Source organism: Actinomycetospora sp. NBRC 106375, assembly GCF_030269665.1.
Classification (GTDB): domain Bacteria; phylum Actinomycetota; class Actinomycetes; order Mycobacteriales; family Pseudonocardiaceae; genus Actinomycetospora.
Map to the genome: position 1 here is coordinate 223847 of NZ_BSTS01000004.1, position 56167 is coordinate 280013.

Sequence of the window (56167 nt, forward strand, 5' to 3'; positions counted from 1 at the left end):
CAGCGAGAGCCAGAGCGCGTCGAGTGCGGCATCGGTGGTGACCAGCGCCGCGAAGTTCGGCCAGTCCGTCCGGACGATCAGCCCGGCGACCGGCACCGCGATGAGCCCGAAGGCCACCACCGCGGGGACCCACACGGGCCAGGGCAGCGCGAGGGAGACCGTGCTCCCCCGGCTCCCCCGGCCCGTGCGGGTGACGGCGCGCGTCACTTCAGCTGGAAGCCCGCCTGGGTCAGGGCGGCGTCACCCTGCGGCCCGGTGATGAACTGGATCCACTGCTGGCCGAGGTCGGCGTTCTGGCTGCCCGCGACGACGCCGATCGGGTAGGTCTGCCCGGCGCCCTGCGCGCTGGCCTGCGGGAAGTCGACGCCCTGGACCTGGCCGTTGGTGGCCTTGACGTCGGTGACGTAGACGATGCCCGCGTCGACGTTGCGGGTGGTCACGCGCTGGAGCACGGTCCGGACGTCGGGGTCCTGGCTGACCGGGTCGAGCGTGACGCCGGCGGCCCGCTCGGCGGCCTGGGTGGCCTGGCCGCACGGCACGGTGGGCTGGCAGATCGCCTCGGTGACCTGCGGGCCGACCAGCGACTGCAGGTTCGCGATCTGCTTCGGGTTGCCGGGCGCGACGGCGATCTGCAGCGAGTTCGCCGCGTAGGTCACCGGCTGGCCCTCGATGCGGCCGGCCTGCTGGGCGGTCTGCATCGTCTTCGGGCTCGCGGTGGCGAGCACGTCGGTGGGCACGCCCTGGACGACCTGCTGGGCCAGCGTGTCCGACCCGCCGAAGTTGAAGCGGACCGTGGTGCCGGGGTGGGCCTGCTCGAACTGGGGCTTGAGCTGGTTGTAGACGTCGGTCAGCGAGGCGGCGGCGGAGATCGTCAGCGTGCGGGCCGGGGCCGCCTGCTGCTGCTCGCCACCGCTGCTGCCGCAGGCAGCGACGCCGAGCGTGACGGCGGCGGCCAGCGCCGTGAGGACGAGCCTGCGGGCGCTGATCACGCCATACCTCCGGGGGTCTCGACGATGATGTGTGACGCCTTCACGACCGAGACCGCGAGCGACCCGACCTCGAGCCCGAGCTCCTCGACGGCCTCCGTGCTCATCAGGGACACGACGCGGTGCGGGCCGCACTGCATCTCGACCTGCGACATGACCTTGTCGCTGACGATCTCGGTGACCAGGCCGACGAAGCGGTTGCGGGCGGACCGGCCCACCCCCGACGGGTCGGGGGTGGCGTGGGCCGAGGCGCGGGCGAACGATGCGAGGTCGGCGCCCGCGATCACCTTGCGCCCGCTCGCGTCGGTGGAGACCGGCAGCGAGCCGCTGTCGGTCCAGCGCCGCACCGTGTCGTCGCTGACACCGAGCAGGCGGGCTGCCTCGGCGATCCGGAAGTGCGTCACGAGCGGGCAGTGTAGGACCGTTCGTGCGCCTGTACAGGGTCGAGTGCGCCGCATGTCCGGTGATCGACGTCGGCCGCCGGCGCTCGCGCCCCGAACCGGTGCGGTGGGAAGGTGCGGGCGTGGACTTCGCACCCAGTGCCGCGGCGCAGGACTACACCGACCGCATGCGGGCCTTCCTCGACGAGGCCGTGCTGCCCGCCGAGAAGGTCTACGACGCCTGGCGGGAGGAGCGGCGCGGGACGACCGCCGAGCACGACCTGCCGCCTGTGGTCGACGAGCTCAAGGCCGAGGCCCGCCGGCGTGGTCTGTGGAACCTCTTCCTGCCCGACGTCTCGGGGCTGTCCAACCTCGAGTACGCGCCGGTCGCCGAGGTGTCGGGCTGGTCGCCGGTGATCGCCCCCGAGGCGATCAACTGCCAGGCGCCCGACACCGGCAACATGGAGACCTTGCACCTGTTCGGCACCGTCGAGCAGAAGCAGGCCTGGCTCGAGCCCCTGCTCGCCGGGGAGATCCGCTCGGCGTTCGCGATGACCGAGCCGGCCGTCGCGTCGTCGGACGCCACCAACATCACGACCTCGATCACCCGCGACGGTGACGACTACGTGATCACCGGCAAGAAGTGGTGGATCTCCGGCGCCGCGGACCCGCGCTGCCAGATCTTCATCGTCATGGGCAAGACCGACCCGGACGCCCCGACGCACCGCCAGCAGTCGATGGTGCTCGTCCCCCGCGACGCCCCGGGCCTGACGATCACCCGCCCGCTGCCGGTCTTCGGCTACCAGGACCAGCACGGGCACTGCGAGCTCGAGCTCAATGAGGTCCGCGTTCCGGTGACGAACCTCCTCGGCGAGGAGGGCGGCGGCTTCGCCATCGCCCAGGCGCGGCTGGGCCCCGGCCGCATCCACCACTGCATGCGCCTCATCGGGATGGCCGAGCGCGCCGTCGACGCGATGGTGCGGCGGGCCAACGAGCGCGTCGCCTTCGGCAAGACCCTCGGCGAGCAGGGCGTCGTGCGCGAGCAGATCGCCGAGAGCCGCATCGAGATCGAGCAGGCCCGCCTGCTCGTGCTCAAGACGGCGTGGCTGATCGACAACGTCGGCTCCCGCGGTGCGGCCAGCGAGATCGCGGCCATCAAGGTCATCTGCCCGCGGATGGCATGCGACGTCATCGACCGCGCGATCCAGATCCACGGCGGCGGCGGGGTCTCCGACGACTTCCCGCTCGCCTACGCCTACTCCTGGGCCCGCGCCCTGCGCCTCGCCGACGGCCCCGACGAGGTCCACCTGCGCTCCGTCGCCCGTCAGGAGCTCAAGGCCCACGGCTGACCGGCGTACGTGAGCGAACTTCGGGGCTATAGCCCCGAAGTTCGCTCACGTACGGGTCAGACGCCGGCCTTGCGGGTGGTCGGCGCCGGGACGAAGAGCCCGAGGCGCCAGGCGTGGCTGACCGCCTGGGCGCGGTCGCTCGCGCCGAGCTTGCGGAACAGGTGCCCGGTGTGCGACTTCACCGTGTGGTCGGACAGGTAGAGCCGCTTGCCGATGTCGGCGTTGGTCAGCCCGCGGCTCACCCCGATCAGCACCTGCACCTCGCGCACCGACAGCTCCAGGCGACGCTGGGCCTCGAGGTCGACGACGACGTCGCGCAGGCTGCCGTCGACGGCGATGCTCCCGGCGACCGCGTCGCCGGGCAGGGCCGGGCGCGGCAGCAGGTCCTCGCCGGCGGCCGTCGTCGCGACGCTGCGGACGAGGGTGCGGATCATCGCCCGCGGGGCGTCCCAGCGCAGGAACCCCGCGGCGCCCTCGGCGAGCGCCAGCTGGGCGGGCGCGTGGGCCTCCGCCGAGCCCGCCACGAGCACCGCGGTCCCCGGTGCGTCGGCGAGCACCCGGCGCACGACGGCGAGCCCGGTCGGCTCGCTCTCGGCGAGCCCCAGGACCGCCATCGCGCGCGGGGTCGCCCCGAGCCGGTCGAGCAGGTCGTCGGCGTCCTCGGCCGCGGCCACCCCGTCGGTGCCCACGACCGATCCGACGAGCAGCTGCAGCCGTCGTCGCGCCTGAGGACGTTCGTCGTGGACGACGCACGTCGCGGTGGTTCCCCCGCCGTCGATCACTCGACTAGGCGTACCTCATCAGAGTGAAAGAAGGGGCGGCGACGCACCGGCTCCGGATCAAGAAAATCACAGCGTTGTAAGTCCCCCGGCCGTCTATCACCCACATGCGTCTCCCGGCTTTCACTTGTCGACACAGAGTTCCCGACCTTGCATGGGCGCGGGCGTCCTCGACCCGACGAGGACCGGTGCGTGGGGAGCGTCATGCCGGCAGGCCGGGCAGGGGTCCGGGCGGGGACGGGTTCGCGGGTGGGACGGCGGGGGCTCGGGGTCCTCGTCGCGGCCGCGGGGGCACTCCTGGGGGTGCTGGTGGCCGCGCCCCCGGCGGGCGCCGTGCCGACCAGCGAGACCTGGGCCGCCGAGCTCGCCGTGGACGGCGGTGACGACACCAACGTCGTCGCCGGCGACGGCGCCGTCCGCCTGGCCGACCTCGACCCCCGGCAGACCAGTTCCGGCGAGCAGCCGGCCGAGGGGGAGCTCCTGCTCGCCCCGCGGCGCCCGGCGGCCGTGACCGACCGGGTCGCCGCCGACGTGACCGCCGACGTGCCCGCGGGCGCGCAGGTGATCGTCGCGGCGCGCGGTCTGCGCGACGACGGCACGTGGGGGCAGTGGAGCGAGGCCCGCACCGACGAGCCCGCGCGGCTCTCCGAGCCGACGACCGAGGTCCAGATCCGGGTCACCCTCGTCGCCGCCCCGGACGGCTCGGGGCCCGCCGTGGCGCGGCTGTGGCTGACCGCCGACCGCGGACCGGTCGCCTTCGCCGCCCCGGAGACGACGCCGCTGACCTCGCGGGTCTACGCGACCCGGATCGGCCTGGTCGGCAACCGCACCGCCAACGGCCACCAGGTGGCGCCCGACGACCGGTTCGTCGCCCTGCCCTCGCGGCGCAGCCTCGCCCCCCGCGACGTCGGGGACTACACCGTGCGCGTCTGCGCGAGCGCGACCCGCTGCACCTGGGCGCCGGTCTGGGACGTCGGCCCGTGGAACACCAAGGACGACTACTGGAGCCCGGTCGGCCAGCGCCAGGAGTTCAAGGACCTGCCCCGCGGGCGGGCCGAGGCCGACGCCGCGCACAGCGACGGCTACAACGGCGGGCGCGACGCGTCGGGCCGGCAGGTCACCAACCCGGCCGGCATCGACCTCGCCGACGGCACCTTCCGCCAGGACCTCGGCCTCACCGACAACGCGTGGGTCACCGTCACCTACCTCTGGACCGGCACCGGGCCCTCCGGCGGCGCGCTCGACCGCGACGCCCGGCTCGAGGTCCGGTCGGCCCCCGTGGCGGACGCGCCGGTCGTCGGCGTCGTCGCGCCCCGGGCCCGCATGTCCTTCGAGTGCGCGACGAGCACCCCCGGCGGCCGGACCGGTGTCGGTGCCCGATGGATCCGGGTGGGTCCGTCCCAGTTCGTCCCGGCCGATCTGGTGGAGGCCCGCGATGTCCCGTCCTGCTGACGCCGCCCGTTCGCTGCACCGCGGCGCCCTCGCCCTCGCCGCCGGCACGGTCGGTCTCGCCGCGCTGCTGTCGTTCGTCGCGGTGCCCGCCGTCGCGGCCACCCCCTCGCCGGCCCCCGCCGAGAGCTGGGCCGCCGAGCTCGCCGTCGACGGCGGCGACGACCGCGGCGTCGAGCTCGTCGACGGTGCCGTGCGCCTCGCCGCGGCGGGTGACCGGTCCGGCGAGCTGGTGCTGTCGCCGCGGCGGACCCGGGGTGTGATCGACCGGGTCGCCGGCGACGCGACGGCCGACGTCCCCTCCGGCAGCTCCGTCGTCGTCGAGGCGCGCGGGCTGCGCACCGACGGCTCCTGGGGTCCGTGGATCACCCTCCCCCGCGGCGAGACCGCCACCCTCGGCTCGCCCACGACCGAGCTGTCGGTGCGCGTGCTCCTGCGCCGCGCCGCCGACGGCGCGAGCCCCGTCCTGCGCGGGCTGTGGCTGACCACCTCCGCCGCCCCGCCGTCGAGCACCCCCACGAGCACCCGGACGACGACCACACCGAGGACGACCACACCGACGACGTCAGCGCAGCCGACGACCACGACCACCACGGCGCAGCCGACGACCACGACGTCCTCGGTGGAACCGACCACGACGACCACGTCGGCGCAGCCCACGACGACGACCACCACGGCGCGGCCCACCACCACCACCACCACGACCGCGCAGCCCACCACCACGACCACGTCGGCCCGGCCCACCACGACGACCACGGCCGAGCCGGCCACCACCACGGTCGAGCCGACGACGACCACCGAGCCGACGAGCACGACGACGACCACGACGACGACCACCTCGCGTCCCGCGGACCCGACGTGCACCACGACCCCGGGCCGGCGGACCCCGCCGCACCGCGACCCGACCTGCACCACGACACCGACCTCGGCGCCGACGGCGGCGCCCGGACTCCTCCCCGGCGGCCTGGTCCCCGGGCTGCCGCTGCCCTCGCTCCCGCTGCCGACGGCCCGCGCGGTCCCGGACGCCGCGCAGCCGGCGGCCCCGGACTCGTGGTGGGGCTCGCGACTCGTCGACTGGCTCGGCCACGCCTTCTGACCGGCCGTGATCCGTCGTGCTCCGCTCAGCCGGGGACGCCGACCGTCTGCGCGGTGAGCGTGCCGTCGGCGTCCGGCACGCCGAGGACGCTCACGCGCGTCCCGCGGGGCAGGGTCGACACGAGCCCGGGGCGGGGTGCCTGGTCGACGAGGCGGGTGGCCACGGAGGTGCGCACCGGCACCAGCCGCCCGTCGGGGGTCCGGACCGCCAGCAGACCGTCGGACGAGCTCTCGAGGAAGCCCACGAGGGGCACGCCCTCGCCCGCGGGCGGTGCACACGTCGGGCACCCGACGGCGAGGTAGCGGTCGGCGACCACGCCGCCCGCGACGCCGAGCACGAACACGGTGAGCACGCCGAGCGCCGTCACCCAGCGCCGCGGCCGGGGCCGTGGCGGCGGCACGTACCGCGACGGGCTCCGGGACCCGGTGGCGTACCCCCGCGGACCGGTCTCCCCGTCCCCCGCCCCGGTCTCGTACTCGCGCGGACCGGTCTCGCGATCCCGCGAGCCGGTGTCCCGGTCCTGCGGTCCGGTGTCCCAGTCCCGCGGCCCGGTGTCCCAGTCCCGCGGCCCGGTGTCCCAGTCCCGCGGCTCGTCGTCACGGTGGTCGGTCACGGCAGCACCGACGCCACGGGCCGCGCCACGACGACGCGGTCGCCCGCGCGCAGGCCGTCGCGGACCTCGATCGACACCGCGTCGGCGAGGCCGGTGGTGACGGCGACGACGCGGTCCGGGGCGCGGTCGTCCGGCCCGCGGACGAGCACGGTGCCGCGCCCGGGGCCGGTGACGCGGACGGCCTCGGGCGGCACCACGAGCACGCCGACGGCCCGGGACACCTCGATGCGGACGTCGCCGACCTGCCCGACGCGCATCGCGGGCGGCGGGAAGACCGTCGCGACCGTGACGCCGTAGGCACCGTCCGGGCCCGGGGCCGGCTCGACGCCGACGACCTCGCCCTCGACGGCCGGGCCGGCGCCGTCGACCGTCGCGACCGCGGGCTGCCCGGCCGCGACCCGGGCGACGTCGCGGGGTGGCACGGCGGCACGGACGACGAGGGCGCCCAGGTCCGCGAGGCGCACGAACGGGCGGCGGTCGGCGGCGTCGTCCGGGGTCGGTTCGCCGGCCAGCACGCGGTCGCCGACCTGCCCCGCGACGGCGGTGACGGTGCCGTCGCGCGGGGCGCGCAGGACGGTGCCGTCGAGGACGCGGCTCGCCTCGGTGACGTCGGCGCGGTCGCGGGCGGCGGTCGCCTCCAGCCGCCCGAGCAGCGCGGGGTCGGCGGGCACCCGCGCCCGGGCGGCGGTCACCTCGGCGAGGTCGGCCGCGACGGCGCTCTGGGCGGCCGTCAGGCGCGCCTGCGTCGGGCCGTCGTCGAGGGTGGCGAGCACGTCGCCCTGCCGCACGACCGACCCCGGCGCGACCGGGATGCTCTCCACGGTCCCGCTGACCGCGAACGACACCTCCGCCTCGCCGGCGCTGCGGACGGCGCCCGGGGCGGAGATCGCGGCGACGACGTCACCGCGCACGACGGGCACGACCGACGTCCGGGGACCGAGGAGCTGGGGCTCGCGCAGCAGGACGGCGACCCCCGCCGCACCCACGACGAGCACGATCACGAGCACGGTCGGCAGCAGCCAGCCCCGGCGGCGCCGACCGGTGGACATGGTCATCGACGGTAGTGGCGGCCCGGGCCCGGCCCCGGGAACCGCGGACCCGGCGTGTCACCCGTCCGAGGGAGCGCGACGATCAGTCGGCGACCGCGACCAGGTGCCCCACGGCGCCGTCGACGCCGGCCTCGCGCGCGAGCCGGAGCAGCTCGGCCGCGAGGTCGGCACGGGCCACCCGGTGCCCGCGCGCGACGTGGCGGTCGAGGGCGCGGCGGTAGCGGTCGGTGCGGGGCCCGTCGGTGAGCTGCGGCGGACGCACGATCGTCCAGTCCAGGTCGCTCGCCCGGACGATCTCGTCCATGCGCGTCAGGTCGGCGTAGTGGTGACGCAGGATCCGCTGCAGGACCGGCTTCACCAGCCAGCGCAGGGCCGCGTCGTCACCCTCGCCCGGCAGGCCGGACGCGCTGACCACGAGGAGCCGCCGGACCCCGGTGCGCCGCATCGCGGCGATCGCCGCGCCCACGCCGTCGGTGCACACGCTCGTGGGGCCGCGGCCGCGGGTCCCGAGGGCCGACACGACGGCGTCCGCCCCCGCGACCGCCTCCGCCAGCGTCTCGACGTCGCTGATCTCCGCGCGCACCACGGTCGCTCCCGCGGGGACCTCCGAGCCCGCCCGGGCCACGGCGACCACCTCGTCACCGTCGGCGAGGGCCTGCGTCACGACCTCGCGCCCGGTCCCGCCGGACGCTCCCAGCACCACGAGTCGCATGACTCCTCCTGTTGTTAGTGAGTGCTCACCAACCTAGGATGGGACCGTGCCCTCCCACCGGTCAAGCACGACGCGGGAGCGCATGCTCGACGCCGCCCTCGAGGTCATGCGCTCGCGTGGGGTCGCCCGGGCCACGACCAAGGAGATCGCGCGGGAGGCAGGGTTCTCGGAGGCGGCGCTCTACAAGCACTTCGACGACAAGACGGCGCTCTTCGTGGCGGTGCTCGTCGAGCGCGTGCCCTCGCGGCTGGGCGAGGTGCTCGACCGCCTGCCCGAGCGCGTCGGCACGGCCGCCGTCGAGGACGTCCTCGCCGAGGTGGCCGGGGAGGCGCTGGCGTTCTACCGCGAGACCTTCCCCCTGGGCGCGTCGCTGTTCTCGGAGCCGACGGTGTTCGCGGCCCACCGCGCCGCGCTCGACCGCCTGGGCACCGGCCCGCACGTCGCCGTCGACGCCGTCGCGTCCTACCTGGCTGCGGAGGGCGACGCCGGACGTGTCGACGCCGCCGTCGCGCCCCGCGCGGCCGCGCTGCTCCTGCTCGGCGCGTGCCAGATGACCGCGTTCCTCGAGGCGTTCACCGACGGGCCGCGGCCCTCGCCGGACGACGACGCGGCCACGGCCGCCGATCTGGCGCGGGCCGCCGCGCGCAGCCTCGTCAGATGATCGACTCGGCGTCCCGCAGCATCCCTGTCGCGGGGTGACAGCCGACGTACTCGTAGGACTGGTCGGCCGCCTCGACCACCGAGACCTCGTGGTAGAGCCGCAGCAGGGGCAGCCGCCGGGCGCGGCGGACGTAGGCGACGAACAGGCTCAGGTGGGTGGGGTGGGACTCGGCCCAGCGCTCGAGCCGGTCGAGCGAGCGCCAGTGGCTGATCGCGTAGGTCTGGTCGAGCGGGTGGCCGTCGAGGTCGATGTTGCGCACGTAGCGGTTGCTGTAGCAGCCGACGCGCTCGCCGCGGTCGCGCAGGAAGTCCATCGCCTCCCGCAGTTCGGGCTCGACGTCGTGGAGGTAGAGCTCGCGCTCGCCGGGCTCGGTGCGCGACCAGTCCTGCCCGGAGCGGATCAGGGCGACGTTGTCGTGGCCCCGGACCACCACGCGGTCGGGCCGCGCAGGGTCGGGGAGCGCCGTGAGCGTGCCGTCGGGGGCCATCCGGTCGGTCTGCGAGCGCGGCACCCGGTCGCGCATCGACCCCCAGTAGGCGTGCTCGCTGACCTCGCCGCTGACGCCGTCCATGACCGCGCCGACCCCCGGCAGGTCGTCGGCGAACGGGTAGAGCGTCTCGAAGCGGTCGACGCGGGGGGCGACGACCTCGCGGAAGAACCCGAGCCCGTCGATCCGCTCGTCGGACTCCCAGCGGCCGGCCACCTGCGGGTGGTCGCGCCAGCGCCGGTACGCCGCGGGGTCGCGCCAGTAGCCGACGGCGACGAGGTTGTCGTACCCCGCCGCGTCGCGGTGCTCGGTGGTGTCGTGGTGGCCGGGGCCGTCGTCGAGGGCGAAGTCGTCGACGATGCGGCGCAGCGCCTCCAGCGCCTCCCACCGGTGCTCGCCGTCCCGGTACTGCACCCCGACGTAGGCCATGACGACCTGCGTGACGTCCTCGGACGCCCGCGCGACGACGATCGGGAAGGGCGGCCGGTAGTCGTCGGGCGCCCGGCGCGAGAGCGTGCGCGGGCACTGCAGGTGCCGGTCGATCGCGGATTCCACGGCGTCTCCTCCGGTCCCGGACCACGACGGCACGCGGTGCCGGCCGTCGTGGTCCGGACCCTAGCCGGAGTCCGTCCTAGCCCAGCTTGCTCGCCGGGGCGTAGATCGACTTGTACTCGAGGTAGTTGTTGATGCCCTCGGGGCCGAGCTCGCGCCCGATGCCCGAGTCCTTCATGCCGCCGAACGGCGCCCCGAGGTCGATGTCGTAGCGGTTGACGCCGATCGTGCCGGTGCGGATCCGCCGCGCCACGTCGAGCCCGCGGTCCTCGTCGGCCGAGTAGACCGAGCCGCCGAGGCCGTAGTTCGAGTCGTTGGCGATGCGGACCGCATCGTCGTCCGAGTCGAACGGGATCACCGCGAAGACCGGGCCGAAGACCTCCTCGCGGGCCAGCTGGTCCGAGTTGTCGACGTCGGCGAACACGGTCGGCTCGACGAACCAGCCGCGGTCCTGGTCGCCGCGGCCGCCGCCGGTGACGAGCCGGGCCGAGGAGTTGCGGCCCACGTCGATGTAGCCGAGGACCCGCTCGAGGTGGGTCTGCGACGCCATCGGCCCGACGGTGGTCGCCGGGTCGAGGGGGTTGCCGACGACCTGGTCGCGCGAGAACTGCGCGACGGCGTCCACGACCTCGTCGTAGCGCGAGCGCGGCGCGAGGATGCGCGACGCGGTGGTGCAGGTCTGCGCGTTGTTCATGAACGAGGAGGTCGGCATGGCGCGCAGGAACGTGTCGAGGTCGCCGTCCTCGAGGAAGATCGACGCCGACTTGCCGCCGAGCTCGAGGGTGCAGCGGCGGATCAGGCGGCCGCACTCGGCGCCGATCTCGCGGCCGGCGCGCGTGGAGCCGGTGAAAGCGATCTTGTCGACGCCCGGCGCGGTGACGAGCGACGCCCCGGCCTCGCGCCCGGCGAGGACGATGTTCAGCACGCCCGGCGGGAGCCCGATCTCCTGGGCCACGTCGGCGAAGACGTAGGTGTCGAGCGCGGTCTCGGGCGAGGGCTTGAGCACCATGGTGCAGCCGGCGGCCAGGGCCGGGGGCAGCTTGAACATGGCGAGTGCCTGCTCGGTGCCGCGCGGCTCCACCCACTCGCCGTTGATGAAGAATCGCGTCCGGTCGAGCTCGGTCCGGGCGTCGGCGGTGACGGTCACGGTGGTGACTCCCTGAGGTCGGTGATGACGAGCACCACCACTGTCTCCGCATCTGCTCCATGAATCACCAATTGTTCTCCGCAGTTGCGGGCTTCTGTCGCCTGAAAGTGCGCAACCACGGATGTGGACATCGACGTGTGGGCCCGCGCCACGGCGGGCACTCGAGGACCCACGCGGTCCGGTCCGGCGCCACCGGTGCCTCTCCGATCGGACTGTTTCTCCGCATCGGCCCCCGCAGGTGCTCCTGATCTCCGGGCGTGATCCCCGCATCTGCGGAGGGGGCCTCCGACCTGCGGAGACGTCGCTCACGACGGGTCCTCGACGCGGTTAGGGTGGATCGTGATGACCGTTCTCGACCTCGGCGTACCGGCTGTTCCCGGGGCCGCCGCCACCACCACGGACACCAGCGGACGTCCCGCCGACGCGCGCCTGGTCGACTCCTGGGGACGGGTGGCGACCGACCTGCGGGTGTCGCTGACCGACCGCTGCAACCTGCGCTGCACCTACTGCATGCCCGCCGAGGGCCTGGAGTGGATGCCGAGCGAGCAGGCGCTGACCGACGACGAGGTCGTGCGGCTGGTGCGCATCGCGGTCGAGCGGCTCGGCGTCGCGGAGATCCGCTTCACCGGCGGCGAGCCGCTGCTGCGCAAGGGGCTCGAGGACATCGTCGCGGCCACCGCGGTGCTGGCACCGCGCCCGGAGATGTCGGTGACCACCAACGCGCTCGGCCTGACCCGGCGGGCCGCCGGGCTCGCCGCGGCGGGCCTGGACCGCGTCAACGTCTCGCTCGACACCCTGCGCCGCGACCGCTTCACCGAGATCACCCGGCGCGACCGGCTCGACGACGTCCTCGCCGGGCTGCGCGCCGCCCGCGAGCACGGCCTCGACCCCATCAAGGTCAACACGGTGCTGATGCCCGGCCTCAACGATGACGAGGCCCCGGACCTGCTCGCGTGGGCCCTCGACGAGGGCTACGAGCTGCGCATCATCGAGCAGATGCCGCTCGACGCCGGGCACTCCTGGCAGCGCGACCGCATGATCACCGCCGAGCAGGTGCTCGCGTCGCTGCGGACCCGATTCACGCTCACCGACGACCCGGCCGAGCGCGGCGGCGCCCCCGCCGAGCGCTTCCTGGTCGACGGGTGGACCGCGCCCGACGGGTCGCCCGCGAAGGTCGGCGTCATCGCCTCGGTGACCCGCCCGTTCTGCGGCACCTGCGACCGCACGCGGCTCACCGCCGACGGCCAGGTCCGCACCTGCCTGTTCTCGCAGACCGAGAACGACCTGCGAAGCTTCCTGCGCGGCGGCGGCACCGACGACGAGATCGCCGACGCCTGGCGCGTGGCCATGTGGGGCAAGAAGGCCGGCCACGGCATCGACGACCCCGGGTTCCTGCAGCCCGACCGGCCCATGAGTGCGATCGGAGGATGATGAGCGCCCCGACCGACGTCCGTACCGGCGCCCGAACCGTCACCGTGTCCGTGCGGTACTTCGCCGGCGCCAAGGCAGCTGCCGGCACCCGCGGCGAGCCCGTCGCGCTCCCCGCCGGCGCCACGGTCGCCGACCTCGTCACCGCTCTCGCCGCCGACCACGGCGACGCCCTGGCCCGCGTGCTCGGCGCGGCGAGCTACCTGCTCGACGAGGTCGCCGTGCACGACCGGTCGACCGTCCTCGCCGACGGCGCGGTCTTCGACGTCCTCCCGCCCTTCGCGGGCGGCTGAGTGTCAGCGGTGGGCCACCGCTGACGTTTCGTGTCCGTCATGCCACACGCTCGACCGGGGCGGTGTTCTCCAGGACATGAGCGTCGTCCACGAGACCCGGATCGGTCCCCTGCACCTCGAGGCGTCCGAGCACGGCCTGACCCTGCTCGGCTTCTCCCCCGTCGACGGTGACACCCCCCGCGGCGCGGCCGCCGAGGAGACCCTCGACCTCGCCCGCCGCGAGATCGACGCCTACCTCGACGGCACGCTGCGGGAGTTCACGGTCCCCGTCGACCTCTCCGGCCACCCGGCCTGGGACCGCCGCGTCCTCGACGAGCTGCGGTCCGTCGGCTACGGCGACACGGTCAGCTACGGCGAGCTCGCGGCCGCGGTCGGCCTCGGGCCGGCCGACGCGCGCCGGGTCGGCGGTGCCATGGCCCGCAACCCCGTCGCCATCGTCGTGCCGTGCCATCGCGTGGTCGGCGCCGACGGCAACCTCACCGGCTACGCCGGCGGCCTCGAGCGCAAGCGCACGCTGCTCGACCTCGAGGCGCGGGACCGGGTGCTGTTCTAGCGTCAGATGCGCCGGCGCAGGCTCGCCAGCTCCTCGAGCACCTCGGCGACGTCGTCGACGTCCTCGACCTCGTAGGGCGAGCCGACCGCGAGTTCTTCGCCGACCCCGACGACGACGTCGCCCCGCACCGGCTCACCGGTCGGGGCGACGCCGACGGCGACCAGGGCGGTCGCCCCGAGCTCGTCGCGCAGCGCCGCGACCCCCTCCGGCGTCACGATCCGGGCGCCGCCCTTGGCGCCCGAGAGGAACATCAGCTCGGCGACCTCGTCCGCGGGCCGGTCGGACACCACGGCCACCGCGGTGCCGTGCAGCGCCACGAGGACGTTGAGCGCCTCGGAGGAGACCTGCTCGGCACGGGCCTCGGCCGGATCGCCCTCGTCCGGGGCCAGCGCGCCGTCGAACGCGCAGGCCACCAGCAGGGTCGGCGTCTCCGCGACGCGGTCGAGCGCACCCCACAGCGGGTCGTCGCTGTCCACGGGCACCTCCGTGATCGTCCCCGTGATTCACCCTGGCATGACGTTCACGGCGTGGTCCAGCGCCGCCCAGAGGTACTGGGTGGCGTAGGCCCGGAACGGCCGCCAGGGCTCGGCGCGGGCGACGAGGTCGCGGTCGCGCGCGGGCAGCCCGAGGCGCTCGGCCGCGGCCCGCACGCCGAGGTCGCCGGCCAGGAATGCGTCGGGGTCGCCCAGAGCACGCATGGCGACCGTGTCCACCGTCCACGGCCCGATCCCGGGCAGGACCGCGAGCGCCGCCCGGCTGGCCGGGACATCGGCCGGGTCGAGCACGACCTCCCCGTCGGCCAGCGCGGCGACCAGCGTGAGCAGCGTGCGCTTGCGCGTGCGCGGCATGCCGAGCTCGTCGGGGTCGACGGCGGTCAGCGCCGGGGCGCTCGGGAACAGGTGGGTCAGCGTGCTGCCGGGGCCGGCGAGGCCGTCCGGCAGCGGTGTCCCGTGGCCGCGGACGAGCCGCGCGGCGTGCGTGCGTGCCGCGGCCGTGGAGACCTGCTGGCCGAGGACCGCGCGCACCGCGAACTCGGCGGGGTCCGGCGAGCCGGGGACCCGGCGGCCCGGCGCCTCGTCGACCAGCGGCCGCAGGACCTCGTCGGCGCGCAGGACCGCGTCGACCGCGGCGGGGTCGGCGTCGAGATCGAGGACCCGGCGCGCGAGCCCGGCGGCCTCGTCGGCGTCGGCGGCGTCGGTGACGTGCAGCGTCGCCGTGACGTGCTCCGCGCCCGGCCGCACCGCGACCACACCGGGACCGCCGGGCAGCGCGAGCGTGCGGCGGTAGGCACCGTCGTGCCACTCCTCGACGCCGGGCACGGCCGTGGCCACGAGATGGCCGAACAGGTTGTCCGGGCACAGCGGCGGGGCGAACCCCAGGGCGCGCTCCTCGCGGTGCACCGCTGCCTCCCGAGGTCGAGCTCCGCTCCGCTGCGTCCCCCGGCATCCTGTCCGATCGCTCCAAGCCGCGCCCGGCGGCCGGTCCCTACGGTGACTCCCATGCCTCCTCGTCTCGCCCTCTTCGAGCTGGTCGTCTCCGACATGGCCCGCTCGCTCGCCTTCTACCGCCGCCTCGGTGTCGACATCCCGCCCGGGGCCGACACCGAGCCGCACGTCGACGTCGACCTCGGCGCCGGCCTGCACCTGGCCTTCGACACCGAGGACACGATCAGGTCCTTCGACGCGTCGTGGACCCCGCCGGCCGGCGGCCACCGCAGCGCGCTCGCCTTCGCGTGCGACTCCCCCGCCGAGGTCGACGCGACCTACGCCGCGCTCGTCGACGCCGGGTACCACGGCGAGCTCAAGCCCTGGGACGCGTTCTGGGGCATGCGCTACGCGACCGTGCACGACCCCGACGGGGCCTCGGTGGACCTGTTCGCGCCGCTACCGGAGTAGATCCGTCGGCGTGGTGCCCGCGAGCGTGCGGACCTCCCGCGCCAGGTGGGGCTGGTCGGCGAACCCCTCGGTCGCCGCGACCTCCGCCCACGGGATGCCCGCGCGGGCCCGGGCCAGCGCCCGCTGCAGGCGCAGGATGCGGCCGAGGTGCTGGGGCCCGTAGCCGAACAACGGCAGGCTGCGCCGGTGCAGGGTGCGGACCGTCGTGCCCAGGGCGTCCGCGAGCGTCGCGACGTCGGTGCCCTGCGCCAGCGCCGCGAAGACCCGCGCGCCGAACCGGTCCTCGGCGTCCGGCGGCGTCCCCGTGGCGACCCCGCGCAGGACGCCGGCCGGGTCGCCGGCCACGCGCTCGGTGAGCTCCCGTGCCGCGGGGGCGGACCACACGGTGTCCAGCGTGATCGTGGTGTCGCGCAGCTCGTCGGCGCGCAGCCCGAGCAGGGCGGGCCCGCGCCCGTGGGAGAACCGCAGGCCGACGTGGGTCCGCCCGCCCCCGTCGTTGAACCGCGCGGCCGCGTCCGGGCCGGCGACGACCAGCCCGCGCCCGTTCCAGATCAGGTCCAGGCACCCGTCGGGCAGGATCGTGCCGGGAGCCCCGTCGCTGCGCCACAGCACGACCCCGGGCGCCACCCGCTCCTCGCGGTAGCCCTTCACGGGCTCCATGGTGCCCCGCCGCGGAGCGAGGGTCACCTTCGGTGCGTGCGACGCCACGCCGTGCGGAGCGAGGGTCACCTTCGGTGCGTGGGGCGCAGCGAGGGCGTCCCTCGCTCCCTCCCCCGGAACCTCAGACGGCGCCCGCCACCAGGTCGCGGTAGGAGCGCCAGTAGCCCGCCGGCGTCGGCACCGAGCGGGCGGCGAGCACGGCGTGGGCGACGGCGCGGGTGACGCAGTCGGCGCCGGCGGTGAGGATCTCCTGCACGCCGGCGAGGTCGGGGGCGGGGCGTGTGGCGGTGGCGAGGCCGAACAGCGTGTCCCCGTCGGTCATGCCGTGCACGGGGCGCACGGCGCGGGCGAGGCCGTCGTGCCCGACGGCGGCGAGCTTCGCGCACTGCGCGACCGAGAGCCCGGCGTCGGTGGCGACGACGCCGATGGTGGTGTTCAGGGTCGGCGGAGCGGCGGCGTCGCGCAGGGCGGTGAGCAGGGCGGCGCGGTCACCGGGCAGCGCCGGGGGCTCGACGTCGCCGGCCCCGAGGTGGCGCGCGGACCACAGCTCGCCGGTGGCCGCGTCGACCGCGGACCCGGCGGCGTTCACCACCACCAGCGCGGCGACGACGCTGCCGTCGGCGAGCACGTCCGACGCCGACCCGACCCCGCCCTTGATCCCGCCGACCAGGGTCCCGCAGCCCGCCCCCACGACGCCCTGTGCCGGCGCGGTGCCGGAGCACGCGGCGAGCGCGGCGGCGCCCAGCTCGGCGGTCGGGCGCGCGGTGAAGTCGCCGCCCCGGCCGAGGTCGAAGACCACGGCCGCCGGCACGACCGGCACCACCTCGCCGGGCCCCCCGACGGGGAACCCGCGGCCGGCGGCGCCGAGCGCGTCGGCGACCCCCGACGCCGCGGCGAGGCCGTAGGCGCTGCCGCCGGTGAGCACCACGGCGTGCACCCGCTCGACGAGCGTGCGGGGGTCGAGCGCGTCGGTCTCGCGCGTGCCGGGCCCGCCGCCGCGGACGTCGACGCCCGCGACCGCGCCCTCGGGGTCCGGGAGCACGACCGTCGTCCCCGACAGCGCCCCCTCCCCGGTCAGCTCCGCGTGCCCGACCTGCAGGCCGGGGACGTCGACGATCGTGTTCGTGGGACCGGGAGGCACGGGGCGCAGCCTCGCAGAGCGCGCGGGGTGGTTCCGAGCGAAGGGCACCGTCGATCGCGTCGACGGTCGACGGGCGCCCCTCGCCGGACATCGGGCGCGACCCCGGACGAGCGAAGGGCCCCGTCGATCGAACTGGTCGACCGAAGGGGCCCTTCGCTGGAGAACACCGCGAGCGCGCTACGACGAGCGGCCCCGCGCGATGAGGATGATCGCGATGATCGCGGCGAGGACGCCGGCGCCGATGCCCACGGGGGCGAGCCGCTTGAGCACGGCGTCGCGCGAGCTGTCGAGCAGGTCGATCGCCTCGACGCGCTGGCGGGTCGACTGACCGGCCGACGCCGCACCCTGCGCGGCGCTCGTGGCCGCCGCGGCGACGGACCCGCCGGGCTTGGCGCCGGTGTCGGCCTTGGCCGCCTCGGCGACCGTGCTGGGCATCGCCGCGGCGGCCGGCGCGCCGGAGCCGGCGGACACCGGGGTGGGCGCGGCCGGCGCGCTCACCGGCGCGTCGCCGCCGGAGGTCGCGACGGCGTCGCCGGCCGGCGCGGTGCCGTTGCCGCCGCTCGGGCTCGACGAGGCGCCCGACGCCGGGGCGGCCGCCGGGGCGCCCCCGCCGCCGAACTCGTCGGCGAGGCAGGACGCGAACTGCCCGAGGATCTTGTCGCCGACGTCGGACATGACGCCGCGCCCGAACTGTGCGGGCTTGCCGGTCACCTGCATCTCGGTGAGGACGTTGACCTTGGTCTTGCCGCCGCCGCCGTCGGTCATCGTCAGCGTGGCCTTCGCCGACGCGGTGCCGTTGCCGCGGGAGTCGCGGCCCTGGGCGTCGACGACGACCTTGTGGTTGCTCTTGTCCCGCTCGACGAAGGTGCCCTTGCCCTTGTAGGTCATCGAGATCGGGCCGAGCTTCACCTTGACAGTGCCGGTGAAGTCGTCACCGTCGTGGGAGTCGAGGGTGGCGCCCGGGAAGCACGGCGTGACCTTCTCCGGGTCGTTGAGGGCGTCGAACACGGTGTCGATGTCCACCGGGACGGTGAACTCGTTCTCCAGCTTCACGGGCTCCTCCTGAGAAGGTGCGGATCACGACGGCGGCCCGCCCCCGCGGGTGCGGGGGCGGGCCGGGGCGTCGTGACGATCGGGTCGTCGGACGACTGGCTCGACGTGGTCAGCCTGCCGCGGCGAGGACGGCCCGACCCGTGAGCACCCGGGCGAGGTGCTCGCGGTAGTCGGACCCGGCGTCCGCGTCCGCGGTCGGGCTGGTGCCCTCGGCGGCGGCCTGGGCGGCCTGACGCACAGTGTCCTCGCTTGCCGACTGCCCGACCAGCGCCGACTCCACACCACGGGCGCGCACCGGCGTGCCCGCCATGTTGGTGAGGCCGATGCGGGCGTCGGTGATCTTCCCGCCGTCGACCTTGACGGTGGCGGCGACCGCGACGATCGACCAGGCCTGGGCGACCCGGTTGAACTTCTCGTACCGCGCGCCCCACCCGGTGTACTTCGGGAAGCGGATCTCGGTGAGGAGCTCGCCCTCGCCGATCGCGGTCGTGAAGTAGTCCTCGAAGAAGTCCGCCGCCGCCACGGTCCGGGTGCCGCCCGAACCGGCGATGACGAACTGCGCGTCGAGGGCCAGCGCCGGCGCGGCGAGGTCGCCGGCCGGGTCGGCGTGGGCCAGGGCCCCGCCGAGGGTGCCGCGGTGGCGGACCTGCGGGTCGGCCACCGTTTTCGTCGCCTCACCGATGAGGGCGACGTGCTGGCGCAGCGTGTCGTCACGGGTGACGTCGTAGTGCGACGTCATCGCCCCGACGACGACCTCGTTGCCCTCCTCGCGGACACCCTTGAGCTCCGGGATGCCACCGAGGTCGATGATCAGCGACGGGTCCGCCATGCGGAGCCGCAGCACCGGCAACAGGCTCTGGCCGCCGGCCAGGAGCTTGGCGTCGTCGCCGCCGTCGCGCAGGGCCTGCACCGCCTCGTCGACCGTGGTGGGCCGGACGTAGTCGAACTGGGCCGGGATCACAGGTTGCCTCCCTCGGGCATGTCACGGGCGGTGGAGCCGAGGCCGGCACCCGGCGAGGCGACGTTCGCCTCGTCGGCGCGGCCGGCGTGACCCGACGCGTTCTGGATCGCGGTCCAGACGCGGTACGGGGTGGTCGGCATGTCGATGTCCTTGACACCGAGGTGGCGGATCGCGTCGAGCACCGAGTTCACGACCGCCGGGGTCGAGGCGATCGTCCCGGCCTCGCCGACGCCCTTGACCCCGAGCGGGTTGGTCGTCGACGCGGTCGTGGTGTTCGCGGTGTCGAAACTGATCAGGTCCGCCGCCGACGGCAGCGTGTAGTCGACCAGCGTGCCCGAGAGCAGCGTGCCCTGGTCGTCGTACGCGGCCTCCTCGTAGAGGGCCTGGGCGATGCCCTGCGCCAGTCCGCCGTGGACCTGGCCCTCGACGATCAGCGGGTTGATCACGTTGCCGACGTCGTCCACGCAGACGTACTTGTACATCTCGACGAAGCCGGTCTCGGTGTCGACCTCGACGGCGCACAGGTGCGTGCCGTGCGGGAACGAGAAGTTCTCCGGGTCGAACGTCGCGTGGGCGTCGATGTCGGGCTCGATGCCCTCGGGGTAGTCGTGGGCGGCGAACACCGCGAGCGCGATGTCCTGGATGCCCACACCCTTGTCGGTGCCCTTGACCGTGAACTTGCCGCCGGAGAACTCGAGGTCGCCCTCGGAGGCCTCGAGCATGTGCGCGGCGATCGGCTTGGCCTTCTCGACGACCTTCTCGGCCGCCTTGACGACGGCGATGCCGCCGACCGCGAGCGAGCGCGAGCCGTACGTGTCGAGGCCCTTGTACGACGACTGGGTGTCGCCGTGGAGGATCTCGACGTCCTCGAAGGGCACGCCGAGCTGGTCGGCGACGATCTGCGAGAACGCCGTCTCGTGGCCCTGCCCGTGCGGGCTGACGCCGACGACGACCTCGGCCTTGCCGGTGGGCTGCATCCGGATGGATGCGGTCTCCCAGCCGCCGGCGCCGTAATCGAGCGAGCCGAGCACGCGCGACGGGGCCAGACCGCACATCTCGGTGAAGGTCGAGATGCCGATACCGAGCTGCTTGACGTCGCCGCGGCGGCGACGCTCCTGCTGCTCCCGGCGCAGGCCGTCGTAGTCGAACATCTGCTTGGCCTGCGCGGTGGCGGCCTCGTAGTTGCCCGTGTCGTAGGTCAGCGTGCTGACCGTGGTGAACGGGAACTCCTCGTGCTTGATCCAGTTCTTCTCGCGGAACTCGAGCGGCTCCATGCCCAGCTCGAGGGCCGCCTCGTCCATCAGGCGCTCGATGCCGAAGGTGGCCTCCGGGCGGCCGGCGCCGCGGTAGGCGTCGGTGAGCGTCTTGGTGGTGAAGACGTTGGTGCAGTCGAACCGGTAGGCCGGGATCTTGTAGATCGCGTTGAACATGAACGCGCCGAGGATCGGCACGCCCGGCCCGACGAGGCCGAGGTAGGCGCCCATGTCGGCGATCAGCCGCACGTCCAGGCCGGTGATCCGCCCGTCCTTGGTGACGGACATGGCCAGCTCCTGGACCTGGTCACGGCCGTGGTGGGCGGTGAGCAGGGACTCCGAGCGGGTCTCGGTCCACTTCACCGGCTTGCCCGTCTTCTGGGCCACCAGCAGGGTCACGACCTCCTCGGGCGCGACGGCGATCTTGCCGCCGAACCCGCCGCCGACGTCCGGCGCGATGACGCGGATCTTGTGCTCGGGCAGGCCGAGCGTCAGGGCCAGCATCGTCTTGAGGATGTGCGGGACCTGGGTCGACGACCACATGGTCAGCTGCTCGGCGTTCGGGTCGACGACCGTGGAGCGCGGCTCCATGAACACCGGCACGAGGCGCTGCTGGCGGAAGCGGCGCCGCACGATGATCTGGTCGTCGTCCGACTCGGCCTTCTTCAGCGCCTCGGCGACGCTGCCGCCCGAGCCGGCCTCACCGGAGTCGAACACCCACTGCGCATTGGCGTTCGTGCCGATCTCGGGGTGCACGAGGGTGGCGCCGTCCTTGAGCGCCTCCTCCATGTCGAGGACCGGCTCGAGCTCGGAGTAGTCGACCTCGACCAGCTCGGCGGCGTCCTTGGCGATCGCCGCGCTGCGGGCGACGACCACCGCGACGCCCTCGCCGGCGAAGTTGACCCGGCTGCCCGCCAGCGCCGGGCGCTGCGGGGCCTTCATGTCCTTCGTGATCGGCCAGGCGCAGGGCAGCTGCACCTGGTCGGCGCCGAGGTCGGCCGCCGAGTACACCGCGACGACGCCCGGGACCTGCTTGGCCGCCGAGGTGTCGATGCCCTTGATGTCCGCGTGCGCGAACGGGCTGCGGACGATCGAGATGTGCAGCAGGCCGGTGAGGGCCTGGTTGTCGGTCCACCGGGTCCGCCCGGTGATCAGGCGCCGGTCCTCCTTGCGGCGGCGGTCGCGCCCGATCTCCTGGGTCGGCGTGTTCTCCGTGGTCGTCATCAGGCGCCCCCGCCCGCGACGGGCTGGCCGGCGGGCTGGGTCGGGGCCGCGGCGCCGGGCTTCATCTTCGACGCCGCGTCCTGGACCGCCCGGACGATGTTCTGGTAGCCGGTGCAGCGGCAGAGGTTGCCCTCGATGCCCTCACGGACCTCCTGCTCGGAGGGGTCGGGGTTGTCCCCGAGCAGGTCGATCGACTGCATGATCATGCCGGGCGTGCAGTAGCCGCACTGCAGGGCGTGGTTGTCGTGGAAGGCCTGCTGCACGGGGTGCAGCTGGCCGTCACGCTCGAGCCCCTCGACCGTGAGCACCTCGGCGCCGTTGGCCTGGACGGCCAGCACCGAGCAGGACTTCACGCTCATCCCGTCGAGGTGGACGGTGCACGCTCCGCAGTTGCTGGTGTCGCAGCCGATCACCGTGCCCGTCTTGCCGAGTCGTTCACGCAGGTACTGGACGAGCAGCATGCGCGGCTCGACGTCGTCCTCGTAGACGAGGCCGTCGACGGTGGTCCGGATGCGTGCCATGGACCTCACTCCTCACTCGGCCCAGCGACGAGGCACCGGAGCCCTGACGTCGAGACCGAGGACGTGGTGGTGGTGTTCGAACCGCACCCGCCACCGCTGGCGGTGGCGCGCGCGAGTTGCCGACCATCTCCGGCGTGGCGGCGGACACATCACACCCCCGTCGTGGAGGCGGCGCAACATCCACTGCGGCCCCGGAATCGCCTGGTCGGAGGGCGTCCTCGTGCTCGATCCGCAGTCGCGGAATCAACGGGGTCGCAGCGCCGAATCTGCGGCCCGAGGACCGGTCACGGTGTGACGTCGATGCCCGAAAGAGGCCGGTACGGACAGCCGAGCCCCCCTCCGTTCGGAGGGGGTGGAACTTCACGCTGAGCGCACCTCCGATCGCGCCCTGTTCGGGGGTGATCGGGGGCGTGGTCGGGGGGCGTGGTCGGGGGCGTGGTCGGGGGCGTGCGGCGCGGGGTCGTTCGAGCAATGCGGCTTTGCTGGCGTGTGACGCCAGGATCGCCACATCCTCGGGTGCGCGACACGCCGGGGAGCGCGGGTCAGACCAGGCGCTTGCGGGCCCACTCGTGGTACCAGGACGGCAGACCCGGGGCGTCGAGCAGGCGGGCCGCGCGGGCCCGGTCGTGGTGGAAGATCGCGAAGACCTCGGCCACCGGGACGCCGTCCTCGGGCCGGTCGAGCACCGTGATCGTGTCGCCGGCCGCGAGCGTCCCCGGAGTGATGACTCGGAGGTAGACGCCGGGCCGGACGGCGGCGACGAAACGCCGGGGCATGGCGCGGTCGCCGGCGCGCAGGCCGAGCTTGAAGCACGGGATGCGCGGCTGGACCACCTCGAGCAGCGCGGTGCCGATCCGCCAGCGCTCGCCGACCCGCGCGTCGCGCAGGTCGTAGCCGACGGTGGTGAGGTTCTGGCCGAAGACCTGGTCGTCGAGGGCGCCGAGCTCCGCGCGCCACCAGGCGAGGTCCTCCTCGGCGTAGGCGTAGACCGACTTCTCCGGCCCGCCGTGGTTGACGCGGTCGGCCTGCTCGTCGCCTGCGAGGTTCTCCGCCCCGACCGCGACGGGGCCCTCGACGGGCTCCTTCCAGATGGCGGTGCTCGTCGACTCGCCGTCGCGGGGCCCGGGGACGGTGCGGGGGCGCCCGACGGCGACGGTGCGGACGCGCGGGGTCACCGGTCGGGTCCCTTCCCGCTGAGGTCCGGGCGCAGCGGGGCGAGCGTGCGGTGCCGCCACGCGCCCCACCAGAGCCCCGCGCCGTAGGCGAGGTCGTCGAGGCGATGCGCGACGACGTGCCCGACCACGTCAGTCGCGCCGGGTTCGCGAAAGCGCCACCAGTCGGCGAGCCCTTCGGCCGTCGCCGCGATGAGGAGTGCTCGGCGGACCCGCCGCGAGACGAGCGCCCCGACGACGGCCGCGGGCCACCAGTGCCGCGTCAGCGCCCCCGCCGCCTGCCACGCCGCCCCGCCCAGCCCCCACGGCGCGAGCACCGCCGCGAGCCGGACGGCGGGGAGCCAGGGCGTTCGAGCAATGCGGCTTTCCTGGCGTCTGACGCCAGGATCGCCACATCCTCGCTGTGGCGACACGCCGGGCTTGGGTCGTCGGGCGTCGTGCAGACCTTTCGCAAGGCGGACCGCGGCGAATGCCGTCACCGCGCCTGCGGCGACGGTGCTCCACCGGCGCTGGAGGCCGAGGAGCGTCACGGTGGCCGCGGTCCACGGCGCGAGGGCCACCGGCGGCACGCGGCGCGGGTGGCGCAAGGCGAGCGGCGCGGCGCCCGTGCCGTAGAACGCCTTGCGCGCGAGCCACGGGCCGACGGCGTCGCGGTGCTCGTGCGCGACCCGCGACGCCGGCTCGTAGCGCAGCCGCCACCCGGCTCCCGCGAGACGCCAGACGAGGTCGACGTCCTCGGCGACGGGCATGTCCTCGGCGAACCCGTCGCCCAGCGCCTCGCGGCGCACCAGCAACGCCGCGCTGGGCACGTAGGCCACCCGAGACCGGGCGGTCACGGGTGCCGGACGGGCACCGAGGTCCAGGCTCGACCGCCGCTCCTCGTAGCGGGCCACGGCGTGTCGCGCGAGCGAGGATGTGGCGATCCTGGCGTCAGACGCCAGCAAAGCCGCATCGCTCGAACACCCGGGTGCACGCCACGCCACGATGCGGGGGGCGGCGAGGGCGACGGCGGGGTCGGCGAGGTGCCCGAGCAGCGGCGCGAGCCAGCCGGGTTCCGGGACGACGTCGGAGTCGAGGAACGCGACGAGCGCGCCGGACGCCGCGGCGGCGCCGGTGTTGCGGGCGGCGGCGGGGCCGCGGGACGTCGCGTGGCGCACGACGCGCGCGCCGAACGCCGCCCGCTCCGTCGCCGCGGGGTCGGCGGAGCCGTCGTCGACGACGACCACCTCGCCGAGCCCCGGGGCCGTGGCGCGCAGCGCGTCGAGCAGGCGGGCGAGCTCGGCGGGGCGGTCACGCACCGGGACGACCACCGAGACGTCGGCCGGCGACGGCGCGTCGGGATGGGTCGGCTCGGGGTGCGCGACGCCCGCGTCGGTGAGCAGACGCGCGAGGGCCGCGGAGGTGGCGTCGGTGACGACGAGCCGGGCGTCGGGCGCGATCCCGGCGGGTCCGGCGAGACGCCCGTACGCCGCCGGCGACAGGTGCAGCACGCGCGGCGGCGAGCCCCCGACGAGCGTGCGCCCGCCGTCGACGCGCAGGACCCGGCGGTCGAGGACGACGGTCCAGCCGTGCGGCGGTCGGGTGGGCCGCGCGGACGCCCGGGCGGCGGTCGAGGTGGCGATGGCGGGCGAGTCTAGGTATCCCGACGCCGCCGGGCAGCGACCGAGGACACGCTCCTCAGGCCGCGACCACCGACTTCGTGACCTGGCTCAGCGCGACCGGGCGCTCCGGCGAGCCCTCGAGACTCGCCGTCACCGTCACGAAGGCGAGCTCGCGGGCCCGCTTGGCGAGCCTGCCGACCACGCGCACACGCCGGCCCGCGGGCGCCGGGCGGAGGTACTGGGTCGAGATCTGGTGGGTCACGGCGTGCTGGGCGGGCGTGAGCGTCGGGAGCACGGCCAGGTAGCCCGCGAGCTCGATCGCGGCGCCGAGCGCGGCCGCGTGCAGGGTCGCCGCGGGCGTGACGGCGATCCCGGAGACGGGCAGGGCGACACCGTCCAGAGGCGCGTGGGGATCGACGAACTCGACGCCCAGCGCGTCGGGCAGCGCGACCGCGAGGGCGGCCTCCGCGCGGGCCAGCAGATCGTCGCCGGTGAGCAGTCCGGTCATGTCACCCGAAGGTCCTCCCCGTCCCCGGCCGGCCGGTGAACGTGGCGAGGACGCCCGCCGACGGGACCATGAGGGAATGCCGCGCGTCGCCCTGGCCACCAGCCGTGAGGTCCCCGGTCTCCTCGACGACGAGGGCCTCCTGCTCCGCGACCGCCTGCGCGCGCGGGGTCTCGACGCCGGGCCCGCGGTCTGGGACGACCCGGAGGTCGCCTGGGACGCCGTCGACCTCGTCCTCGTCCGCTCGACCTGGGACTACGCGCTGCGCCGGACCGCGTTCCTCGCGTGGGCCGACGAGGTCGCGGGCCGGACCCGGCTGTACAACCCGCCGGCCGTGCTCGCCTGGACCACCGACAAGCACTACCTCCTCGAGCTGGCTGACGCGGGGCTGCCGGTGGTGCCGTCGGCGATCGTGGAGCCGGGGGGCGACCCCGACGGCCACCCGTTCCGCGCCGTCGAGCACGTCGTGAAGCCGTGCGTGTCGGCCGGTTCGAAGGACACCCTGCGCTGCGGCGCGGACGAGACGGCGCGCTCGGCCGGGCACGTCCGCAGGCTGCTGGACGCCGGGCGTCCCGTGCTCGTGCAGCCCTACCTGCCCGCCGTGGACGAGGTGGGCGAGACGGCGGTCGTCGCGTTCGACGGCGTCGCGTCCCACGCCGTGCGCAAGGGCGCGCTGCTGACGCGCGGCGCCGGTCTCGTCGACGGGCTCTTCGCCGCGGAGGACATCACCGCGCGGGACCCGTCGCCCGCCGAGACGGACGTGGCGGCCCGCGTCCTCGACCACGTGACCGCGCACCTGGGCGCGGCGCCGCTCTACGCCCGCGTCGACCTGCTGCCCGGCGCCGACGGCCCGCTGGTGCTCGAGGTCGAGCTGGCCGAGCCGTCGCTGTTCCTCGGGCACGCGGAGGGCGCCGCGGACCGGCTGGCGGCGGCGGTGGCGCAGCGGCTCAGGTGAGCCGGCCGGTCGCCTCGTCCACCGTCCAGTCGGCGACGGCGCCGGCGAGCGCGGCGACCATCACCGCCACGGACTCGGCGCCCTCGCCGTCCGTGGCCCCCGTCGGGTCGCCGAGCACGCCCGACGGGCTCACGTCGCGCACCGACCCGGCCGTGATCGCCGGCATCAGCTCGCGCAGCGGCGCCGTGTTGCCGGGCGCGGCGAGGTCCTCGCGGACGTCGCCGGGCGCGAGCGAGAGCATCACCGCGGTCTCGTGGCGCCCCGCGTGCGCGTCGGCGCCCGGCACGCCGCAGGCGAACCAGGCGACGTCGCGGCCCTCCGCGCGCAGCATCGGCACGGCGACCCGCAGCGCGCCGACGTTGCCGCCGTGCCCGTTGACCAGCACCAGGCGGCGCGCGAAACGGCACGCGGAGCGGCCGAGCTCGACGATCACCGCGGCGAGTGTCTCGGTGCCGATCGACACGGTGCCGGGGAAGCCCTCGTGCTCCCCGGAGGCGCCGTAGGGCAGCGCCGGGGCGGTCGGGAAGCCGCTGCGGGCCGCGACGGTGGCGGCGACCGTCGTGTCGGTGCCGAGCGGGAGGTGCGGTCCGTGCTGCTCGGTGGCCCCGACCGGCACCACCAGCACCGCCAGGTCCTCGCACTCCGCCCACCGCGCCCCCGCGATCTCCACGCCGCCGAGGGTATGTGAGCGAACTTCGGTGCTATAGCACCGAAGTTCGCTCACGTACCGAGGCGCCCGCCGCCGAGCCCTCGCGGACGGCGGCGTCGATGTCGCGGGGGGCGACGCAGTCGCCGACGCGGACGACGGGGACGTCCGTGTCCAGCGACGGCACCACCGGCGACGGCGGGCCGGCGTGGACGACCCAGTCGGTCTCGACCGGCATCACCTCGCCCGTGAGGTGGTGCAGCACGTCCAGGACCAGCCCCTCCCGCGCGGCGAGCACCACCCGGTCGGTGAGCTCCGCGATCCCGAGATCGAACGCCCGTCGGCGCCAGCGCTCGCGGTCCAGGGTCGGGGCGAGGTCGCCGGCGGCGACGAGCGCCGAGGTCACCGTCGTCACCGCCGCGCCCCGGCGGGCGAGGAGCTCCGCGGTCGAGGTCGCCGCGTGCCCCCGCCCCGCATCCACGACGAGCACCCGCCCGGACGGTGCCACGCGGCCGGCGAGGACGTCGGTGACGTCGACGACGCGCGCGAGCCCCGCGGCCCAGCCGGGCAGGGCCGGGCGAGCGCCGGTCGCCAGCACCACCGCGTCGACACCGGCGACCTCGGTGACCTCGTGGCGCAGCCGCACCGTGACGCCCGCCGCGCGCGCCTCGTACGCCAGGTCGGCGACGACGTTCGCCAGCTCCCGGCGTTCCGGCGCCCGCGCGGCGAGGGCCAGTTGCCCGCCGAGCACGTCGGAGCGTTCGGCGAGCGTCACCGTGTGCCCGTCCCGCGCCGCGGCGACCGCCGCCGCGAGACCCGCCGGACCCCCGCCGACGACGAGGACGCGCGCCGCGAACGGGGACTTCGTGCGCCGAGAAGCAGCGAGATACCCGTTCGCTGCGACCCCCTCGCGCCCCGCCGCCGGGTTCACCGCGCACCCCAGACGCTGGTTCACGCCGACGCGCGCGATGCACTCCTGGTTGCACCCGAGGCACCGGCGCACACGCTCGCCCCGCAGGGCCTTGCCCGCGAACTCCGGGTCCGCGATCTGCCCGCGCACGACGCCGACGAGGTCGCACGACCCCGAGCGCACCGCGTCGAGCGCCTGCTCCGGCGTCGTGAAGCGCCCGACACCGATCACGGGCACCGACACTGCCGCCCGCACCGCCGACGGCACGTGTGACGCGTACCCCGCGGGCACGCCCATCGGGGGCTCGATCAGCGGCAGGGTGCGGGTGGCGACGCCGACGGCGGTGTTGACGTAGTCGACGAGCGGCTCGACCTCCCGGGCCACCGCGGCGGCGTCGGACGCCGAGAGCCCGCCGGGGAAGCCCTCGTCCCCCTGCAGGCGCACGCCCACCACCCGGTCGGGCCCGACCGCCGCGCGCACCGCCGACAGCACCGCGCGCAGGAACGGCAGCGCCTCCGGCGGGGCGGCACGCAGCGCAGCGGAGCTGCCGCGCGGAACGCGGGCTTCGGCCGAGAACACCTGGCGGATCAGCGAGGCCTGCGAGCACTGCACCTCGACGCCGTCGAGGCCCCCGGCCGCCACGTGCGCCGCGACCAGGCCGAACCCGGCGACCAGGCGCTCCCGACCGGACGCCGACAGCGGCCGCGGCACCTCCCGGAACATCGGGTCCGGCTCGTCGTCGACGCCGTCGATCGGCGCGCGCGAGTAGAGCGACGACGACTGCCCGCCGTTGTGCCCGAGCTGCGCGAGCACCAGCGCGCCGTGCGCGTGCACGGCGTCCGCGATCGCCCGGTAGCCGGGCACGACGGCGGGGTCGGTGCCGTCGACGAGCTTCTCGTAGGGCCGGTCGGCGGGGTCGACCGACTGCTCCTCGGTGATCACCAGGCCCGCCCCGCCCGCCGCGCGGGCCCCGTAGTACGCGGCGTGCTGGGGGGTGGGCCGGCGGGCCACCGCCGCGTTGGTGAGGTGGGCGGGGAAGACGAGCCGGTTCCGCGCCGCGAGCGGCCCGAGCCGGACCGGGTCCCCGAGACCGGTCACGACAGCAGCTCCCGCGCCGCCGCCCGGCCCTCGCGCACCGCCTCCGCGACGGTCCGCGGGGCGACGGCGTCGCCGACGACGTGCAGGTCGGGGCGTTCCGGCGGGTCCGCCAGGGCACGCCGCGGCCCGGCGTCGACGAGCACCGCGGCGGGCAGGGTCGTCGTCGCGCCGGTGACGACGTCGGCGACCGTGACCGACGACCCCGACCACGCCGACACCCGCGCCTCCGTCACCCGCCGCACCTCGGCCCGGGCCAGGCGGGCCTGGGCCTCGACGAGGTCGCCGGTGCGCGCGAGGCCGGGACCGACGAGCACGCCGGGCGCCACGATCGCGACCTCCCGCCCCTCGGCCGCCAGCCGCTCCGCCAGGGCGACCGCGGCGCCGTCGCCGAGCGGGTCGTCGACGACCACGGCGCCGGGCGGGAGCCCGTCGCGCAGGGCCGCGGCGATCGGCGTGCCGCGCCCCGGGCGGTCGACGCCGCCGGTCGCGAGCAGGACCCGCCCGTCGGCGGGCACGTCGGCGACCGTCCCCAGCGCGACCGTCACCCCCAGCGCCGCGAGCTCTCCGGAGTACCAGGCGACCAGGTCGGCCAAGCGCTCGCGCCCCGGCAGACCCGCCACGAGCCGCAGCAGGCCCCCGACGGCGTCGTCGCGCTCCACCAGCCGCACGGCGCACCCGCCGCGCGCGAGCGTCCGGGCGCCCTCGAGACCGGCCGGCCCCGCCCCGACGACGAGCACCGGGTCCACCCGCCGGGGCACGACCCGCTCGGGGACCTCGGGCGCGGCGACCGTGCAGGAGATGCGCGGGTTGCGGACGTCGCGCACGCGGCACTGCTGGTTGGTCAGCACGCACGGGCGCACGGGCGAGCCCGCGCGGACCAGGGCGACGAGGTCGGCGTCGGCGAGCTGGGCGCGGGTCATCTCGACGAGGTCGGCGTCGCCGGACTCCAGGACGTCCAGCGCGAACACCGGGTCGACGACGCTGCCCGCGAGCACCGTCGCCACCCCGTCCGTGCGCAGGGAACGGCAGGTCGGCCGCAGGAAGCCCGGGGCGGTGTGGGCGTCGGGCCGGGTCGCGCCGACCGAGAGCGCCGAGCCGCGCACGGGGACGACGAGATCGACGAGCCCGCCCACCCGCGCCAGCACGGACGACGCGTCCGCCGGCGTGATCCCCGCCCACGGCGCCAGCTCGTCGACCCCGAGGCGCAGCCCGACGACCGCGTCGGGGCCCGCCGCGGCCCGCACGGCGGTGAGCACCTCGACGAGCAGGCGCGCCCGGTCGGCGCCGTGGGCGTCGTCGCGGTGGTTGGTCAGCCCCGACAGGAACTGCCGCAGCAGCGCGTGCTGCCCGGCCGCCACCTCGACGCCGTCGCAGCCGGCGGCCACCGCGGCGCCCGCGGCGGAGGCGAACCCGTCGACGACCGCCGCGATCCCGTCCGCCGAGAGCGCCGCCGGCACCTCCCCGCTCGCCGGGTCGGGCACCGGGGAGGGCGCGTGCAGCGGCCCGCGCGTGTACGCCGACGAGCCCTGGCCGCCCGCGTGCCCGAGGCCCGCGAGCACGAGGGTGCCGTACGGCCGGCAGGCGTCGGCGACGTCGCGCCACCCGTCGGCGCAGGCCGCGGCCAGCGGCGCGTCCTCGTAGGGGTGGTCGTCGGCGACGACGGACGCGACCTCGGTGACGACGACGCCGGCGCCGCCGGCCGCGCGCGCCCGGTAGTGCGCGACGTGGTCCCGGGACAGCGCGCGGGGACGAGCGGGGTCGGCCAGGTGCGTGACGTGCGGGCCGAACAGCACACGGCTGGGCGCGGTGCGCCCGCCGAGCACGACGGGGTCGCCCAGCACGCCGCGCACGGTAGTCGTCCGGCGCGGGACGGTCGGGACGACCACAGATCGGGGGCGCGCACCCACCCGGGGTGGGGTCTGCCCCACTCCCGGCGCGACCGCGGCGCACGAGGCTTCTGGACACCCCGCCCGACCAGCGTCCACGGAGCCCGCGATGACCTACCACCTCGGTGTCGACCTCGGCACCAGCAGCACGACCGCTGCCGTCCACCGGGCCGGTCGTGTCGGTGTCGTCGGTCTCGGCGAGCACAGCGCCGCCATGCCGTCGGTCCTGGTCTGGAGACCGGAGGGCCCACCGCTCGTCGGTGACGCGGCGGTGCGCCACGCCGCGGCCGGCGGGGCCGGCGCCGCCAGCGGGATGCGGGCGCGCCTGACCGACCCGATGCCGATGACGGTCGACGGCGCGCCGATGGCCGCGAGCGCGCTGCTCGGCGTGCTGCTGCGCCGCGTGGTGGACCGCGTCGCCGAGCGCGAGGGCGGCGCGCCGGCGGGCATCGTCCTGACGCACCCGGCGACCTGGGGCGCCCCGGAGCGCGACGCCTTCGCGGTCGTCGCCGACACCCTCGGCCTCGGCAAGGTCGCGCTGGTCAGCGAGCCGGAGGCCGTCGCCCGTCAGTACGCGGCGCAGGACGGCCTGCGCGACGGGGCGGTGCTCGCCGTGGTCGGCGTCGGCGGCGACAGCCTCGACGTCACGGTCCTCGTGCACCGCGAGGGCGGGTTCACGATCCTCGGGCGCCCGGAGTCGCGCCCGCACCCCGTCGGCGCGCAGCCGGGCGACGACATCGTCGTCGCCGGGCTCACGCGCAGCCTCGCGAGCGCGGGGCTCACGGCGGCCGACCTCGACACCGTCATCCTCGCCGGGTGGTCGACGCGGATGGGCACGGCCGCGGCCGCGCTCGCCGATGCGGTGGGCCGCCCGGTCGCCGTCGACCCCGAGCCCGAGCACGCCGTCGCCCTCGGTGCGGCCCGCCTGGCCGCCCGCTTCCGGGAGGACGGCGCGACCCGGATGGTCAGCCTGTCGTCGAGCACGCCGGCCCGGGTGCCCGCCCGCCCGTCCGCCTCCACCGCCGACCGCGTCCCGAGCGGCCCGATCACCGCGCCCCCGCGCCCCGTCACGAACCCCACCCCCGTCTCCGGCCCGATCTCCCGCCCGGGCTCCGGCCCGATCTCCGCCCCCACCCCGACCCGGGTCGCGGCGCCGGTCGCGCTCGGCACGGACGCCGGGCACGCCCGCGGCGCGCGGCCCGGCCGTCGCGGGCTGGCGACGGGTCTGGCCGCCGCGGTGCTGGCCCTCGGCGCCCTCGGCGGCGGGGCGATCGCCCTGGCGAGTGCCGCGGCCCCGGCCGTGGCCGCACCGGGTCCCGTCATCACCGTCCCGCCGCCACCGCCGGCGAGCGAGACCCCGACCACCACGACGACCACCCACACGCCCACCGTCTACGTCGCCGAGACCGCGCCGACCACGACGACCACCACCACCACGCGACGCACGACGACCTCCACGTCCACGCCGCGCCTCGACCCGCCGCGCACCCGCGACACCAGCAGCTCTGCCGGCGACCACGGCACCACCGACGGCCACGGCACGGGCACCGACGGCACGAGCACGGGCACCAGCACCGGCACGAGCACGGGGACCAGCACCGGCACGACCGACGGCGGCACCGGGTCGAGCACCGGCACCTCGACGGGCACGTCGGGGTGGTGAGTGCCGCTCCGACGCCGGCGGGCGCCCGCTACGCGCGGGCGCCCGTCAGCGCGTCGGCGAGATCGGCGGCGGTGAGCGGCGCGGGCCGGTCGAAGGCCTCCCGTACGAGGGCCGCGCCGCGGACGTCGTGGTGGACCGTGTCGTCGTTGGTGACGACGACGGTCGCGAGGCCGGCGGCGCGGGCGGCCGCGAGCCCGGGCCCGGAGTCCTCGACGGCGACCACCCGCGCGGCGTCGAGACCGAGCCGCGACAGCGCCAGGAGGTAGGTCTCGGGGTCGGGCTTGAGGGCGGCGACGTCGTCGCCGCACACGGTCACCTCGACGTCCCCGACGAGGTGGCGCACGAGCGGCTCCACCCACGCCCGCCGGCCCGTCGTCGCGATCGCGATCCGCACGCCGTGGGCGCGCAGGTCGTCGACGAGCTCCGGGACGCCGGGCCGGGGGGCGATCACGCCGCGGCGGACGACGTCGACGAAGAGCTCGGTCTTGGTGCGGTGCACCCGCGCGGCGACCTCGTCGGCGTCGTCGACCCCGTGCCGTCGCAGGTCGGCGGCCAGGCGCGGGCGGCCGCCGGTGATCGTGAGCAGCTCGCGGTAGCGCGCGACGTCCCAGTGCAGGTCGACGCCGTGCGCGGCAAGGGCCTCGTTGAACGCGACCCGGTGCCCGTCGCGCTCGGTCTCGGCGAGGGTGCCGTCGACGTCGAAGACGACAGCCTTCACCGGGCAGCGTCCGTCAGGTGGTAGAGCAGCAGCAGCTGCGCGATGGCCAGCGGTTCGCTGCGCCCGTCGCCGAGCCGTCCGAGGCACTCCGGGGTCTCGGTGTCGGGCGTGCCGAGCGAGGTCCAGATCGCCTTCTCCACCGCGAGGCTCTCCTCCCGTGGGACGTACCCGTGCACGTGCAGCGACTCGACCGGCCGACCGTCCGGGTCGCGCTCGAGCTTGAGGTGCATGGCGCGGGAGAGCCCGGGCTGGAGGGCCTCGGTGAGGTCGGGGTGGTCGATGGTCGGGCGCATCATCATCGTCGCCGACAGCGGGGTGTCCTCGGGGTCGTCGCGGCTCTCGATCGGGGCGAAGCGCACGACGAGGTCGGCGGACGCGCGCTGCGGGCGGATGAAGGCCTCGGACTCGGGCTCGCGACGTTCGAGCTCGGCGAGCACCTTCTCCTCGGAGTAGCCGCGCTTGCTCGTGTCCCGGGCGACCTTCCAGCCGCGACGGATCTCCTCGGGCGGGTCGAGGAAGACGGTGACGTCGAAGCAGGCCCGCGAGAGCTTGCTCCACAGCGGGAAGAGCCCCTCGACGATGACGAACTCCGCGGGCTCGACCAGCTCGGGGCGCACGAGCTCGCCCGTCGTGTGGTCGTACACCGGCTTGAGCACGGGCGCGCCCGTCGCCAGCAGCTGGAGGTGCTGCTCCATGATCTCGAGGTGGTTGCAGTCGGGGTGGAGCGCGGTGAACGGCAGGTCCTTGCGCTCCTCCCGGTCGTAGCGGTGGTAGTCGTCGGTGCACAACGACACGCACCGCTCGGGACCGAGCGCCTCGACGAGTCCGCGGGTCATCGTCGTCTTGCCGGCGGCGCTGTCCCCGGCGATCGCGAGCATCACCGGGCGGCGCGCCGGTGCGGAACCCGCACGGCGCATGCGCAGGGACTTGTCGGGCACGAGGCCTCCTCTCGACCCGGGCGACGCTAGGGAGCCGTCGCGTCCCCCTTCTCCCCCGTGACGGGGGGTTGTTCGGGGGAGAGCCGACCTAGGGTGAGCCGTATGAGCCCCGCCGCACCGCTGCGCGTGGTGCTCGTCGACGACCACGAGATGGTGGTGGCCGGGCTCAAGGCGATGCTCGCACCGTTCGCCGGGCGGGTCCGCGTCGTCGGGACGGCGAACGACGCCGCGACGGCCCTCGACGTCGCCCTGTCCCTCGCCCCGGACATCGTGCTGTGCGACGTGCGCCTGCGCGGCGACAGCGGGCTCGACCTGTGCCGCAGCCTCGGCGAGCGCGCACCCGGGCAGAAGATCGTGCTGCTCTCGGTCTACGACGACGAGCAGTACCTCTACCAGGCGCTGCGGGCGGGGGCGTCGGGCTACCTGCTCAAGCACATCGGCGGCGAGGAGCTGGTGCGCCACCTCGAGCTCGCCGCCGCGGGCACGACGGTGGTCGACGCGACGATGGCGGGGCGCGCGGCGGCGTCGGCGGCGCGGCTGGAGCGCGACGAGTTCTGGCCGGGCGCGCACCTGGGTCTCACGCAGCGCGAGAGCGAGGTGCTCGCGCTGCTCGTCGCGGGCCACAGCAACCGCGCGATCGCCGCCGAGCTGGTGATCGGCGACGAGACCGTGAAGAGCCACGTGCGCTCGCTGCTGCGCAAGCTGCAGGTCGCCGACCGCACCGCGGCGGTGGCGGCGGCGCTGCGGGAAGGGGTGTTCCGGTGAGCACGCCGGGACACGAAGCGGAGCGGGAGCTGGACCCATGACGAGAGGCCTCGGGCTCGCCGATCCCGAACGGGAGAACGCGGTCCTGCTGGCGATCATCGAGGCGGCGACGAGCGGGCCGGGCGTCGAACCGCTCGCCGCCGCGGTCGCGCGCGTCATCACCGAGGCGACCGCGACCGACGTCTGCTTCGTGCACGTCCTCGACGACACCGAGCGCGCCCTCACCCTCGCCGGCGCGACGCCGCCGTTCGACGCGCAGGTCGGGCAGGTGCACCTGCCGCTCGACACCGGCGTCACCGGCTGGGTCGCGAGCCACCGCGCGCCGGTCGTCATCCCCGACGACAAGCACGCCGACCCGCGCTACGTCGCGATCCCGTCGCTGCGCGGCGAGCGGTACACCTCGATGCTCTCGGTGCCGATGGAGTCGGAGCCGGCCGGGCTCGCCGGGGTGCTCAACGTGCACACGGTCGCGCGCCGGGAGTTCGACGACCGCGACGTGCGCGTGCTGCTGGCCATCGGACGCCTCGTCGCCGGGGCGCTGCACCAGGCGCGGATGCACCGCCGTCTCGCCGCCCGCGAGGAGGCGCACGGCCGGTTCGCCGAGCAGATGGTCGCCGCGCAGGAGGCCGAGCGGCAGCGCCTGGCGCGCGACATCCACGACGGCATCTCGCAGCGTCTGGTGACGTTGTCGTTCCACCTCGACGCGGTCCGCACGCTGCTGGGTCGCGACGACGCCGCCGCGGCGCGGGCGGACCTCGGGACGGCCTGCGACCTCGTGCTGACGACTCTCGACGAGGCCCGCGCGGCGATCGGGGCGCTGCGCCCGCCGGTGCTCGACGACCTCGGGCTCGCGGGGGCGCTCGCGGCGCTGGCGCGCGGGCTGCCCGACGTCCGCGCCGTCCTCGACCTCGACGAGCAGCGGCTCCCCGAGCACGTCGAGGTGGCGCTGTACCGGATCGCGCAGGAGGCCCTGCAGAACGTGCTCAAGCACGCCCGCGCCGGCGAGGTGACCGTGCGGCTGTCCACCGGGGGCGCCGGGGTGCGCCTCGAGCTGGTCGACGACGGCATCGGGTTCGAGGTCGCCGAGCGCGACGGCAGCGGGCACGGCCTCGCCTCGGTGCGCGAGCGCGCGGAGCTCGTCGGCGGCACCGTGCGGGTCACGTCGCGGCCGGGCACGGGGACGACCATGACGGTCACCGCCCCGCTCGACACTTCGTCGATGAGCGAAGAGTCCGCCGCCAACACTTGATTGTCCTGCGCAGCGACGGGCCGCACGCTTCGTCCATGGCCGATCGATGGAGCGCGGGCGTCATCCCCTACGCGGAGATGGGGTACTGGCAGCCCGACTACGAACCCAAGGACACCGACCTGCTCTGCGCGTTCCGCGTGACGCCGCAGGACGGCGTGCCGCCCGAAGAGGCGGGCGCCGCGGTCGCCGGCGAGTCCAGCACCGCGACGTGGACCGTCGTGTGGACCGACCGGCTCACGACGTTCGACCACTACCAGGCGAAGTGCTACCGCGTGGAGCCCGTCCCGGGCGTCGAGGGGCAGTGGATCGCCTACATCGCCTACGACCTCGACCTCTTCGAGGAGGGGTCGATCGCGAACCTGACCAGCTCCATCATCGGCAACGTCTTCGGCTTCAAGCCGCTCAAGGCGCTGCGCCTCGAGGACATGCGGATCCCGCCGCACTACGTCAAGACGTTCCCGGGCCCGCCGCACGGGATCGTGACCGAGCGGGAGTACCTCAACAAGTTCGGCCGCCCGCTGCTCGGCGCCACCACCAAGCCCAAGCTGGGCCTGTCGGCCCGCAACTACGGCCGCGTCGTCTACGAGGCCCTGCGCGGCGGCCTCGACTTCACCAAGGACGACGAGAACATCAACTCCCAGCCCTTCATGCGCTGGCGCGACCGCTACCTCGCCTGCATGGAGGCGGTGAACCGCGCGCAGGCCGAGACCGGCGAGGTCAAGGGCCACTACCTCAACGTCACCGCCGCGGACATGGAGGACATCTACGAGCGCGCCGAGTTCGCCCGCGAGCTCGGCAGCGTGATCGTCATGGTCGACCTGACCGTCGGATACACCGCGATCCAGTCGCTGTCGAAGTGGGCGCGGCGCAACGGCGTGATCCTGCACCTGCACCGCGCCGGGCACGCCACCTACACGCGCCAGAAGAACCACGGTGTGAGCTTCCGCGTCATCTCGAAGTGGATGCGCCTGGCCGGCGTCGACCACATCCACGCCGGCACCGTCGTCGGCAAGCTGGAGGGCGACCCGGCGTCGGTCCACGGCTTCTACGACGTGCTCCGGAAGGGCAGCTACGCCGCCGACCCGTCGAAGGGGCTGTACTTCGACCAGGAGTGGGTCTCGATGCCCGCGACGATGCCGGTCGCCTCGGGCGGCATCCACGCCGGACAGATGCACCAGCTGCTGCACCACCTCGGCGAGGACACCGTCCTGCAGTTCGGCGGCGGCACCATCGGCCACCCGATGGGCATCGCCTCGGGCGCCGAGGCCAACCGCGTCGCCGTCGAGTCGATGATCAAGGCGCGGAACGAGGGCCGGGACTACCTCACCGAGGGCCCGGAGATCCTCCGCACCGCCGCGAAGCGCAACAAGCCGCTGGACATGGCCCTGTCGACCTGGGGCGACGTCACCTTCGACTACGCCTCGACCGACACCGTCGACGCCGTCGCGACCCCTTCCTGAGGAGCTTCCCGTGCGCATCACCCAGGGGACGTTCTCGTTCCTGCCCGACCTGACCGACGACGAGATCACCGCGCAGATCGCCTACGCGCTCGAGCACGGCTGGCCCTGCTCGGTGGAGTACACCGACGACCCGCACCCCCGGAACACCTACTGGGAGATGTGGGGGCTGCCGCTGTTCGACCTGCAGGACCCCGCGGCCGTGCTGGACGAGGTGCGCGCCTGCCGCGAGGAGCACCCGGAGCACTACGTGCGGGTCAACGCCTACGACGCCTCGCTGGGACGGCAGACCGTCGCGCTGTCGTTCCTGGTCAACCGGCCGAGCGAGGAGCCCGGCTTCCGCGTCGACCGCCAGGAGGGCGCGGACCGGCAGGTCCACTACTCGATCCACCCCTACGCCACCGAGCGACCGGCGGGGTCGCGCTACGCCCCGTCGGTCCCCGCGGCCCGCAACGGGAACGGGAACGGACATGGCCGGGGCTGACGGCACGCGGGTGTCGTTCGCGACGGGCGGGCGGTCCTCCCGTCCGGCCGTCGCGGACCCGGAACCCTCCGAGCCCGCCGATCCCGGGACGCTGGGGCCCGACGACACCGTCGACCTCGACGCGATCCGCCGCGACGCCGGGGTCGACGACGTCCTCGACGCCCTCGACGGCGAGCTGATCGGGCTCGCGCCGGTGAAGGAGCGGCTGCGCGAGCTCGCGGCGCTGCTGGTCGTCGACCGCGTGCGCGAGCGCTTCGGGGTCACGACCGATCGCCCAACCCTGCACATGTGCTTCACGGGCAACCCGGGCACCGGCAAGACCACGGTCGCCCAGCGGCTCGGCGGCCTCCTGCACGGCCTGGGCTACCTGCGCCGCGGGCACCTCGTCACCGCGACCCGCGACGACCTCGTCGGCCAGTACGTCGGGCACACCGCGCCGAAGACCAAGGAGATCGTCGGCAAGGCCCGCGGCGGCGTGCTGTTCGTCGACGAGGCCTACTACCTGCACCGGCCGGGCAACGAGCGCGACTACGGCGGCGAGGCCATCGAGATCCTGCTGCAGGCGATGGAGGAGCACCGCGACGACCTCGTCGTCGTCCTCGCCGGCTACAGCGACCGGATGGCGACGTTCTTCGAGGCCAACCCGGGGATGCAGAGCCGGATCGCCCACCACGTCGACTTCCCCGACTTCTCGACCGACGAGCTGGTGACGATCGCCGAGGGGATGGCGTCGGAGCAGGGGCTGGGGTTCTCGCCGGACGCCGCCGTCGCGTTGAAGGAGTACCTGGCGCTGCGCCGCGAGCAGGAGTGGTTCGCGGGCGCGCGCAGCGTCCGCAACGCCCTCGACCGCGCGCGGATGCGCCAGGCCCGCCGGCTCGGGGAGGGCGCGTCCCGGTCGGTGGGCCTCGCCGACCTCACCACCCTCACCGACGCCGACCTCCGCGCCTCCCGCGTCTTCGCCGGCGGCCACCGCTCGTGAGCCGCGATGTGAGCAGTTGGCGCCCCTATAGGGGCGCCAACTGCTCACATAGGTTCGGGGGGTGACCACCACCGCGCGGCTCCGGGCGTTCGTCGCGCTCGCCGACCGGGGGTCGGTGCGCGGGGCGGCGGCGGCGCTGGTGGTCACCGAGTCCACGGTCTCCGCGGCCGTGCGCGCGCTCGGCGAGGAGGTCGGCGTCGCGCTGCTCGAGAAGGAGGGGCGCGGGGTGCGCCTGACCCCCGCCGGCGCGCGGTACGCGGGCTACGCCCGGCGCATCCTCGGCCTGCTCGACGAGGCCACGGCCGCCGCTCGCGGCGAGGCGGATCCCGAGCACGGGCACGTGCGGGTCGGCGCGGTCACCACGGCCGGCGAGCACCTCCTGCCCGCCCTGCTCGCGTCGTTCCGCGCCCGCCACCCCGACGTCACCCTCGGTGTCGACGTCGCCCCGAGCGCCACGGTGTGGCCGATGCTGCGCCACCACGAGGTCGACGTCGTCGTCGCCGGGAGCCCGCCGAGCGACCTCGACGCGCGCGTGCGGGCCCGGCGCGCCAACACCCTCACCGTCGTCGGCGCACCCTCGGCGGCCACCGCGTTCGATCCCGCGACGGCGACGTGGCTGCTGCGCGAGGCGGGCTCGGGCATCCGCGCCACGCTCACCGCCCTGCTCGAGGACCTGCCGGGCGACCCGCCGCAGCTGGTCCTCGGCTCTCACGGGGCGACCATCGCCGCGGCGCGCTCCGGACTCGGGGTGACGCTCGTGGCGCGCGAGGGGGTCGGGCGCCTGCTCACCGACGGCGCGCTGGTCGAGCTGCCGGTGCCCGGGGTGCCGCTCTCCCGGCCCTGGCACGTCGTGACCCACCCCGACGCCACCGCCAGCACCGAGCTCCTCGTCCGCCACCTGCTGGAGGACGAGGAGCTCGGGTGGCGGGGGGTCTAGGACGTCACCCGCTCGATCTCCCGGAGCAGGGCCGCTCGGCCGTCCCCGACCCGCGTGGGGTCACCGCGCCAGGCGTGCAGGGCGGGTGAGACGAGCGCGCGGCCGAAGGAGAACGTGAGGGGCCACGGGCCGCCGCGACGACGGATCGCCGCGAGGTTCGCCGCTGCGGTCTCCGACGACTGGCCGCCGGAGAGGAACGCGACGCCCGCGAGGTCGGTCGGCATCGTCGCGCGCAGCACGTCGACGGTCGCGCGGGCGACCTCGCCCGGCCCCGCGGGCGCCCGCGAGCCCTCCCCCGCCGTGACCATGTTCGGCTTGAGCACCATCGCGGCGGGGTCGACGCCGTGGGCCTCGAGTGCGCGGGCCAGGGTCGCGAGGGTGCGGGCGGTCGCCGCGGCGCAGACCTCGAGGCGGTGCCCGCCCGCCGCGAGCAGCTCGGGCTCGACGATCGGCACGAGCCCGCCGTCCTGGCAGGTGCGCGCGTAGCGGGCGAGCGCCTCGGCGTTCGCCTCGAGCGCCCGGCTCGACGGCCGGCCCGCGCCGAGGTGCAGCACGGCGCGCCACTTCGCGAACCGCGCACCCAGCACGGCGTACTCCGCGACGCGCTCCGCCAGCCCGTCGAGACCCCGGGTGATCGTCTCGCCGTCGTCGGCGCCGTCCAACGGCTCCGTGCCGGTGTCGACCTTGATCCCGGTGGCCAGGCCCGCCTCGGCGATCGCGACGGGAAACGCCCGCCCGTCGGCGAGGCGCTGGCGCACCGTCTCGTCGCAGAGGATAACGCCGCTCACGTCGGTCGCCAGCGCCTCGGCGGTGACGAGCAGCTCGCGGTAGGCGCGTCGGTGCTCCTCGGTCGGCGGGACGCCGACGGCCTTCAGCCGCTGCGACATCGTCGACGGGCTCTCGTCGGCGGCGAGGACGCCCCGCCCGTCCGCGACCAGCGCCGCGGTGGCGGCGCGCAGCCCGTCGGTGGCGGTCGTCGGCACGGTGGTCGGCGTGGCTGTCGTCGTCACGGGGTCTCCTCGGCGTCGGCTCCTCCCGACGCTAGGAACCCGGCCGCGCCGCGACCTCCCCTGCGCGGTGGAGCGGGCGGGGGATGTGTCAACAAAGTGCCGTCACGGACGCTGAGTGTCCGCGACGGCACGTCGCTGACACACCGAGAGTCGGCTACAGCGTGTCTTGTCCAGATGCGCCGAACAGGGCAATACTCCCCCATCATGAGCTCCCCGTTCGACGCTGCGTCACCGCCGGGACGTGTGCGGCTCCTGCTCGGTGTGGCGGTGGCCGTCGAGGTGGTCGCGGTCCTGGCGTTCGTGACGGCGGTGATCACGGTGACGTCGATCCCGACCGGCTGGTTCCTCGCCGCCGTCCTGGCGTTCGTCCTGAGCACGATGCTCACCGTGCTCGCCGTGATCACCTACGCGCGCTCGCGGTTCCGTGTCGCGATGGCCGGTGTCGCCCGGAGCGTCGTGTCGGGCGCCGGACCGGGCGGGTTCCGGGTCGCCGGCGGCGGTCGCGGTCCCGCGGGAGGGTTCGGCGGCGTACGTGGCGGTGCCGGCCCCTGGCCCGACCCGACGTGGGAGTACTGGCCGGGCCACCACCAGCACCATCACCCGGCGTTCGACCCAGGTCCGTTCGACCACGGGCACCACGGACATCACCACGGGCACCACGACCACGGCGGCTGGTCGGACTCCGGCTCGTGGAGCGACTCCGGCTCCGCGGGCAGCGACTCGTGGTCGTCGAGCGACTCCGGTTCCTCGAGCAGCGACTCCGGATCGTCGTCGGGCAGCTCCTCGGACTGACCCGGCGCGCTCAGCCCTCGCGGAGCAGCCGCAACGACGGCGCGGGCACCGAGGCGTCCTCGACGGGCTCGCCGTCGTGGACCAGGCGCAGCCCCGGCCCGCCGGGCTCCGACGGCGCGACACCCTGGTCGATCACCGTCAGGGCCTCGACGAGGCAGTGCAGCAGCCCCTCGCGCGGGACGGTGCGGGAGATCCACACCTGCCGGGTGTCCGCGTCGGCCACCCAGGCCGTCCGCCCGTCGAGCGGGACCCAGTAGACGCTGACACCGGCCTCCGCGAGCAGCGGCAGGGCGGCGAGGGGTTCGGGCTCGGGTGCGGACGGTGATGACCCGGTCATGCAGGGTCAAACGAGTTGATCACGAAACCGGATCGGAAGTGGGTACAGACGGCCCGCTCTGTCTCAGCAGCTGACGGAAAGGGCTCGGCGGATCGGAGTCATGCCGTGACCGGAGAGGACGCGGCGAGGCGGGCGAGGACCGGGCGCAGGAGCGCGGCGAGCTCCTGGGGGTGGGTGGACTGGGGGACGTGCGCGCCGGGCGCCTCGGTGAGGGGCACGCCGAGACCGTCGGCCGCCCACTGCGACGCCTCCCAGAACCAGTGGCGGGGCGACGCAGGGTCGCGGTTCTCGGCGCCGGAGGCCACGACGCACGGGATCCGGACGCCGGCGAGCTGGTCACGGGTGGGCACGTAGCTCATGATCGGCTCCAGCTCGATCCCGAACAGGACCTCGCCGTTACCGAGCATCCGGTCGCGCAGCGCGGGCTCGAAGGACTCGTAGACCTCGTCCCCGCACACCCATCGCAGGAACAGTTCCGTCGCCCGCGCCGGCCCACCCTGGGCCATCCCGTCGGCGATCAGCTGCTGGAGGCCGGCGACGACCTCGTCCCCGTGCGACGTCATCCCGGCGAAGGGAGGCTCGTGGAGCACGGCACCGCGCAGCAGGTCGGGGCGCCGGACGACGAGATCGGTGAGGATCATCGCGCCGGCGCTGTTGCCGTACGCGACGGCGGGCGTGAGCTCGAGCCCTTCGAGCAGCGCGGCGGCGTCGTCGGCCTGCTCGGTGATCGATGCCCTCGCGTAGTTCTCGGGCCGCGGGCTGCGCGAGTTCGCGCGACGGTCGTAGCTGATGACGGTGTACTCGCCGGCCAGGGCGTCGGCGACGTCGGTCCAGTGACCGGCGTCCCCCGTAGCCCCCGAGATGAACAGCAGCGGCGGTCCGTCACCCCGCCGCTCGTAGTAGAGCGTGGTCCCGTTGACGTCGATGGTCGCCATGCCGCGAGGCTGACGGCCCCCCGGACGCCGAGGAACCGCCGTGCGGGAACTGCGTACGTCCCCCGTGGGGACTCACCCCGGTGCCGCGAGAATCGCCCGCGGCACCGAGGGAGAATCAGCCGGCCCACCTCCGGCGAGGGTGCACGGCCGCGACGGAGGAGCGGTCCGTGTGCCCTCGCTCCGGAGGTTCAGCCCACTCGGATGCCGGCGGGCAGGCGCGTGCCCTCGCCGGCCAAGGGGTCGGAGTCGCAGGCCCGGTCGGGCCGCCGCACCGAGAGCGTCAGCGGCACCGGTTCGCCGCGGTCACGAGGCTTCGTCCTGTGCGAGTGGTCCAGCGACGGCTTGGGGACGACGGTGTCCATCTCCAGCTTGGCCAGCTCGCGCTCGCCGTTGCCGAGCACGCACTCCGGGTCGGGCCCGTCGAGCGGCAGGCCGGTGAAGAACTTCGCCGCCATGCAGCCGCCCTGGCAGGCGTCGTAGTGCGAGCACTTGGTGCACGCCCCGCCGGACTGCGGCCCGCGCAGCTCTGCGAAGAGCGCCGAGTCCTGCCACACCGTCTCGAACCCGCCCTCGGACCGGACGTTGCCGGCGAGGAACTGCTCGTGGATCGCGAACGGGCAGGCGTAGACGTCCCCGACCGGGTCGATCAGGCACACCACGCGGCCCGCGCCGCAGAGGTTGAGGCCCGGCAGCTCCTGGCCGAACGCGGACAGGTGGAAGAACGAGTCGCCGGTGAGGACGTCCTCGCCGCGGGCGACCAGCCAGTCGTAGAGCTGGCGCTGCTGCTCGCGGGTCGGGTGCAGCTCGTCCCACGAGTCGGCGCCGCGGCCTGACGGGCGGAAGCGCGTGATCCGCAGCTGCGCGCCGTACTTGTCCGCGATCGCCTTGAACTCGTCGAGCTGGTCGACGTTGTGGCGCGTCACGACCACGCTGATCTTGAACTGGCCGAAGCCCGCCTCGTGCAGGTTCTCCATCGCGCGGATCGCGGTGTCGTACGACCCGGGGCCGCGGACGTGGTCGTTGACCTCGGCCGTCGCGCCGTCGAGGGAGATCTGGACGTCGACGTAGTCGGTCGCGGCCAGCTGCGCGGCCCGGGCCTTGTCGATCTTGACGCCGTTGGTCGAGAACTTGACCCCGACGTCGTGGGCGATCGCGTAGTCCAGCAGCTCCCAGAAGTCGCTGCGCACCGTCGGCTCGCCGCCGCCGATGTTGACGTAGAAGACCTGCATCCGCTGCAGCTCGTCGATGACGGCCTTGGCCTCGTCGGTCGAGAGCTCGTTCGGATCGCGGCGGCCGGAGCTGGACAGGCAGTGCACGCAGGAGAGGTTGCAGGCGTAGGTGAGCTCCCAGGTCAGGCAGATCGGGGAGTTCAGGCCTTCGACGAAGTGGTCGACGAGTTTCATGCGGTGGTGTCCCGTCGTTGGATCGTGCCTGCCTGCGCGAGGCCGGCCAGGGCCTTGAGGTACTGCTCCCGCTGGTGTGCAGGAACCTCGGCGGCCTCGAGGGCGCCGTGGACGTCGGGGTGGTCGGCCAGCGACTCGACGGCCCGGACGAGCGGCCGGGTCTTGAGGAACGACAGCCGCCGGGTGTGGAAGTCGTAGACGAGGGCGCCGAAGGACTCCGGGCGCACCGACACCGAACCGGAGATCCGGTACGGGAGGTCGGCGTCGAAGTCGTCGACGCCGGCGGGAGCCGTCGGTCCGGCCCCCGCCGCCGTCGTCGACATCAGTAGACGCCGCACATGCCGTCGATCGAGACCTCTTCCACGAGGGTCTCCTCGACGAGCTCGTTCTCGTCCATCCCGTCCTCCTCACCACCGGGTGCCTCGGGCGCTGGGAACGCTAAGCGGCACTCGGTGCCACCACCAGACACGGACCGGGTGGGAAACACCCCTCCGTTCAGCGGGGACGGCGGGCCCCTCCCCGTGGTAGAGGATGCTGAGGTGGTGACGACGAGAAGTGCGCGCCGGGTGCCCGTGGCCCAGCGCCTCGAGCACGTCGCCCTCGAGCTGTTCGCGGCCCAGGGCTTCGACGAGACCACGGTCGACGAGCTCGCCGTCGCGGGCGGCGTCGGGCGACGGACGTTCTTCCGGTACTTCCCGACCAAGCTCGACGTCGTGCTCGGCGAGCTGGACGAAGGGCTGGCCGGGCTCGTCGTCTCGCTGGCCGACCAGGACGGCGACGACCCCGTGGCCGCGGCCCGCGCCGCCTTCCTCGCCGTGAACCGCTACGCCGACGCCGAGCTGCCCGCGCTGCGCCGGCGTCTCGGGCTGATCGAGGAGGTGCCCGAGCTCGCCGCGCGGGCGACGGTGCGCTACCGCGACTGGGAGAGTGCGGTCGCCGCGGACGCCGCGCGCCGCTGGGGGGACGATCCCGGGTCGCTGCGCGCGCAGGTCTTCGGCCGGGCCGTCGTGGCCTCGATGCGCGCGGTGTTCAGCGCGTGGCACGGGCGCGCGGACGCCGACGGCGCGGTGCTCGGTGTCCTCGTCGAGGAGGCGTTCGACCAGCTCGGGCGGGGGTTCGCGACCCGGTGAGCGCGCCCGAGGACCTCATCGACCTCGACCCAGACTCCCCCGACCCGCCGTACGAGCAGCTCCGCGCCCGCGTCACCGAGCTCGCCCGCACCGGTGCCCTCGCCCCGCACACGCGCCTGCCCGCCGTGCGCCGGCTCGCGACCGACCTGAACCTCGCCGCCGGCACCGTCGCCCGCGCCTACCGCGAGCTCGAGGCCGCGGGCGTCGTCGAGACCCGGGGGCGGCTGGGCACGTTCGTCGTCGGCGCCGAGACCGCGGCCGATCCGGCGCGCGAGCTCGCCGCGGAGTACGCGCGCCGCGTCACCGCGCTCGGCATCTCCCGGGAGCGCGCCCTCGACCTCGCCCGCGCCGCTCTCGCCGAGACGTAGCGCGCCAGCGCCCCGTGATCAGGAGCGCACCATCCACCTCGCGCGGCGGCCTGAGGTGCACAGGTTGCTCCTGATCTCCGGGCGGGGCGGGCGACCCCGCGGCGTCCGGTGATCAGGAGCGCGTCACACACCTCTCTGGGCACGCGGGCGTGCACGACGTACTCCTGATCTCGGCAGGTGCCCTCCCGATCGGCGCCTCACCACGGCACCTCGGCACGGTCCTCCCACAGTCGCCCGGTGGGCACCGGGTCGGACGGGGTCGAGGCGCGCGTCGCGAGCCAGATCGCCGTGTCCGCGCCCTGGTCGACCGATCGGGGCGCGTCGGGCCCGCCCATGTCGGTGCGGCAGTGGCCGGGGCAGGTGGCGTCGACGAGGACGCCGCGACGGCCGAGGGCGAGCTCGTGGGCGAGGGTCCGGGTCAGCGCGTTGAGCCCGGCCTTCGCGACGCGGTACGGGGCGAGGCCGCCGGCCGTGCCCGGACCGGTCATGCGCCCCAGGCAGGCGGTCAGGTTGACCACGCGGCCCCACCGCCGCGCCGCCATCCCCGGCACGAGGGCGGAGACCAGCGCGAAGGGGGCGTCGAGGTCGACGGCGCGCACGTCGCGCCACTCCGCGAGGGTCGCGTCGAGGGTCTTCGACCGCCGCGAGCTCATCACCGCCGCGGCGTTGACCAGGATGTCGACCTCGAGGCCCTCCACCCGGGCGGCGATGCCGTCGACGTCGGCGAGGTCGTGCACGAGCGCCCTCCCACCGAACGACCCCACGGCCTCCTCCAACGCCGCGGCGTCCCGCGACATCCCGATCACCGACGCCCCGGCGCCGGCCAGGCCCGCGGCGATCGCGCGCCCGAGCCCCCGGCTCGCGCCGGTCACGAGGGCGGTGCGTCCGGCGAGGGCAGTGCGTCCAGCGAGGGCGGTGTCTGAAGGGAGATCCGTGCGTCCGGCGAGGTCGGCGGGGCCGTCGGTCACCCGCCCGTGGTTCCCGCCGATCGCCCCTTCCATCCGCCCCTTTTATCGCATATCAATGGCAACAACCCACCATGAGCAACGCGGCAGGATGGCCAGCAGGAAACCTGTCCGAAGGTCCAGGACGGGCACCGTCGCCGTGGTCGGGATCACCGCATGCCTCTGTTCCGGTGACCGGCGCCACGCTTAGCGTCGCGCCGGATCCCGAGGGGACCGTCATGAGCGACGGTCCCTCGGTTGGACCCGACGAGAGGACAGCCATGCAGGTTGACGAGCTGCTCAAGCCGTTCCCGATCAAGGAGTTCCACCCCTTCCCGCGGGCGCTCCTCGGGCCCGGCTCGCACGAGATGATCGGGCCGGAGGCGCTGAAGCTCGGCTTCAAGAAGACCCTGATCATGACGTCGGGCCTGCGCGGCACCGACATCGTGCACAAGATCAGCGAGTCCATGAAGTACCACGGGATCGACACCGTCATCTACGACAAGGTCGAGTCGAATCCCAAGGACTACAACTCGATGGACGCCGTGAAGATGTACCAGGAGAACTCCTGTGACAGCTTCGTGTCCATCGGTGGCGGCTCCTCGCACGACGCCTGCAAGGGCGCCCGCGTCTCGGTGGCCCACGACGGCCGCAACGTCAACGAGTTCGAGGGCTTCAACAAGTCCGAGAACCCGAAGAACCCGCCGCACATCGCGGTGTCGACCACGGCCGGCACGGGCTCGGAGACGTCCTGGGCCTACGTCATCACCGACACCACGACGGACCCGAACAACCCGCACAAGTACGTCGCGTTCGACGACGCGTCGGTGACCACGCTGGCCATCGACGACCCGGTGCTCTACTACGACTGCCCGATCGACTTCACCGCCCAGTGCGGCTTCGACGTCCTCGCGCACGCCTCCGAGCCCTACGTCTCGCGCCTGAACTTCGAGCCGAGCCTCGGCAACGCGATCCGCGCCATCGAGCTCACCTCGCAGCACCTGCGCGAGGCCGTGTGGAACGGCCAGGACCTGCCCGGCCGCGAGGGCATGATGTACGCGCAGTACATCGCCGCCCAGGCGTTCAACTCCGGTGGCCTCGGGATCATCCACTCGATCTCGCACGCGGTGTCGGCGTTCTACGACACCCACCACGGCCTGAACAACGCCGTCGCGCTCCCCCGCGTGTGGGCGTTCAACATGCCGGTCGCCTACAAGCGCTTCGCCCGGATCGCCGAGGCCATGGGCGTGGACACCACGCACATGACCGACGTCCAGGCCGCCGAGGCCGCGCTCGCCGCGTCCATCCGTCTGCTGCGCGACGTGGGCATCCCGGAGAAGTTCACCGACGTCACCCAGGACTCGTACTCGAAGAACCGTCTCGGTCAGGGCCCGACGAAGTTCTACGAGAACGAGAAGACCATCACGGGCAACGACGCCGACGTGGACCGCATCACCAACCACGTCCTCGGTGACGCCTGCACGCCGGGCAACCCCAAGGAGTGCACGTTCACGACCGTGCGCCCCGTCGTCGACCACTGCCTCAACGGCGACCTCGACGACCTGCTCAGCTGATCGCCGCGCCGGTGCCCGGCGGGTCCGCCTCTGCGCTGGCCCGCCGGGCACCGGTGTGTTTCCCTCGATCTGCCACTCCAGGAAGGACCCCGCGTGACCAGCACGGACACCTCCGCCCCCTTCGGTTCGGTCGAGGAGGTCATCGATGCGCTCGCGAAGCAGGGGTACATCGCCGACCGGCGCCTGGCCACGACGGTGTTCCTCCTGACGCGCCTCGAGAAGCCGCTGCTGCTCGAGGGGCCCGCCGGCGTCGGCAAGACGGAACTGGCCAAGATGCTGGCCCTCGCCACGGGCCGGCGCTTCCTGCGGCTGCAGTGCTACGAGGGCCAGGACGAGACCAAGGCCCTCTACGAGTGGGACTACGGCAAGCAGCTGCTCTACACCCAGATGCTCCGCGAGAAGATCGCCGAGATCGTGCAGGACGCTCCCGACATCAAGACGTCGGTCGAGCGGATCGCCGCCCAGGACAGCGTCTTCTTCTCCGAGGAGTTCCTCGCCGAGCGGCCCCTGATGGAGGCCATCCGCTCCGACGAGCCCGTCGTGCTGCTGATCGACGAGGTCGACCGCGCCGACGAGGCCCTCGAGGCGGTGCTCCTGGAGACCCTCGGCGAGTACCAGATCTCCGTGCCCGAGGTCGGCACGTTCGCGGCGCGCAACGCGCCCTACGTCATCCTGACCAGCAACAACACGCGTGACCTGGCTGCCGCCCTGAAGCGTCGCTGCCTGCACCTGTTCCTCGACTACCCGAGCGCGGAGCGCGAGCTGGAGATCGTCCGGTCGAAGGACACCGGTCTGCCCGAGGCCGCCGCCCGCGAGCTGGTCGAGGTGGTCCGCGGACTGCGCGAGCTCGAGCTGCGCAAGGCCCCGAGCATCTCCGAGACGATCGACTGGGCCCGCACGCTCGCCGTGCTGGGCGTCGACGAGCTCTCGAGCTCGATCCTCTCCGACACCGTCAGCGTCGTGGTCAAGTACGACAAGGACGTCACCAAGGCCCTCGGCGCGCTGCCGAAGCTGGTCGACCCCAACGCCGAGATCGACGACCACGGTCACGGCCACGGCCACGGTCATGGGCACGGCCACGACGAGGGGCACTCCGGCGGACCGGCCCCGACCACGTCGCGCCGCGTGCCCGACGACGACGAGGAGGACGGCCCCGACGGGCGCTCCGTGCGGGCCGCGAAGGACCAGGAGGGCCGCCACGTCGGGCACTACGCCGCGGGCGTCGAGCAGAAGGAGAAGGCCCGCAACGGCGAGCTGGAGCCGGCGAAGCCCCGCAACGTGAGCTCGAGCCAGGGCAGCCGGTCGTTCGGCCTGGGCAAGAAGCGCGCTCTCTAGGGACCGGCGAGCACCGAGAGGAGGCCCCCGGCATGGAGGCCAGCATCCACCGGTTCGTCCGCCTGTTGCGCATCCGGCAGGTCCGGGTCTCCACCTCGGAGGTCCTCGACGCGATGCGCTGCGCGCGGGAGCCGGGCGTCCTCGCCGATCGCGAGACGCTCCGGGCGGCGCTGCGGGTCGCCCTGGTCAAGGACATCCGCGACGAGGCGACCTTCGACGAGATCTTCGATGCGTACTTCGCGCTGGTGAAGATCGGCGACGAGGACCGCGGGCACGGCCACGGGCACGGGCACGAGGACCTCTCCGACGGCGGCGCGCTCGAGGAGTTCACGCTGTCCGAGGAGCCCGGCGAGACCCCGCAGCAGGGCCACGACCACGGCAAGCCGGTGTCGATCAAGGACTTCTTCGACCCGGAGGACCTCGCCGAGCAGTACAACCTGCACCAGGAGGCCAACAAGATCGATCTCGCGTCGATGACCGACGAGATCGTCTTCTCGAAGGACGGCGCCACCGACCAGATCGGCGCCCAGGACAAGGTGCAGATCGAGACCGACAGCCTGCACGGCGCCGGGCTGCCCGGCGACATCGCGGAGCAGGCCGGCACCAAGGTCGACGCCGACCTCACCGTCGCCCAGCAGGAGGCGCTGCTGGGCTGGCTGCAGGGTGTCGAGGACGGCATCGACGACGAGGGCGACGAGTCCGACGCGATGGCCCTGCGCCGCCGGCTGGCCGGGATGCTCGAGAACCTCCCCGAGGCGATCAAGCGCCACCTCGAGAAGCTCATGGAGATCGAGCAGCGCATCGTCGAGGGCGGTGACGGCGACGAGGAGGCCCACAAGGCCGAGGTCGACCGGGCCGAGGAGCACGAGCGCCAGCAGCTCGAGGACTCGCTGCGGCGGCTGGCCAAGACGCTGCACGGCGCCCTGACCCACAAGCGGCGCGAGTCCCCGCGCGGGCGCATCGACCCGGGCCGCACGATGCGCCGCAACATGCGCTTCGACGGCGTCCCGTTCCGCCCGGTCACCGTCGCGCGCGCCGAGGACAAGCCGCGCCTGGTGATCCTCGCCGACGTCTCGCTGTCGGTGCGGGCGACCGCCCGGTTCACGCTGCACCTCGTGCACGGCCTGCAGGACATGTTCGGCCAGGTGCGCTCGTTCGCGTTCGTCGCCGACCTCCTCGAGGTCACCGACCTGTTCTCCGACCACACCGTGGAGGACGCCCTCGGGCTGATCTTCGGCGGCGACATGATCGACGTCGACGCCAACTCCGACTACGGCACGGCGTTCGGCACGTTCCTCGAGGACCACGGGTCGGCGGTCAACCGGCGCTCGACGGTGATCGTGCTCGGCGACGGCCGGGGCAACGGCAACGACGCCAACATGGAGGCGTTCGCCGAGATCACCCGGCGGGCGCGCGAGACCATCTGGCTGACGCCCGAGCCCCGCTACTCGTGGGGCCTGGGCTCCTGCGACCTGCCGCAGTACGCCGAGTTCGTCGATCGCATCCGGGTCGTCCGCGACCTCACGGGTCTCTCGGAGGTCAGCCACGACATGGCGGCGGAGATGATCGGGCGATGAGGGTGGGCCGGAGCCGACCGTGACCGGGCTGGCCGACACACCCGTGCCCGCCGGGGCCGTCCGGATCGACCCCCTGGCCCCGTCCCACCCCGGCCGGTGGGAGGACGACCACGTCGTCGTCTGCCACGTCGACCGCGCGCCGGTGCCGGTCCGGCTGGTCGCCGCCCGGCCGCCGGAGCGGGTCACCGACCACTTCGAGGTGCACCGGCCCGGCGAGCGCCTGCTCGTGCTGCACCGGCTGCGCCCCGACGAGCTCGACGACGACATCGCCGGGCTCATCGCCCGCGAGCTCACCGGTGTCGTGACCTCGGCCGGCGACTTCGAGCGGGTGTTCACCGGCGTCGTGCGCTCGACCGTCAGCGACCCGCTGACCGCGTGGTCGACGTTCTACGCCAACAGCCTCGCCGTGCTGCGCTCACCGCCGCACGACGTGGACCCGGACGTGGCTCCGGAGTCGTCGCTGGCCGCGTTCGCGCCGGTGCACGAGCGGGCGCTCGTCGAGATCCGCGGACGCACCGTGCTCGACGTCGGCTCGTGCTTCGGCTTCCTGCCGCTGCGGCTGGCGCAGGAGGGCTTCGACGTCGTCGCGACCGACCACACGCCCGGCACGATGGGCCTGCTCGGTGCCGTGGCCCGCCGGCGCGGGCAGGCGGTGCGCACCGTCGTCGCGGACGCCCGGACGCTGCCCGCCCGGACCGGCGCGGTCGACACGGTGACCGCCGTGCACCTCCTCGAGCACCTGCCCCCGGACGACACGGTCCGGGTGCTCGACGAGATGCTGCGCGTCGCCCGGCGCCGCGTCGTGGTCGCCGTGCCCTACGAGGACGTCCCGGAACCCGTGTACGGGCACCTGAGGACCTTCGACCACGGCGTCCTGCACGCCCTCGGCGAGCGCACCGGCCACGCCTTCCGCGTCAGCGACGACCACGGGGGCTGGCTGGTGGTCGACGCGGCCTGACGGCGATGTGAGCAGTAGGCCTCGCTATCGCCGTCCATACCGCTCACGTGCGCGTCAGCGCACCTCGTCCGGCGGCACGATCTCGCGACGGAGGATCTTGCCCGTCGGCCCCTTCGGCAGCTCGTCCAGCAGCCACACGTGGCGCGGGTACTTGTAGGCCGCGACGCGCTCCTTGGCGAACGCCCGGAGCTCCTCGACGTCGACCTCGGCGCCGGGCCGCAGGGCGACCGCCGCGCCGACCTCCTCGCCGAGGTCGCGGTTCTCGATGCCGACCACGGCCACCTCGGCGACCGCCGCGTGCTCGTAGAGCGCCTCCTCGATCTCGCGCGGGTAGACGTTGTAACCCCCGCGGATGATCATCTCCTTCTTGCGGTCGACGATGAAGTAGTAGCCGTCCTCGTCGCGGCGACCGACGTCGCCGGTGCGGAACCAGCCGTCCGGGACGGACTCGGCGGTCGCGTCGGGGCGACCCCAGTAGCCCTTCATGAGGCCATCGCCGCGGATGGCGATCTCCCCGGCGTCGTCGCCGGTCACGTCGTTGCCCTCGTCGTCGACCAGGCGCAGCTCCATGCCCTCCACCGGGGTGCCGACCGAACCCGGCCTGCGCTCCGCGTGGGGGTGGTTGAACGAGGCCACGGGCGAGGTCTCGGAGAGGCCGTAGCCCTCGAGGACGACGCACCCGAACGTCTCCTCGAACTCGCGGAGCACCTCGACCGGCAGGGCCGAGCCCCCCGAGATGCAGCAGCGCAGGGACGACACGTCGTACTGCTCGCGGTCCTCGACGTGCAGCAGGCCCGAGTACATGGTGGGCACGCCCTCGAAGACGGTGACCCCGTCGCGCCCGATCATCGTCAGGGCCTTCGCCCCGTCGAAGCGCGGCAGGAGCGTCAGGCACGCCCCGGTCAGCACCGCGGAGTTGAGCCCGCACGTCAGGCCGAACACGTGGAACAGCGGCAGGCAGCCCATCACCACATCGTCGGTGCTGATCTCGATCAGCGTCCGCGCCGAGACCCGGGCGTTCGTCGCCAGGTTCGCGTGGGTCAGCTCGGCGCCCTTGGGGGAGCCGGTGGTGCCGGAGGTGTAGAGGATGACGGCGGTGTCGTCGTCGCTGCGGTCGACGGGCCCGTCGAGCGGGGACGCCCCCTCGAGCACGCCGTCGTCGGGGCCCGCGGCGCCGACGGCGACCACCTCGACGTCCCGGCCCTGCGCCGCCTCGCGCGACGCGTCCGCGGCGTCGTCCCAGGCGAACACCACGGAGATGCCCGCGTCGTCGAGGTAGTACTCGATCTCCCGGCCCTTGAGCAGCGGGTTCATCGGGACGACCACGCACCCGGCCATCAGGGCGCCGTAGAAGACGACCGGGAACGCCGGGACGTTCGGGAAGACCAGCCCCACGCGGGCACCGGGCTCCAGGCCGCGGGACCGCAGGAACCCCGCGGCCCGGCCCGCGGCGTCGAGGAAGTCGCGGTAGGTCACCGTTTGGTCGTCGAGGCGGAGGGCCGGCCGGTCACCGTGCTCCTCGGCGGTCTCGACCAGCGCTGTCGCCAGATTCGTCATCGTCGACTCCCGGTGTCAGGGGGTGCGCTCGTCCATCCCGGCGCGTGGCCGGTCCGGTGCCCCGTTCGGCGCACCGTCAACCCCCGGTCACCGTGTGGCATGCCGCCACACGGCCCGACGTGGCGCGCGGCCCGGTCAGACCGGGCAGCCGCGCCCCCGGGCCTTGGCGAGGTCGTCGAGCCGGAACATCGGCCCGGTGTCGGTGGGCTCGTCGTAGTAGCGGTGGAACACCGGGGTGAGGCCGCCGGAGATCGGCGGGACGATCCAGCTCCAGTCGACCGGGCACGTCCGCCCCGCCGCCTCCTCCTTCTCGACGAAGCGCAGGAAGCGCTGGGACTCGCCGTGGTGGTCGGCGAGCGAGACGCCGGCCTCGTCGAAGGAGTGCTGCACGGCCGCGGTGAGCTCGATCGCCGCGCGGTCGCGCCACAGGGTGCGGTCGCTCGACGTGTCGAGCCCCATGGCCTCGGCGACGTCGCCCAGCAGGTCGTAGCGGTCGGCGTCGGCGAGGTTGCGCGCGGCGATCTCGGTGGCCATGTACCAGCCGTTGAACGGCGCGGCCGGGTACGAGATGCCGCCGATGTCCAGGCGCATGTTGCTGATCACCGGCAGGGCGTGCCAGCGCAGGCCCAGGTCGGCGAACCAGGCGTGCTCGGGATGGGTCAGCTCCACCTCGAGCACCGCGTCGCGCGGCACCTCGAACACCTGCGGACCGTCCGCGGCGTGCTCGCCGCCGCCGCTGACGACCAGCGGCAGGACGTCGAACTGACCCATCGGGCTCGGCGGCATCCAACCCAGCGAGCGCGCCGTGTCGGTGAACCCGACGTAGCGCGGGTCGCCCAGCGCCCGGCCACCGGCGCGGTAGCCCGCGTAGCGCACCAGCTGCTCGTTCCAGACCCGCGGGCCCGGGCCGGACGGCCCGTCGGGGGCGAAGATCGTGATGGTCGAGCGGATGCGACCGCGGCGCGTGGCCTCCCGCAGGTGCCCGACGCACTCGGCGGCCACCTCGTCCGGTGTCGTGACGTGCCGCCGGTCGCGCAGGTGCAGGCTGCGCCAGTAGAGGCGCCCGATGCAGCGCGCCGAGCTGCGCCACGCCACCCGCGCCCCGAACGCGAGCTCGTCGGCGGTGTGGACGTAGGTGCCGGTGCGGGCGATCTCGTCGAGCACCGCGGCGACGCGGGGCTCGACCGGGCCGGCCGCGGGGTTCTCGTCGTTAAAGAGCCGCAGGAACTCCTCGGCCTCCCGGAGGTCGACCGCCGCCACGGCGGCCGCCGTGGCGGGAGGGGCCGGCGGGGCGGCAGCGTCCGTCCCGTCCGGAGGGACCTCGACCGTCGTGTGGCCCTCAGGTCGCGCGAAGGGGCGGGTCTCCGAGCCCCACGTGCCGTGGGCGTCGGCCTCACCGGTGGACGGCGCGGGGATCGCGGGGTCGGCGGTCGTCGTGCCGGCAGCCGGCGTCGCGGACGTCGCCGGAGCCGACGCCGCCGGAGCCGACGCCGCGGACACTGCCGGAGCCGACGCGGGCATGGACACCGACGCCGGCGCCGCCGACGCCGATACCGACGCGGCCGGGCCGTGCGCACCGCCGGGGCGCGAGATGCCGTGCGGCGGCGTCCCCGGGCCCGCGGGCGTCACCTCGGAGGCCTCGCCGTCACCGGTCGGGTGGGGACGGGGTCGGCGGTCCCGGGGCTGCGGGGTCGGAACCGCGGATGCCGTCGGGCTCGCCGGGATCGCGGTGTCGTCCTCGGTGCCGACGACATCGAACGCCACGCCGCGCGTCATGCCACCTCCGTGTGTCGTGCCGTCCCCGCGCGGCCGCCGGTCCACTCTGCCGGTCCGGTATCCGGTCCGGATCTCGCCGATCGGATCAATCCCCGGCGTGGTCATCCGAACCTTGATGGTCCGTTCGGTGCAGCCGCACCCGTCCGATCACGCGCTCGCGACCCCGTCTGCGCTGGTGAGCGGGGTGCGGGAAGGTCGACAACGAAGCGCCGAGCACGATGACCACGAACGAGTACGCGAGGAGGACGAGGGTCACGCGGTGTCGC

The 56167-nt window shown here is 74.6% G+C and carries 57 protein-coding genes (1 of these 57 only partly in view); 23 read left to right on the forward strand and 34 right to left on the reverse strand.

Annotation, left to right across the window (positions count from 1 at the left end; all coding sequences use genetic code 11):
* The 3 genes in view from QSK03_RS08905 to QSK03_RS08915 are tightly spaced (at most 56 nt apart) and all read right to left on the reverse strand, a layout consistent with a single transcriptional unit that may run on beyond the window.
* Window positions 1–147, reverse strand: the start of a protein-coding gene (locus QSK03_RS08905) for an ABC transporter permease (RefSeq protein WP_285650919.1). 627 nt of this gene lie to the left of the window's left edge; only the first 147 of its 774 coding nucleotides appear in the window; its start codon is at window positions 145–147; its stop codon lies beyond the left edge, outside the window.
* Window positions 148–203: 56 nt separating this feature from the next.
* Window positions 204–989: a molybdate ABC transporter substrate-binding protein gene (modA, locus tag QSK03_RS08910; protein ID WP_285650623.1), complete on the reverse strand. Its 786-nt coding sequence runs from the start codon at window positions 987–989 to the stop codon at window positions 204–206.
* Window positions 986–1390 (reverse strand): TOBE domain-containing protein, encoded by a 405-nt coding sequence (locus tag QSK03_RS08915; RefSeq protein ID WP_285650625.1) that lies wholly within the window; start codon window positions 1388–1390, stop codon window positions 986–988. Before QSK03_RS08915 ends, modA begins: the two co-directional genes overlap by 4 nt.
* Before the next feature lie 119 nt (window positions 1391–1509).
* On the opposite strand from QSK03_RS08915, the gene QSK03_RS08920 reads away from it, so the two are divergent.
* On the forward strand, window positions 1510–2715 hold the full coding sequence (locus QSK03_RS08920; RefSeq protein ID WP_285650628.1) for an acyl-CoA dehydrogenase family protein: 1206 nt from the start codon (window positions 1510–1512) through the stop codon (window positions 2713–2715).
* A gap of 56 nt (window positions 2716–2771) precedes the next feature.
* On the opposite strand, the gene QSK03_RS08925 is transcribed toward QSK03_RS08920, so the two are convergent.
* The gene (locus tag QSK03_RS08925; protein WP_285650632.1) at window positions 2772–3404 is read right to left on the reverse strand and encodes a helix-turn-helix transcriptional regulator; all 633 of its coding nucleotides are present in this window, start codon (window positions 3402–3404) and stop codon (window positions 2772–2774) included.
* Between the two features lie 339 nt (window positions 3405–3743).
* Between QSK03_RS08925 and QSK03_RS08930 the strand changes: the two genes are divergently transcribed.
* Both QSK03_RS08930 and QSK03_RS08935 read left to right on the forward strand, forming a co-directional pair.
* Entirely contained in the window at window positions 3744–4946 is a 1203-nt protein-coding gene (locus QSK03_RS08930) for a DUF8814 domain-containing protein (protein ID WP_285650638.1), read from the forward strand.
* Window positions 4930–6039, forward strand: coding sequence for a hypothetical protein (locus QSK03_RS08935; RefSeq protein ID WP_285650640.1), 1110 nt, complete (start codon window positions 4930–4932; stop codon window positions 6037–6039). The genes QSK03_RS08930 and QSK03_RS08935 overlap by 17 nt, the downstream gene beginning before the upstream one ends.
* A 25-nt stretch (window positions 6040–6064) precedes the next feature.
* Here the strand turns inward: QSK03_RS08935 and QSK03_RS08940 are convergent, their stop codons facing one another.
* From QSK03_RS08940 to QSK03_RS08950, 3 genes are all read right to left on the reverse strand, one after another.
* Window positions 6065–6652 (reverse strand): hypothetical protein, encoded by a 588-nt coding sequence (locus QSK03_RS08940; protein WP_285650642.1) that lies wholly within the window; start codon window positions 6650–6652, stop codon window positions 6065–6067.
* Complete coding sequence (locus QSK03_RS08945) at window positions 6649–7701, reverse strand: efflux RND transporter periplasmic adaptor subunit (protein WP_285650644.1); 1053 nt, start codon at window positions 7699–7701, stop codon at window positions 6649–6651. Before QSK03_RS08945 ends, QSK03_RS08940 begins: the two co-directional genes overlap by 4 nt.
* Before the next feature lie 82 nt (window positions 7702–7783).
* Window positions 7784–8413, reverse strand: coding sequence for an NAD(P)-dependent oxidoreductase (locus tag QSK03_RS08950; protein ID WP_285650648.1), 630 nt, complete (start codon window positions 8411–8413; stop codon window positions 7784–7786).
* Window positions 8414–8459: 46 nt separating this feature from the next.
* Here QSK03_RS08950 and QSK03_RS08955 point away from each other — a divergent pair, with 46 nt between their 5' ends.
* Window positions 8460–9074, forward strand: coding sequence for a TetR/AcrR family transcriptional regulator (locus QSK03_RS08955; protein WP_285650651.1), 615 nt, complete (start codon window positions 8460–8462; stop codon window positions 9072–9074).
* On the opposite strand, the gene oxdA is transcribed toward QSK03_RS08955, so the two are convergent.
* Together oxdA and QSK03_RS08965 are read right to left on the reverse strand one after the other, a co-directional pair.
* On the reverse strand, window positions 9067–10116 hold the full coding sequence (gene oxdA, locus QSK03_RS08960) for an aliphatic aldoxime dehydratase (RefSeq protein ID WP_285650653.1): 1050 nt from the start codon (window positions 10114–10116) through the stop codon (window positions 9067–9069). The genes QSK03_RS08955 and oxdA overlap by 8 nt on opposite strands.
* Window positions 10117–10192: 76 nt before the next feature.
* The gene (locus tag QSK03_RS08965; protein WP_285650655.1) at window positions 10193–11260 is read right to left on the reverse strand and encodes an aldehyde dehydrogenase family protein; all 1068 of its coding nucleotides are present in this window, start codon (window positions 11258–11260) and stop codon (window positions 10193–10195) included.
* Between the two features lie 342 nt (window positions 11261–11602).
* Between QSK03_RS08965 and moaA the strand changes: the two genes are divergently transcribed.
* From moaA to QSK03_RS08980, 3 genes are all read left to right on the forward strand, one after another.
* On the forward strand, window positions 11603–12691 hold the full coding sequence (gene moaA, locus QSK03_RS08970) for a GTP 3',8-cyclase MoaA (protein ID WP_285650658.1): 1089 nt from the start codon (window positions 11603–11605) through the stop codon (window positions 12689–12691).
* Window positions 12691–12981 (forward strand): MoaD/ThiS family protein, encoded by a 291-nt coding sequence (locus tag QSK03_RS08975; protein WP_285650661.1) that lies wholly within the window; start codon window positions 12691–12693, stop codon window positions 12979–12981. Before moaA ends, QSK03_RS08975 begins: the two co-directional genes overlap by 1 nt.
* Before the next feature lie 76 nt (window positions 12982–13057).
* The gene (locus QSK03_RS08980; RefSeq protein ID WP_285650664.1) at window positions 13058–13534 is read left to right on the forward strand and encodes a methylated-DNA--[protein]-cysteine S-methyltransferase; all 477 of its coding nucleotides are present in this window, start codon (window positions 13058–13060) and stop codon (window positions 13532–13534) included.
* Window positions 13535–13536: 2 nt separating this feature from the next.
* Here the strand turns inward: QSK03_RS08980 and QSK03_RS08985 are convergent, their stop codons facing one another.
* Together QSK03_RS08985 and QSK03_RS08990 are read right to left on the reverse strand one after the other, a co-directional pair.
* Window positions 13537–14016, reverse strand: coding sequence for an HAD family hydrolase (locus QSK03_RS08985; protein WP_285650667.1), 480 nt, complete (start codon window positions 14014–14016; stop codon window positions 13537–13539).
* A gap of 21 nt (window positions 14017–14037) precedes the next feature.
* The gene (locus QSK03_RS08990) at window positions 14038–14934 is read right to left on the reverse strand and encodes a DNA-3-methyladenine glycosylase family protein (protein WP_285650669.1); all 897 of its coding nucleotides are present in this window, start codon (window positions 14932–14934) and stop codon (window positions 14038–14040) included.
* A gap of 99 nt (window positions 14935–15033) precedes the next feature.
* Between QSK03_RS08990 and QSK03_RS08995 the strand changes: the two genes are divergently transcribed.
* The gene (locus tag QSK03_RS08995; protein WP_285650671.1) at window positions 15034–15429 is read left to right on the forward strand and encodes a VOC family protein; all 396 of its coding nucleotides are present in this window, start codon (window positions 15034–15036) and stop codon (window positions 15427–15429) included.
* Here QSK03_RS08995 and QSK03_RS09000 read toward each other — a convergent pair.
* The 9 genes from QSK03_RS09000 to QSK03_RS09040 form a co-directional block, all read right to left on the reverse strand.
* Window positions 15418–16080, reverse strand: coding sequence for a helix-turn-helix domain-containing protein (locus tag QSK03_RS09000; RefSeq protein ID WP_285650673.1), 663 nt, complete (start codon window positions 16078–16080; stop codon window positions 15418–15420). The genes QSK03_RS08995 and QSK03_RS09000 overlap by 12 nt on opposite strands.
* A 130-nt stretch (window positions 16081–16210) precedes the next feature.
* Window positions 16211–17230: a P1 family peptidase gene (locus QSK03_RS09005; RefSeq protein WP_285650676.1), complete on the reverse strand. Its 1020-nt coding sequence runs from the start codon at window positions 17228–17230 to the stop codon at window positions 16211–16213.
* A gap of 177 nt (window positions 17231–17407) precedes the next feature.
* Window positions 17408–18283, reverse strand: a complete 876-nt coding sequence (locus tag QSK03_RS09010; protein WP_285650679.1) for an SRPBCC family protein — start codon at window positions 18281–18283, stop codon at window positions 17408–17410.
* Between the two features lie 109 nt (window positions 18284–18392).
* Window positions 18393–19244, reverse strand: a complete 852-nt coding sequence (locus QSK03_RS09015; protein WP_285650682.1) for an FAD binding domain-containing protein — start codon at window positions 19242–19244, stop codon at window positions 18393–18395.
* Window positions 19241–21721: a xanthine dehydrogenase family protein molybdopterin-binding subunit gene (locus QSK03_RS09020; protein ID WP_285650685.1), complete on the reverse strand. Its 2481-nt coding sequence runs from the start codon at window positions 21719–21721 to the stop codon at window positions 19241–19243. Before QSK03_RS09020 ends, QSK03_RS09015 begins: the two co-directional genes overlap by 4 nt.
* Window positions 21721–22242, reverse strand: coding sequence for a (2Fe-2S)-binding protein (locus QSK03_RS09025; protein WP_285650687.1), 522 nt, complete (start codon window positions 22240–22242; stop codon window positions 21721–21723). The genes QSK03_RS09020 and QSK03_RS09025 overlap by 1 nt, the downstream gene beginning before the upstream one ends.
* Before the next feature lie 542 nt (window positions 22243–22784).
* Window positions 22785–23417, reverse strand: a complete 633-nt coding sequence (locus tag QSK03_RS09030; protein WP_285650689.1) for an MOSC domain-containing protein — start codon at window positions 23415–23417, stop codon at window positions 22785–22787.
* A complete protein-coding gene (gene mftF, locus QSK03_RS09035) occupies window positions 23414–24904 on the reverse strand; it encodes a mycofactocin biosynthesis glycosyltransferase MftF (protein ID WP_285650691.1) in 1491 nt (496 codons plus the stop codon). Before mftF ends, QSK03_RS09030 begins: the two co-directional genes overlap by 4 nt.
* A 187-nt stretch (window positions 24905–25091) precedes the next feature.
* Window positions 25092–25523 carry a PaaI family thioesterase gene (locus tag QSK03_RS09040; protein ID WP_285650694.1) on the reverse strand — a complete coding sequence of 144 codons (432 nt, stop codon included), beginning with the start codon at window positions 25521–25523 and terminating at the stop codon, window positions 25092–25094.
* A gap of 76 nt (window positions 25524–25599) precedes the next feature.
* Between QSK03_RS09040 and QSK03_RS09045 the strand changes: the two genes are divergently transcribed.
* Complete coding sequence (locus tag QSK03_RS09045; protein ID WP_285650697.1) at window positions 25600–26475, forward strand: ATP-grasp domain-containing protein; 876 nt, start codon at window positions 25600–25602, stop codon at window positions 26473–26475.
* Here QSK03_RS09045 and mftE read toward each other — a convergent pair.
* The 3 genes from mftE to QSK03_RS09060 are packed head-to-tail and all read right to left on the reverse strand — an operon-like array spanning window position 26468 to window position 30970.
* Window positions 26468–27145, reverse strand: coding sequence for a mycofactocin biosynthesis peptidyl-dipeptidase MftE (gene mftE / locus QSK03_RS09050; RefSeq protein WP_285650699.1), 678 nt, complete (start codon window positions 27143–27145; stop codon window positions 26468–26470). The genes QSK03_RS09045 and mftE overlap by 8 nt on opposite strands.
* Before the next feature lie 31 nt (window positions 27146–27176).
* Window positions 27177–29129 carry an oxidoreductase gene (locus QSK03_RS09055; RefSeq protein ID WP_285650701.1) on the reverse strand — a complete coding sequence of 651 codons (1953 nt, stop codon included), beginning with the start codon at window positions 29127–29129 and terminating at the stop codon, window positions 27177–27179.
* Window positions 29126–30970: an oxidoreductase gene (locus QSK03_RS09060; protein WP_285650702.1), complete on the reverse strand. Its 1845-nt coding sequence runs from the start codon at window positions 30968–30970 to the stop codon at window positions 29126–29128. Before QSK03_RS09060 ends, QSK03_RS09055 begins: the two co-directional genes overlap by 4 nt.
* A 154-nt stretch (window positions 30971–31124) precedes the next feature.
* On the opposite strand from QSK03_RS09060, the gene QSK03_RS09065 reads away from it, so the two are divergent.
* On the forward strand, window positions 31125–32678 hold the full coding sequence (locus tag QSK03_RS09065; protein WP_285650704.1) for an Hsp70 family protein: 1554 nt from the start codon (window positions 31125–31127) through the stop codon (window positions 32676–32678).
* A gap of 28 nt (window positions 32679–32706) precedes the next feature.
* Here QSK03_RS09065 and QSK03_RS09070 read toward each other — a convergent pair whose 3' ends face one another.
* Together QSK03_RS09070 and QSK03_RS09075 are read right to left on the reverse strand one after the other, a co-directional pair.
* Window positions 32707–33396, reverse strand: a complete 690-nt coding sequence (locus tag QSK03_RS09070; protein WP_285650706.1) for an HAD-IA family hydrolase — start codon at window positions 33394–33396, stop codon at window positions 32707–32709.
* Complete coding sequence (locus QSK03_RS09075; protein WP_285650707.1) at window positions 33393–34334, reverse strand: phosphoribulokinase; 942 nt, start codon at window positions 34332–34334, stop codon at window positions 33393–33395. The genes QSK03_RS09070 and QSK03_RS09075 overlap by 4 nt, the downstream gene beginning before the upstream one ends.
* 102 nt (window positions 34335–34436) lie before the next feature.
* On the opposite strand from QSK03_RS09075, the gene QSK03_RS09080 reads away from it, so the two are divergent.
* From QSK03_RS09080 to QSK03_RS09105, 6 genes are all read left to right on the forward strand, one after another.
* Window positions 34437–35099: a response regulator gene (locus QSK03_RS09080; RefSeq protein ID WP_285650708.1), complete on the forward strand. Its 663-nt coding sequence runs from the start codon at window positions 34437–34439 to the stop codon at window positions 35097–35099.
* Window positions 35100–35136: 37 nt separating this feature from the next.
* Entirely contained in the window at window positions 35137–36348 is a 1212-nt protein-coding gene (locus QSK03_RS09085) for a GAF domain-containing sensor histidine kinase (protein WP_285650710.1), read from the forward strand.
* Between the two features lie 35 nt (window positions 36349–36383).
* The gene (locus QSK03_RS09090; protein WP_285650711.1) at window positions 36384–37808 is read left to right on the forward strand and encodes a form I ribulose bisphosphate carboxylase large subunit; all 1425 of its coding nucleotides are present in this window, start codon (window positions 36384–36386) and stop codon (window positions 37806–37808) included.
* 10 nt (window positions 37809–37818) lie between these two features.
* Window positions 37819–38289 (forward strand): ribulose bisphosphate carboxylase small subunit, encoded by a 471-nt coding sequence (locus QSK03_RS09095; RefSeq protein WP_285650713.1) that lies wholly within the window; start codon window positions 37819–37821, stop codon window positions 38287–38289.
* Complete coding sequence (locus QSK03_RS09100) at window positions 38276–39268, forward strand: AAA family ATPase (RefSeq protein ID WP_285650715.1); 993 nt, start codon at window positions 38276–38278, stop codon at window positions 39266–39268. Before QSK03_RS09095 ends, QSK03_RS09100 begins: the two co-directional genes overlap by 14 nt.
* A 61-nt stretch (window positions 39269–39329) precedes the next feature.
* Window positions 39330–40205 (forward strand): LysR family transcriptional regulator, encoded by an 876-nt coding sequence (locus QSK03_RS09105; protein ID WP_285650717.1) that lies wholly within the window; start codon window positions 39330–39332, stop codon window positions 40203–40205.
* Here the strand turns inward: QSK03_RS09105 and QSK03_RS09110 are convergent.
* Entirely contained in the window at window positions 40202–41215 is a 1014-nt protein-coding gene (locus QSK03_RS09110) for a class I fructose-bisphosphate aldolase (protein ID WP_285650719.1), read from the reverse strand. The genes QSK03_RS09105 and QSK03_RS09110 overlap by 4 nt on opposite strands.
* A 204-nt stretch (window positions 41216–41419) precedes the next feature.
* Between QSK03_RS09110 and QSK03_RS09115 the strand changes: the two genes are divergently transcribed.
* Complete coding sequence (locus QSK03_RS09115) at window positions 41420–42007, forward strand: hypothetical protein (protein ID WP_285650721.1); 588 nt, start codon at window positions 41420–41422, stop codon at window positions 42005–42007.
* A 10-nt stretch (window positions 42008–42017) separates the two neighbouring features.
* On the opposite strand, the gene QSK03_RS09120 is transcribed toward QSK03_RS09115, so the two are convergent.
* The 5 genes from QSK03_RS09120 to mftA form a co-directional block, all read right to left on the reverse strand.
* On the reverse strand, window positions 42018–42344 hold the full coding sequence (locus tag QSK03_RS09120; RefSeq protein ID WP_285650724.1) for a hypothetical protein: 327 nt from the start codon (window positions 42342–42344) through the stop codon (window positions 42018–42020).
* A 98-nt stretch (window positions 42345–42442) separates the two neighbouring features.
* Entirely contained in the window at window positions 42443–43279 is an 837-nt protein-coding gene (locus tag QSK03_RS09125; protein WP_285650727.1) for an alpha/beta fold hydrolase, read from the reverse strand.
* 188 nt (window positions 43280–43467) lie between these two features.
* Window positions 43468–44682 carry a mycofactocin radical SAM maturase gene (gene mftC, locus QSK03_RS09130; protein WP_285650729.1) on the reverse strand — a complete coding sequence of 405 codons (1215 nt, stop codon included), beginning with the start codon at window positions 44680–44682 and terminating at the stop codon, window positions 43468–43470.
* Window positions 44679–45005, reverse strand: coding sequence for a mycofactocin biosynthesis chaperone MftB (mftB, locus tag QSK03_RS09135; protein ID WP_285650731.1), 327 nt, complete (start codon window positions 45003–45005; stop codon window positions 44679–44681). The genes mftC and mftB overlap by 4 nt, the downstream gene beginning before the upstream one ends.
* Window positions 45005–45079: a mycofactocin precursor MftA gene (gene mftA, locus QSK03_RS09140; RefSeq protein ID WP_285650921.1), complete on the reverse strand. Its 75-nt coding sequence runs from the start codon at window positions 45077–45079 to the stop codon at window positions 45005–45007. Before mftA ends, mftB begins: the two co-directional genes overlap by 1 nt.
* 145 nt (window positions 45080–45224) lie before the next feature.
* Here mftA and QSK03_RS09145 point away from each other — a divergent pair, with 145 nt between their 5' ends.
* Both QSK03_RS09145 and QSK03_RS09150 read left to right on the forward strand, forming a co-directional pair.
* A complete protein-coding gene (locus QSK03_RS09145; protein ID WP_285650733.1) occupies window positions 45225–45812 on the forward strand; it encodes an acyl-CoA-like ligand-binding transcription factor in 588 nt (195 codons plus the stop codon).
* Window positions 45809–46180, forward strand: a complete 372-nt coding sequence (locus QSK03_RS09150) for a GntR family transcriptional regulator (protein ID WP_285650736.1) — start codon at window positions 45809–45811, stop codon at window positions 46178–46180. The genes QSK03_RS09145 and QSK03_RS09150 overlap by 4 nt, the downstream gene beginning before the upstream one ends.
* A gap of 197 nt (window positions 46181–46377) precedes the next feature.
* Here the strand turns inward: QSK03_RS09150 and QSK03_RS09155 are convergent, their stop codons facing one another.
* Window positions 46378–47148 (reverse strand): SDR family NAD(P)-dependent oxidoreductase, encoded by a 771-nt coding sequence (locus tag QSK03_RS09155; protein WP_285650739.1) that lies wholly within the window; start codon window positions 47146–47148, stop codon window positions 46378–46380.
* A gap of 257 nt (window positions 47149–47405) precedes the next feature.
* Between QSK03_RS09155 and mdo the strand changes: the two genes are divergently transcribed.
* The 4 genes from mdo (at window position 47406) to mftM (ending at window position 52568) form a co-directional block, all read left to right on the forward strand.
* A complete protein-coding gene (gene mdo / locus QSK03_RS09160; protein WP_285650742.1) occupies window positions 47406–48698 on the forward strand; it encodes an NDMA-dependent methanol dehydrogenase in 1293 nt (430 codons plus the stop codon).
* A gap of 93 nt (window positions 48699–48791) precedes the next feature.
* Window positions 48792–50033 (forward strand): AAA family ATPase, encoded by a 1242-nt coding sequence (locus tag QSK03_RS09165; RefSeq protein WP_285650744.1) that lies wholly within the window; start codon window positions 48792–48794, stop codon window positions 50031–50033.
* Between the two features lie 32 nt (window positions 50034–50065).
* Window positions 50066–51610 (forward strand): VWA domain-containing protein, encoded by a 1545-nt coding sequence (locus QSK03_RS09170; protein WP_285650747.1) that lies wholly within the window; start codon window positions 50066–50068, stop codon window positions 51608–51610.
* A gap of 19 nt (window positions 51611–51629) precedes the next feature.
* Window positions 51630–52568, forward strand: a complete 939-nt coding sequence (mftM, locus tag QSK03_RS09175) for a mycofactocin oligosaccharide methyltransferase MftM (RefSeq protein WP_285650750.1) — start codon at window positions 51630–51632, stop codon at window positions 52566–52568.
* A 54-nt stretch (window positions 52569–52622) separates the two neighbouring features.
* Here mftM and QSK03_RS09180 read toward each other — a convergent pair whose 3' ends face one another.
* The gene (locus QSK03_RS09180; RefSeq protein ID WP_285650752.1) at window positions 52623–54125 is read right to left on the reverse strand and encodes a long-chain-fatty-acid--CoA ligase; all 1503 of its coding nucleotides are present in this window, start codon (window positions 54123–54125) and stop codon (window positions 52623–52625) included.
* A gap of 135 nt (window positions 54126–54260) precedes the next feature.
* Complete coding sequence (locus tag QSK03_RS09185; protein ID WP_285650924.1) at window positions 54261–55385, reverse strand: nitric oxide synthase oxygenase; 1125 nt, start codon at window positions 55383–55385, stop codon at window positions 54261–54263.
* Between the last annotated feature and the right edge of the window lie 782 nt (window positions 55386–56167).

Coding starts and splice junctions, on each gene's coding strand:
- QSK03_RS08935 (WP_285650640.1), top strand. CDS start 4,930: ATGTCCCGTCCTGCTGACGCCGCCCGTTCGCTGCACCGCGGCGCCCTC.
- QSK03_RS08945 (WP_285650644.1), bottom strand. CDS start 7,701: ATGTCCACCGGTCGGCGCCGCCGGGGCTGGCTGCTGCCGACCGTGCTC.
- QSK03_RS08950 (WP_285650648.1), bottom strand. CDS start 8,413: ATGCGACTCGTGGTGCTGGGAGCGTCCGGCGGGACCGGGCGCGAGGTC.
- moaA (WP_285650658.1), top strand. CDS start 11,603: ATGACCGTTCTCGACCTCGGCGTACCGGCTGTTCCCGGGGCCGCCGCC.
- QSK03_RS08975 (WP_285650661.1), top strand. CDS start 12,691: ATGAGCGCCCCGACCGACGTCCGTACCGGCGCCCGAACCGTCACCGTG.
- QSK03_RS08980 (WP_285650664.1), top strand. CDS start 13,058: ATGAGCGTCGTCCACGAGACCCGGATCGGTCCCCTGCACCTCGAGGCG.
- QSK03_RS08995 (WP_285650671.1), top strand. CDS start 15,034: ATGCCTCCTCGTCTCGCCCTCTTCGAGCTGGTCGTCTCCGACATGGCC.
- QSK03_RS09020 (WP_285650685.1), bottom strand. CDS start 21,721: ATGACGACCACGGAGAACACGCCGACCCAGGAGATCGGGCGCGACCGC.
- QSK03_RS09025 (WP_285650687.1), bottom strand. CDS start 22,242: ATGGCACGCATCCGGACCACCGTCGACGGCCTCGTCTACGAGGACGAC.
- QSK03_RS09040 (WP_285650694.1), bottom strand. CDS start 25,523: ATGACCGGACTGCTCACCGGCGACGATCTGCTGGCCCGCGCGGAGGCC.
- QSK03_RS09045 (WP_285650697.1), top strand. CDS start 25,600: ATGCCGCGCGTCGCCCTGGCCACCAGCCGTGAGGTCCCCGGTCTCCTC.
- QSK03_RS09065 (WP_285650704.1), top strand. CDS start 31,125: ATGACCTACCACCTCGGTGTCGACCTCGGCACCAGCAGCACGACCGCT.
- QSK03_RS09080 (WP_285650708.1), top strand. CDS start 34,437: ATGAGCCCCGCCGCACCGCTGCGCGTGGTGCTCGTCGACGACCACGAG.
- QSK03_RS09085 (WP_285650710.1), top strand. CDS start 35,137: ATGACGAGAGGCCTCGGGCTCGCCGATCCCGAACGGGAGAACGCGGTC.
- QSK03_RS09090 (WP_285650711.1), top strand. CDS start 36,384: ATGGCCGATCGATGGAGCGCGGGCGTCATCCCCTACGCGGAGATGGGG.
- QSK03_RS09100 (WP_285650715.1), top strand. CDS start 38,276: ATGGCCGGGGCTGACGGCACGCGGGTGTCGTTCGCGACGGGCGGGCGG.
- QSK03_RS09115 (WP_285650721.1), top strand. CDS start 41,420: ATGAGCTCCCCGTTCGACGCTGCGTCACCGCCGGGACGTGTGCGGCTC.
- QSK03_RS09120 (WP_285650724.1), bottom strand. CDS start 42,344: ATGACCGGGTCATCACCGTCCGCACCCGAGCCCGAACCCCTCGCCGCC.
- QSK03_RS09125 (WP_285650727.1), bottom strand. CDS start 43,279: ATGGCGACCATCGACGTCAACGGGACCACGCTCTACTACGAGCGGCGG.
- mftC (WP_285650729.1), bottom strand. CDS start 44,682: ATGAAACTCGTCGACCACTTCGTCGAAGGCCTGAACTCCCCGATCTGC.
- mftB (WP_285650731.1), bottom strand. CDS start 45,005: ATGTCGACGACGGCGGCGGGGGCCGGACCGACGGCTCCCGCCGGCGTC.
- mdo (WP_285650742.1), top strand. CDS start 47,406: ATGCAGGTTGACGAGCTGCTCAAGCCGTTCCCGATCAAGGAGTTCCAC.
- QSK03_RS09170 (WP_285650747.1), top strand. CDS start 50,066: ATGGAGGCCAGCATCCACCGGTTCGTCCGCCTGTTGCGCATCCGGCAG.
- QSK03_RS09180 (WP_285650752.1), bottom strand. CDS start 54,125: ATGACGAATCTGGCGACAGCGCTGGTCGAGACCGCCGAGGAGCACGGT.